Source organism: Tsukamurella sp. 8F, from assembly GCF_029167375.1.
GTDB lineage: Bacteria > Actinomycetota > Actinomycetes > Mycobacteriales > Mycobacteriaceae > Tsukamurella.
This window is the reverse complement of sequence record NZ_JARFTP010000003.1, coordinates 172669-230339: the sequence shown is the minus strand read 5'-3', so window position 1 is coordinate 230339 and position 57671 is coordinate 172669. Positions and strand designations below refer to the sequence as shown.

Annotated in this window: 31 protein-coding genes (2 of these 31 only partly in view); 7 read left to right on the top strand and 24 right to left on the bottom strand. The window is 67.4% G+C overall.

The genetic code is table 11. From position 1 onward, the window contains the following. Positions 1-346: the start of an ABC transporter ATP-binding protein gene (locus tag P0W64_RS03770; protein ID WP_275478725.1), read on the bottom strand. It extends 1358 nt beyond the left edge of the window; the window shows 346 of its 1704 coding nt (coding positions 1-346); its start codon is at positions 344-346; the stop codon falls past the left edge of the window. A 235-nt stretch (positions 347-581) separates the two neighbouring features. Between P0W64_RS03770 and P0W64_RS03765 the strand changes: the two genes are divergently transcribed. Together P0W64_RS03765 and P0W64_RS03760 are read left to right on the top strand one after the other, a co-directional pair. Next, positions 582-11756, top strand: a complete 11175-nt coding sequence (locus tag P0W64_RS03765) for a non-ribosomal peptide synthetase (RefSeq protein WP_275478724.1) — start codon at positions 582-584, stop codon at positions 11754-11756. Next, a complete protein-coding gene (locus tag P0W64_RS03760; protein ID WP_275478723.1) occupies positions 11753-12748 on the top strand; it encodes an ABC transporter substrate-binding protein in 996 nt (331 codons plus the stop codon). The genes P0W64_RS03765 and P0W64_RS03760 overlap by 4 nt, the downstream gene beginning before the upstream one ends. A gap of 102 nt (positions 12749-12850) precedes the next feature. Here the strand turns inward: P0W64_RS03760 and P0W64_RS03755 are convergent, their stop codons facing one another. Together P0W64_RS03755 and P0W64_RS03750 are read right to left on the bottom strand one after the other, a co-directional pair. Next, positions 12851-13846 carry an ABC transporter substrate-binding protein gene (locus P0W64_RS03755; RefSeq protein ID WP_275478722.1) on the bottom strand — a complete coding sequence of 332 codons (996 nt, stop codon included), beginning with the start codon at positions 13844-13846 and terminating at the stop codon, positions 12851-12853. Positions 13847-13863: 17 nt separating this feature from the next. After that, the gene (locus P0W64_RS03750) at positions 13864-26172 is read right to left on the bottom strand and encodes a non-ribosomal peptide synthetase (RefSeq protein WP_275478721.1); all 12309 of its coding nucleotides are present in this window, start codon (positions 26170-26172) and stop codon (positions 13864-13866) included. Between the two features lie 233 nt (positions 26173-26405). Between P0W64_RS03750 and P0W64_RS03745 the strand changes: the two genes are divergently transcribed. The 3 genes from P0W64_RS03745 to P0W64_RS03735 all read left to right on the top strand — a co-directional run bounded on the left by P0W64_RS03745 (position 26406) and on the right by P0W64_RS03735 (position 29841). Beyond that, a complete protein-coding gene (locus tag P0W64_RS03745; RefSeq protein ID WP_275478720.1) occupies positions 26406-27662 on the top strand; it encodes a pyridoxal phosphate-dependent aminotransferase in 1257 nt (418 codons plus the stop codon). Positions 27663-27690: 28 nt separating this feature from the next. Beyond that, positions 27691-28893: an amidohydrolase family protein gene (locus P0W64_RS03740; protein WP_275478719.1), complete on the top strand. Its 1203-nt coding sequence runs from the start codon at positions 27691-27693 to the stop codon at positions 28891-28893. A 114-nt stretch (positions 28894-29007) separates the two neighbouring features. Further along, on the top strand, positions 29008-29841 hold the full coding sequence (locus tag P0W64_RS03735; protein ID WP_275478718.1) for an alpha/beta hydrolase: 834 nt from the start codon (positions 29008-29010) through the stop codon (positions 29839-29841). A 52-nt stretch (positions 29842-29893) separates the two neighbouring features. Here the strand turns inward: P0W64_RS03735 and P0W64_RS03730 are convergent, their stop codons facing one another. The 4 genes from P0W64_RS03730 to P0W64_RS03715 all read right to left on the bottom strand — a co-directional run bounded on the left by P0W64_RS03730 (position 29894) and on the right by P0W64_RS03715 (position 34821). Continuing rightward, positions 29894-30730, bottom strand: a complete 837-nt coding sequence (locus P0W64_RS03730) for an ABC transporter ATP-binding protein (protein WP_275478749.1) — start codon at positions 30728-30730, stop codon at positions 29894-29896. A 73-nt stretch (positions 30731-30803) separates the two neighbouring features. Then, entirely contained in the window at positions 30804-31814 is a 1011-nt protein-coding gene (locus P0W64_RS03725) for an iron chelate uptake ABC transporter family permease subunit (protein WP_275478717.1), read from the bottom strand. Positions 31815-31876: 62 nt separating this feature from the next. Then, entirely contained in the window at positions 31877-32947 is a 1071-nt protein-coding gene (locus P0W64_RS03720) for an iron chelate uptake ABC transporter family permease subunit (RefSeq protein ID WP_275478716.1), read from the bottom strand. Further along, positions 32944-34821 (bottom strand): siderophore-interacting protein, encoded by a 1878-nt coding sequence (locus tag P0W64_RS03715; protein WP_275478715.1) that lies wholly within the window; start codon positions 34819-34821, stop codon positions 32944-32946. Before P0W64_RS03715 ends, P0W64_RS03720 begins: the two co-directional genes overlap by 4 nt. Positions 34822-35032: 211 nt before the next feature. Between P0W64_RS03715 and P0W64_RS03710 the strand changes: the two genes are divergently transcribed. Further along, on the top strand, positions 35033-35755 hold the full coding sequence (locus P0W64_RS03710) for a PIG-L deacetylase family protein (RefSeq protein ID WP_275478714.1): 723 nt from the start codon (positions 35033-35035) through the stop codon (positions 35753-35755). Here the strand turns inward: P0W64_RS03710 and P0W64_RS03705 are convergent. From P0W64_RS03705 to P0W64_RS03640, 14 genes are all read right to left on the bottom strand, one after another. Beyond that, a complete protein-coding gene (locus P0W64_RS03705; protein ID WP_275478713.1) occupies positions 35734-37587 on the bottom strand; it encodes an FAD/NAD(P)-binding protein in 1854 nt (617 codons plus the stop codon). The two genes, P0W64_RS03710 and P0W64_RS03705, sit on opposite strands and share 22 nt — an antisense overlap. Before the next feature lie 38 nt (positions 37588-37625). After that, positions 37626-39155 carry a tryptophan 7-halogenase gene (locus P0W64_RS03700; RefSeq protein WP_275478712.1) on the bottom strand — a complete coding sequence of 510 codons (1530 nt, stop codon included), beginning with the start codon at positions 39153-39155 and terminating at the stop codon, positions 37626-37628. Then, complete coding sequence (locus tag P0W64_RS03695; protein WP_275478711.1) at positions 39152-39448, bottom strand: phosphopantetheine-binding protein; 297 nt, start codon at positions 39446-39448, stop codon at positions 39152-39154. The genes P0W64_RS03700 and P0W64_RS03695 overlap by 4 nt, the downstream gene beginning before the upstream one ends. Before the next feature lie 490 nt (positions 39449-39938). After that, a complete protein-coding gene (locus P0W64_RS03690) occupies positions 39939-41642 on the bottom strand; it encodes an ABC transporter ATP-binding protein (RefSeq protein WP_275478710.1) in 1704 nt (567 codons plus the stop codon). Then, positions 41642-43363, bottom strand: a complete 1722-nt coding sequence (locus tag P0W64_RS03685; RefSeq protein WP_275478709.1) for an ABC transporter ATP-binding protein — start codon at positions 43361-43363, stop codon at positions 41642-41644. The genes P0W64_RS03690 and P0W64_RS03685 overlap by 1 nt, the downstream gene beginning before the upstream one ends. Before the next feature lie 33 nt (positions 43364-43396). After that, positions 43397-45172, bottom strand: coding sequence for an ABC transporter ATP-binding protein (locus P0W64_RS03680; RefSeq protein ID WP_275478708.1), 1776 nt, complete (start codon positions 45170-45172; stop codon positions 43397-43399). Further along, positions 45169-46905 carry an ABC transporter ATP-binding protein gene (locus P0W64_RS03675; RefSeq protein WP_275478707.1) on the bottom strand — a complete coding sequence of 579 codons (1737 nt, stop codon included), beginning with the start codon at positions 46903-46905 and terminating at the stop codon, positions 45169-45171. Before P0W64_RS03675 ends, P0W64_RS03680 begins: the two co-directional genes overlap by 4 nt. A 172-nt stretch (positions 46906-47077) precedes the next feature. Next, entirely contained in the window at positions 47078-47485 is a 408-nt protein-coding gene (panD, locus tag P0W64_RS03670; RefSeq protein ID WP_275478706.1) for an aspartate 1-decarboxylase, read from the bottom strand. Further along, positions 47482-47730 carry an MbtH family protein gene (locus P0W64_RS03665; protein ID WP_275478705.1) on the bottom strand — a complete coding sequence of 83 codons (249 nt, stop codon included), beginning with the start codon at positions 47728-47730 and terminating at the stop codon, positions 47482-47484. Before P0W64_RS03665 ends, panD begins: the two co-directional genes overlap by 4 nt. 21 nt (positions 47731-47751) lie before the next feature. Further along, positions 47752-49038 (bottom strand): SidA/IucD/PvdA family monooxygenase, encoded by a 1287-nt coding sequence (locus P0W64_RS03660; protein ID WP_275478704.1) that lies wholly within the window; start codon positions 49036-49038, stop codon positions 47752-47754. Beyond that, positions 49035-50099, bottom strand: coding sequence for a chorismate-binding protein (locus P0W64_RS03655; RefSeq protein WP_275478703.1), 1065 nt, complete (start codon positions 50097-50099; stop codon positions 49035-49037). Before P0W64_RS03655 ends, P0W64_RS03660 begins: the two co-directional genes overlap by 4 nt. After that, positions 50096-50737, bottom strand: coding sequence for an isochorismatase family protein (locus P0W64_RS03650; protein ID WP_275478702.1), 642 nt, complete (start codon positions 50735-50737; stop codon positions 50096-50098). Before P0W64_RS03650 ends, P0W64_RS03655 begins: the two co-directional genes overlap by 4 nt. Before the next feature lie 8 nt (positions 50738-50745). Next, positions 50746-52356 carry an AMP-binding protein gene (locus P0W64_RS03645; protein WP_275478701.1) on the bottom strand — a complete coding sequence of 537 codons (1611 nt, stop codon included), beginning with the start codon at positions 52354-52356 and terminating at the stop codon, positions 50746-50748. Continuing rightward, complete coding sequence (locus tag P0W64_RS03640) at positions 52356-53108, bottom strand: SDR family NAD(P)-dependent oxidoreductase (RefSeq protein ID WP_275478700.1); 753 nt, start codon at positions 53106-53108, stop codon at positions 52356-52358. Before P0W64_RS03640 ends, P0W64_RS03645 begins: the two co-directional genes overlap by 1 nt. A gap of 184 nt (positions 53109-53292) precedes the next feature. On the opposite strand from P0W64_RS03640, the gene P0W64_RS03635 reads away from it, so the two are divergent. Then, complete coding sequence (locus P0W64_RS03635; protein ID WP_275478699.1) at positions 53293-54588, top strand: cation:proton antiporter; 1296 nt, start codon at positions 53293-53295, stop codon at positions 54586-54588. Between the two features lie 10 nt (positions 54589-54598). Here P0W64_RS03635 and P0W64_RS03630 read toward each other — a convergent pair whose 3' ends face one another. From P0W64_RS03630 to P0W64_RS03620, 3 genes are all read right to left on the bottom strand, one after another. Next, positions 54599-55489 (bottom strand): siderophore-interacting protein, encoded by an 891-nt coding sequence (locus P0W64_RS03630; RefSeq protein ID WP_275478698.1) that lies wholly within the window; start codon positions 55487-55489, stop codon positions 54599-54601. A gap of 70 nt (positions 55490-55559) precedes the next feature. Continuing rightward, complete coding sequence (gene htpG, locus P0W64_RS03625) at positions 55560-57605, bottom strand: molecular chaperone HtpG (protein WP_275478697.1); 2046 nt, start codon at positions 57603-57605, stop codon at positions 55560-55562. Between the two features lie 47 nt (positions 57606-57652). Continuing rightward, positions 57653-57671: the 3' end of a mycothiol transferase gene (locus tag P0W64_RS03620; protein WP_275478696.1), read on the bottom strand. 497 nt of this gene lie beyond the right edge of the window; the window shows 19 of its 516 coding nt (coding positions 498-516); its start codon lies beyond the right edge, outside the window; it ends in the stop codon at positions 57653-57655.

The following is a 57671-nucleotide window of genomic DNA, read 5'->3' as shown; positions in this document are numbered from 1 at the left end:
ACTGCCACGCGATGCGGGCTCCATAGACGCGGCCGATGCCGACGAGCGCCAGTACTCCCAACCACAGCAGCAGTTGGTTCCGGTTGCTCGTGGTGATCGCCCGGTCGATCGTCACCCCCACCACCACCGGCATCGTCGCCATCGAGACCTGCGCCACGGTCGCGAATACGGCTCCGGGGAGCGTGTACCGCTGCGCCGCGAACAAGACCTTCACGAGAAACCGCCGCGGAGTCATCGACTCCGTGATCTCGAACGGTTCCACCTCGGGCGGGGACTCCGGCGCCTGCCACAGCACAGGCATCCAACGATTCAGCCGCCCTCGCCCCAAACCCGCGGGGTCCGTCACCAGACACTCTCCAGTTCGCTCGGCGCAGCGCTCTACCGCAGACGCTTCCTACGTTTCAGTTGCGCTCGGGATCGACAGGAAGATCCGGTTCGAGACCACGTTCTTCGGACGAACCGAGCCAGGCTAGCTACCCCTAACCCGCTGGTCAACCCCCTGCTTCAGATGTGCATGGACCCTTCGCGACCATCAATACGTAGTATAGCCTGACCTTACTTTCGACCGAGAATGGGGCCCGATGGACACTGGTATGCGCGTGGATTTGTCAGCCGGGCAGCGGGCGGTGTGGTCTGCGCAGCGTGTGGTGCCCGGTGCGTCGGGACACCGGGCCGGCCAAATCGTGTGGTTCGACGGCGAGATCGACGCCGACCTGTTCGCGTCGGCGGTGAGGGACGCGTGTTCGGAGTGCGATGCACTGCGTGTGCGCTTCGGCGAGAAGGACGGGGAGCCGTTCCAGGCGCTCGACGGACCTTGGCGGGTGGGCACGGACCTGACGGACGTCGCCGTCGAGGACGGCACGATCCGGGATCACGCCCGCACCACACTGGCAGAACCGGCCGATGTGATGTCCACATCGCGCGTGGTGTCGGCGCTCTTCCGGCGTAAGACCGGCGGCTGGGCGTGGTTCTTCTCGGTCCACAACATATTGCTGGACGGCTACGGTGTGGCTCTGGTGAAGCGCCGCGTGGCGGAACTGTATTCGGCGCGGATTGCGGGAAAGCCGGTACCGGATCGCTGGTTCGGCGACTGGACCGCGGTCCTTCGAGAAGTAGGCGTTGTGGCGTCCGCGAGGGGCGCGGACGAGGATTACTGGCGCGAGTTACTCGACGTGCAGGCACACACGTCACACATTCCGGCAGGGGCTTCTCTCGATGACATGTTCCAGTTCTCGCATCGGCCCGTCGAAGTGCCGTCGACCGAGGTAGGATCAGAGGCGTTCCGCGCCTTCTGCCGGGCGGCGGATGCCGGGTGGGCAGAGACGCTGGTGGCTCTGTGGGGCCTGTATCACGCCATCGTGGAAAAGCAGGATCACGCCGCAGTTCGCGTCCCGTTGATGGCGCGTTCCGGTTCAGCGCAACTGCGCACGCCGGGAATGTTCGCTCGAGTGCTTCCCGTGGTATTCGCCGTCCATCCGGCGCGCTCCTTGACCGAGGTCTTGGGTGAGGTTCGCGAGCAACTGCGACGCGCAGACGAGCACACCGACGTCGACGACGAACAGATGGCGCGATTCTGGCCTGCGGGGCCGGGTGACTATCTCATGTTGCCGTATATCAACATCAAGCTCTTCGTCCAGCAGACGCGGTGTGGTGACGTGGTCGGGACGCCCGAAACGATCAATCCGGGCCCGGTGGGGCGCCTCGATCTCGCCGTTTCCAGTGACGGTTCGGGCGGAATGACCATGGAGCTGGCGGGACACGCGGCGTGCATCACGCTCGACGAGGTCGATCGGTGGGCCGCCGGGTTCGCGCGGTTCGTCGATGCGGCCGTATCGCTGCCCGCGGATGCGTCGCTGTTCACCGTGGCCGAGTGTGCGACGCCCGGCAGCAGAGCAGTCGACGCCGCCGTCGCCGAGTGGTCGTGCGGTGCCGTCCGGGACATCCCGGACGGCACCGTCGACGACCTGGTACGACAACGCGCCGCAGCATCGCCAGACGCGGTGGCCGTCACCGACGACGCCGCCGGAACCGTCCTGACCTTCCGCCGCCTCGACGCCCAGATCAACGCACTCGCAGGCCTACTATCCGACACCGGCGTACAGGTCGGCGACCGAGTCGCCGTCCTCCTACCCCGATCCGCAGACCTGGTGATCAGCCTCGCCGCCGTACTGCGATGCGGCGCAGCATACGTCCCGATCGACCCCGACTACCCACCCGAAAGGGTCACACAGGTACTCCACGGCGCCGACGCCACAGTCGCCATCACCGACGCACGATCCGCACAGCGATTCGCCGACGTCTACACCCGCGCCGACGTCACCGTGATCTCCATCGACGCGACACCGACACGCACCACCATCACCACAGGACGAACAACCCCACCGGCGACGTCACGCCCCGTGACCCCCGACGACCCGATCTACGTGATCTTCACCTCCGGCACCACCGGCCGCCCCAAAGGCGTGATGCTCCCCCACCGCGCAGTCGTCAACCGGCTTGTGTGGGCACAGCACGAGCTGGCATTCACTCCGTCGGATCGGGTGCTGTTGAAGACGCCGATCACCTTCGACGTGTCGGTGCCGGAGGTGTTCCTGCCGATGATCGCGGGTGCCTCGATCGTGGTGGCCGCGGACGGCGCCCACGGCGATCCGGCCTACATCGCTGACGTGATCTGCAGGCGGCGCGTGACCAGCGTCCATTTCGTTCCGTCGATGCTGCAGGCATTTCTGGAATCGGATCCGGACCCTGCGCTCCTTTCGACTGTGCGGCTGGTCTCCTTCACGGGTGAGGCGCTGGCGCCGGCCGCGGGGCTGGCGACGCGCGGGCTGTTCCACGGTGCCGCGCTGTTCAACCTCTACGGTCCGACCGAGGCCGCCGTCGAGATAACCGCCTACGACGTGACTCGCCTGCCGGCGGATGCGGACACGACTCCGATCGGCCGTCCGGTGTGGAACTCGTTCGTGCGGGTCCTGGACGGCTGGCTGCGACCGCTGCCCGAAGGCGCCGTCGGCGAGCTCTATCTGGGCGGAACCCAGCTGGCAGACGGCTACCTCGGGCGGACCGGCCTGACCGCGGAACGTTTCATCGCCGACCCGGAAGGCACCGGCGGGCAGCGCCTGTACCGCACCGGCGACCTCGTCCGGTGGAACCACGACGGACAACTCGAGTACCTCGGCCGCACCGACGACCAGGTCAAGATCCGCGGATTCCGTATCGAGCTCGACGAGGTCCGGGCGGTGACGGAACGCCACGAGTGGGTCTCGGCCGCCGCGGTGATCGCCGCCGACCACCCGGCTGACGGAAAGTTACTGGCCGCCTACGTGATCCCCAGCGCGACGGCACGGGCATCGACGCGCGGCGCCGACGATCTGCGCGACCGGATCGTGGGTGTCGTCCAGGAACATGTGGCACGGCATCTGCCCAGCTATATGGTGCCGTCGGCTGTCGTGTCCCTGGAGGAGTTGCCGACCAGCACCAGCGGCAAGCTGGACCGCCGCGCGCTCCCCGCACCCCTGGTCGGAACGATCGGAACGGGACGCGCTCCGACCGGTCGTGTGGAGCAGGTACTGGCCGGCCTGTTCGTGGAGATTCTGGGACTGGACGATGCGGCTGCGGTCTCGGCCTACGACGACTTCTTCCGTATCGGTGGTCATTCGTTGTTGGCGACTCGGCTGGTCGCTCGCGTCAACGCAGACCTGGGCGCGACCCTGACGTTGCGCGATGTATTCGACGCCCCCACAGTCGCCGCACTCGCGGAGGTGCTCGATCGAACGCCCGCCGATTCCGGCGCGCGTCACGATCCGCGGACTCTGGGATCGATCCCCCGATCCGGCAGCATTCCCGCATCTTTCGGGCAACAGTCGCTGTGGCTGATCGACAAGATGGGATGGTCACGGTCGCAGTATCTGGTGCCGGTGGCGGTGCGGTTGACCGGTTCCCTCGAGGTCGCCACGCTGGCGGCCGCCATCCGTGATGTGTTGGTGCGGCACGAGGCGTTACGGACAGTACTGGTCAGCGACGACGACCATCTGGTAGCGCAGCTGATCGTGCCGGCCGACGACGCGCTGGCCCGGTTCGACGTAGCGGTCGAGGAGGCCCGGCCACCGGTCGACGACGAGGCGCTGGAGGATCGGGTGCGAGCGATCGCGTTCCGGGAATTCGATCTGGAAGCGGATATCCCCTTCCGCGCGACCGTTCTGCGCATGGCATCGGATAGTCACGTGCTGATCCTGTCGGCGCACCACCACGTGGTCGACGAATGGTCTCTCCCATCGCTTCTGGCCGATATCGCCACGGCGTACGACGCTCGTCTACAGGAGCGGGCGCCCCGATGGCCCGAACTCCCAGTCCAGTACGCGGACTACGCACTCTGGCAACGGGCCACGCTGGGATCGGCCGATGACCCCGATTCGGCCCTGTCGCACGATCTCGCCTATTGGTCGGAGGCACTCGCCGAGGCTCCGGTCGAGTCGGTCATCGCCATGGACCGGCCCCGCCCCCAGCAGCCGACTCATGCGGGGCAGACGCTGCGCTTCGATCTCGACGCTGATCTGGTGACCGCGCTGCGGCGCAACGCCGAGGCGCGGGGGGTCAGCATGTTCATGGTCTCCCAGGCGGCAGTCGCCGTCACAGCGTCGATCCTGGGCGCAGGGACGGACGTCATCATCGGCTCCCCGGTGGGCGGTCGTGACATAGACGGCCTCGAGAACCTCGTCGGATACTTCGTCAACACGCTCCCGATCCGACACCGGTTCACACCGACGCAGACCCTTGCCGATGTCTGGGCGCAGACCAGAAGGGCGGTACTGGACGGATTCGCCCATCAGGGAGCGCCGTTCGAAGAGGTGACCAGAGAGGTCGGTACCGAACGCACCGCGCAACGGAACCCCCTCTTCCAGATCATGCTCACGCACCGGCATCGCACCGAACCGCTCGCATTCGCGGCCGCTGGCCTCACGGCCGTGGCCACCCCGCTTCGGCCGGTCTCCGCCAAGACCGACATCGACGTCGACATCATCGACGGACCTGACGGAATCTCCGGCATCCTCACTTACGCCACGGATCTGTTCGACCGCTCCACCATCGATCGGTTCACGGCGACCCTCACCACCGTGTTCACGGCCATGGCGACCTCTCCCGACCGACCCGTGATCGCCCTGTCCGCGCCCGCCCAGGAATCGGCTGCGTGGTCGTGCGGTGCCGTCCGGGACATCCCGGATGTCTCCGTCGACGACCTGGTACGACAACGCGCCGCAGCATCGCCCGACGCGGTGGCCGTCACCGACGACGCCGCCGGAACCGTCCTGACCTTCCGCCGCCTCGACGCCCAGATCAACGCACTCGCAGGCCTACTATCCGACACCGGCGTACAGGTCGGCGACCGAGTCGCCGTCCTCCTACCCCGATCCGCAGACCTGGTGATCAGCCTCGCCGCCGTACTGCGATGCGGCGCAGCATACGTCCCGATCGACCCCGACTACCCACCCGAAAGGGTCACACAGGTACTCCACGGCGCCGACGCCACAGTCGCCATCACCGACGCACGATCCGCACAGCGATTCGCCGACGTCTACACCCGCGCCGACGTCACCGTGATCTCCATCGACGCGACACCGACACGCACCACCATCACCACAGGACGAACAACCCCACCGGCGACGTCACGCCCCGTGACCCCCGACGACCCGATCGCCGTGATCTTCACCTCCGGCACCACCGGCCGCCCCAAAGGCGTGATGCTCCCCCACCGCGCAGTCGTCAACCGACTCCTCTGGGCACAACGAGAACTGTGCCTCGACGGCTCGTCGCGGGTACTGGGGAAGAGCAGTATCGGGTTCATCGACGGTTTCACCGAATCGTTGACCCCGCTGGTCGCCGGCGCCCAGCTGGTGGTCGCCGGGGAGAGACGGGCGGGCGACCCGGCCGCCTTCTCCGAGCTGATACACCGCTACGCGATCACGCACCTGCTGACCGCGCCTTCTCTGGCGGGAGCGCTGATCGAGGTCGCCGACGGCCGATTGGAATCGGTGCGGCACTGGGTGTCGTCGGGCGAGGCGCTGGCCGATGCCACGGCGGAGCAGATGCACCGCGCCGCGCCCCGCGCACAGATGCACAACTTCTACGGCTCCACGGAGATCACCGGCGACGCAACAGCTTCGACCGTTGCCCTGCTGGACGGTACCGGCGACGACGCAGGCAACACGACGGCCGGGAACGGCCACCTCACCATCGGCACGCCGGTGCCGAACACCGCGGCGCGCGTGCTGGATGGGTGGCTGCGTCCGGTACCCGTGGGTGTCGTCGGCGAGCTGTACGTCGGCGGAACCCAGTTGGCACAGGGATATGCGGGGCGTTGTGGATCGACCGCAGAACGCTTCGTCGCCGATCCGTTCACCACGACCGGTCGCCGGTTGTATCGGACCGGAGACCTGGTCCGTTGGACACCGCACGGCGAGCTGGAATACCTGGGCCGCGCCGATGATCAGGTGAAGGTGCGCGGATTCAGAATCGAGCTCGAGGAGATCCGGCGGATCCTCGAGCTACACGAGCGGGTCTCGGGTGCGGTAGTGACTGCGCGGGAGCACCCCGCGGGTGGAACGTTCCTGGCTGCCTACGTCACCGCGGGGACGACAGCAGATGCTACCGACGTCATCGACGACACCGCGCTGTCCGACTCGCTGCGCGGGCATGTCGCCGCAGTGCTCCCGGACTATATGGTCCCGGCGACATTCACGCGGGTCGACAGGTTTCCCGTCACCGTCAACGGAAAACTCGACCGGGACGCGCTACCCGATCCCGACCTCGGGCAGACCCGAAGCGGTCGCCCCCCGGAGACCGACACCGAACTCGTCCTGGCCGACATCTTCCGCGACGTCCTGCATCTCGCGCCGGAGGCACCGTTGTCGGTCGACGACGACTTCTTCCATATGGGTGGGCATTCCCTGCTGGCGACGCGGGTGGTCGCCCGCACCAATGCACAGCTCGGATCCAGGTTGTCGCTGCGAGATGTGTTCGATCACCCCACCCTCGCGGGTCTGGCCGACCTGATCTCCGATGCGCCGGACCCGTGTGCGGCCGTGTCGATCGGAGAGTTGCAGCGACCGGACGTGATCCCGGCGTCCTTCGGGCAGCAGGCACTCTGGGTGATCGACGCGCTCGGCGACCCGGGGGGTCGGTATGTCGTACCGACGCTGATACGACTCGAAGGCAGGGTGGACGTCGAGGCCCTCGCGGCCGCGGTGCGCGACGTCGTGAACCGGCACGAGCCGCTTCGAACGCTGCTGGTCGACGACGACGGAAGGGTCTGCCAGGCGATCGTCCCTGTCCAGGACCTCGATCGCCGCGAGGTCCTCGCGGTGGAGGATCTCACCAGCGCCGACGAGCACACGGTCGACTCGACGGTGCAGCGCCTGGTGCAGGCGAGGTTCGATCTGGCGGTCGACGTTCCGTTCCGCGCGAATGCGCTCCAGGTAGCGGACGCGGCGTGGGTCCTGATCGTGGCGATCCACCACCATGCCATCGACGAATGGTCCCTGCCGGTGCTGCTGAGGGACCTGTCGACGGCCTACCGAGCCCGCGTCGCGGGCGAGGCACCGAACTGGGCCCCGTTGCGCGCGCAGTACGCGGATTACACGCTCTGGCAGCGTCAGGTTCTCGGGGATCCTGCAGATCCCGATTCCGAGATCGCCGGGCATCTCGAATACTGGCGGGACAGCCTGGCGGGCGCGCCCGAGCAGTCGACGATCACTCCCGACAGGCCCCGACCGATCGCTCCCACGCACCGAGGTGACGAGGTCACCTTCACGATCGACGAGGCTACGGTCGCGGCCTTGCAGCACGTCGTCGATGCGCAGGGTGTCTCCATGTTCATGATCGTGCACGCTGCGACCGCGTTGGCGGTGTCCGCGCTCGGGGGTGGTGACGACGTCGTCGTCGGATCGCCCGTCGGGGGGCGAACCGAGGACGGGCTCGAGGATCTCATCGGGTACTTCGTCAACACCCTCCCTATACGTCACCGACTTCGGCCCGGCGACACCATCGGCGATGTGCTCGCCCGAGCCCGGCGGACCGTATTGGAGGGATTCGCCCACCAGGAGGCGCCGTTCGAGCAGATCGCGACGGCGGTCGGCGCCGAACGGTCGGCCGCCCACAATCCCGTCTTCCAGGTCATGCTCACGCACCGGGTGATCGCGGGCGAGCAACGCACCGTCACCTTTCCGGGGGCCGACGCCCAGCGGAAGCTGGTGCCGCTCGAGACGGTCAAGACCGACCTCGACCTGTTCGTGTTCGACGGCACCGACCGTCTCTCCGGTGTGCTCCGGTTCTCGACCGAACTGTTCGACCGAGCCACCGCCGAGCGATTCCTCGAAGCGCTCCGGTACTCGTTGGACGCGATCGCGGCCGGCCCCGCCACCCGTGTGGCGGACATCGCGCTCACGCCGGCATCCGCGGCAGGAGACGTCGGCGCCTGGTCGACGGGGCCGGTGATGCCCGTACCGCACGCCACGGTGGACTCCCTGGTGCAGGATCAGGCGGCCTCGTCGCCGGATGCGATCGCCGTCACCGACGATGCGGCACAGGCGGACTGGTCCTACGCGGAGTTCGATTCGCGGGTGAACGCGCTGGCGCACCTGTTGGTCGATCGGGGTGTAGCGGTAGGCGATCGCGTGGCCGTGATGCTGCCGCGATCCGCCGATCTCGTGATGGCTCTGGCGGGGACTCTGCGTGCGGGGGCGGCGTATGTACCGATGGATCTCCGATATCCCGCCGCGCGAGTGCAGGCGATTCTGATGGACGCCGCCCCGTTGCTGGTGCTGACCGACCGGGACACCGCGAACGCCCACGAGCGTACGTTCGTCGATACGGGCGTTGCTGTCGTGGTGGTGGATTCGGAGACGGTGCCGGTCCGCCCAGCATTCGGACGGTCGAAGCCGCCGACACTTGCCCGCGCGCTCACACCGGCCGACCCCGCGTACGTGATCTTCACGTCCGGCACCACGGGCCGTCCGAAGGGGGTGGAGCTGTCCCATCGTGCGGTCGTCAACCGATTGCTCTGGGGGCGGGACAGGTTCGGCTATTCGGCGGCCGATCGAGTGCTGCTGAAGGCGTCGGCCGTCTTCGATGCGTCGGTCCCGGAGATCTTCCTCCCGTTGATCGTCGGGGCGACGATCGTGGCCGCCGCCGACGGAGCCCAGGGCGATCCCGCCTACATCGCGGATGTGATCCGCAGACAGCGCGTCACGAGCACACATTTCGTACCGTCGATGCTCCAGGCGTTGCTGCAGTCGGCACCCGATCCGGCCTCGCTGTCGACGGTACGGCGCGTGTTGTTCGGCGGCGAGGCTCTCTCGCCTGCGGCCGCCCTCGCCGCGCGCGGACTGTTCTCGGGCGCAGAGACATTCAATCTCTACGGTCCCACCGAAGCCGCCATCAACGTCACCGGCTACGACCTCGCGCACCTGCCCGCGGGGGCGGGTACGACGCCTATCGGCCGCCCCGCGTGTAACTGCTCGGTGCGGGTGTTGGACGGGTGGCTGCGTCCGGTGCCGGCGGGCGCGGCGGGCGAGCTGTATCTGGGTGGGATCCAGGTGGCGAACGGCTACGTCGGGCAGGCGGGTGTGACCGCGGAGCGGTTCGTCGCCGATCCGTTCAGCACGACCGGCGACCGCCTGTACCGGACCGGTGACCAGGTCCGCTGGAACCGAGAGGGGGAATTGGAGTTCCTGGGGCGGTCGGATGATCAGGTGAAGGTGCGCGGGTTCCGGATCGAGCTCGACGAGATCCGATCGGTCCTCGAACGCCACGAGTCGGTCTCCGGTGCGGTGGTGCTCGCCTGTGAGCATCCCGCCGGAGGCAGATTCCTGGCCGCGTACATCACCGCCGGCGCCGGCGCCGATGACGCCGCGCTGTTCGACGCTTTGCGCGGTCATGTCGTTGACCGGTTACCGGAGTACATGGTGCCGGCCACCTTCACCCTCCTCGACAACTTCCCGGTCACCGTCAACGGGAAGCTCGACCGGCGGGCACTGCCCCAGCCGGACCTCGGCCGAGCAGCTACCGGTGGCCGGACCCCAGAGACGGAGAGCGAACTCGCGTTGGCGCAGATCTTCCGTGATGTGTTGCATCTCGACGACGCTGCCGAGCTGTCCGTCGATGACGACTTCTTCCGCCTCGGCGGCGACAGCATCATGTCGTTTCAGGTGGTGGCCCGCTCGCAGCGTGCCGGGATGCAACTGACCGGGCAGGACGTCTTCACCGCTCGTTCGATCCGCGAGCTGGCGCGGATATCGGACCTGCAGGCGGCCGAATCGCATCACGGCGACCTCGAAACGACGCCCGCGGCGGACCCGGAGTCGGTGCTGTGGCCGGCGGCGGCACGCAGGGTGGAGGAGCCGGGATTCGAGTCGAATGCACAATCGTTCGTGCTCGTCACACCCGCTGGTCTCACCGAGCAGGATGTCGAACGAATCTGGTATCACGTCGTGGAGCATCATCCCGCGCTCCGCGGCCTGCTCGTACAGGACGAGTCGGGGCAACACGGATTCGCGGTTCGTCCCCCGGATGCCGTCTCGGAGGCCGGCGAGTTCGCGTCGGCGTCTGTGTCGTGGGAGTGGTCGTCCCCGGAATGGCGCGAGCGCGTCCGTTCGACCGCCTCGACCTTGTCACGCCTGTTGGATCCCGAGGACGGCGTGCTGTGGCAGGCGGCCTGGTTCACCAGCAACGCGGAGGACTCGGGCCGGTTGTTGCTGGTGATCCATCGCCTGGTCATCGACGGCATGTCATGGCGGATACTGGGCGACGACCTCCAGCACTCGTGGGAGCGGATGATCGGGCGCACCACCGACGAGCTGCTTCCCGCGGGAACGACGGTGCCGGGTTGGGCCGCCGCGCTCGCCTCCCGCGCATCCGATCCCGACGTCCTCGACAGTGTCGACTATTGGACGGAGGTGACAGCGTCGGCCGATCCCCTGTTGGGGTCCCGGCCGCTGGATCCGGCGCGCGATATACGGCGCACCGCCGGCACGGTGTCCCTGCAGATGCCGCCGCATATCACCGATAGCGTGCTGACCGAACTGCCGCGGTCGCTATCCGCCGACGTGAACGAGGTGCTGCTGGGTTCGCTCGCCATCGCGGTCGGTGCCTGGCGGGCTCGGAGAGGTGTCGAACACCGCCGGGTACTGGTCGGACTCGAGGGTCACGGGCGTGAGGAGTCCTTCGTCCCCGGAAGCGACCTGTCGCGGGCCGTCGGATGGTTCACCACCGAGTATCCCGTCGGGCTCGACACGGCCGACGTGGATCCGGCGACGGCGCTCACCGACCCCGGCGCCGCCGCTGCAGCGGTATTGCGGATCAGAGACGAGTTGCGCCGGGTTCCGGACCACGGCATCGGGTACGGCGTCCTGCGCACGGCGAGCTCGGCTGCTACCGAACTGCTCGAAGGGACCGGGCCGCAGGTCGGTTTCACCTACCTCGGTCAGTTCGGTTCCGGCGGCGGCACGGACGACGCCGAGTGGCACACCGCGCCCGAGACGCCGGGCATCAGAGACCTGGGCGATCCGGCCACGCCGCTCGCGAGTGTGCTGCACATCGACATCGCAGCCGTGGAGGCACGCGATGGAAGCGGGTGGGACCTGCAGGGCGGCATGACGTACGCCACCGAGATCCTCGAGGAGGCCGATGTGGTCGGACTCCGGGATCTCTGGATACAGGCTCTCGACTCCTTGGCGAAGACGAATGAAAAGAGAAGCCGCCCATGACCTCGACCTCACCACGACGCCGCACCACACTGATCGCGGCGCTCCTGAGCGCGGCTGCCGCGCTCGCGGCATGCGGTGACAGCAGCGACACCCCCGCCGGCGAGATGCGCAGCTTCAAGGCCGACAACGGTACCGTCGAGATCCCCACACACCCGCAGAGGATCGTGACGATCGGCTCTCCGGGCGTGTTCCTACAGATCGGCGTCGAACCCGTCGGCATGAGCGGCGCTCCAGGCAAGGAATGGATGTCCTGGCTGACACCGCAACAGCGAGAGGCATACGAAGCAGCGGAGAACCTCGGCAATCTGCCGAACCTCGACTATGAGCAGATCGCCGGCCTGAATCCGGACCTCATCACCGTTGCCATCCCACGGGAGGCGTGGGAGCGGAATGCCGACGTGGCGAAGCGGCTGAAGGCTATCGCACCGACCGCGTACATATCTATCAACCCCAGCAAGACAGATATGTCGCCATGGAAAGCACAGCTCCAGCGAACAGCCGATGCAGTCGACGCGCGCGGCAGGGTCGACGACGATAAAGCCGCCTACGACAAACTCGTCGCCGATATCAAGGGGAGATACGGCAGTCTGCTCCGATCGACGACCTTCGCATTCGTGAATCGCACCGAGGGGGAAGAAGGCAGGTTCGAACGCGAGTACTCCAGCAGCTACTGCACGGTCGCCGCGACGGAAGCGGGGCTGGACATCCCCGGCGAGACGTCCGTGGGGACGAAGACGTTCGAAACCGTCTCGATGGAACGCATCAGTGATCTTTCGCAGTTCGACGCGATCATCTATCGATCCGGCCCGGACAAGAAGCCCGCTCCCGCCGTCGAGCCCGTGCTGGAATCCAACGCCTGGAAGTCACTCCCGCAGGTGAGCGACGGGCGAGCGTTGGGTGTGCAGTGCGATCCGACGCTCACCTACTCGGCGAAGGCTGCGGAGCTGAGGTCGATCGAGGAAGCCCTGGACAGGCTCGCATCGAAGAAATGACCCGCCTCGCGCGCACGGACCGCGGAGTTTCAAAAGGTGAGCGAGGCATCGGCGAGACCTGGTTCGAAAGCCCCATCGCCGATGCCTCGCTCACCTCTGCAGCTACTTCTTGGCGAGAGTGCCGAGAGCCTTGCGAAGCGAGTTCAGGCTCGTGATTCCGTTCGGGTAGTTGAACCCGGTTCCGGGGCACGTCACGCCCACCGCTCGGCCACTGCCGACCTGGGGCAGAGCCTTCCAGATGTTGGAGTCCAGGACCGGAACGAACTCGTCCTTCGGTTCTCCATTCGGTCCGAGCGGATAGATCAGCGCATCGTAACCCGCGTAGTCGCTCAACCGCTCCATCGACATCTCGTCCCACGAACGCCCGGCGGCCGACTTCGGGAAGTCGAGCCCGACCTCCGTGGCGTAGACGGCACAGAATCCGCCCGAGTAATCGATGGCGACCGTCCCAGCGGCGGTCTGCGGGAAGCGATCGAACTGCACAAACCTCTTCGACTTGATGAAGGGCGTGAACTCGCTCTTCATCGATGCGACCAACTTGTCGTACTCAGCCTTTTTCGAATCGAATAGCTCACTTCTTCCCAGAGCATCGGCCGTGCGCTCGCCCTCCTTCTTCCACACTGCGTTGTTGTTCGTTATGAAAATCGTGGGAGCGATCGAACGGAGCCGGTCCTCGATGGGTGCGAAGGTCTTGTCCAAAGTCGGCTTGGGGCTCGCAATGTAGATGAGGTCAGGCTTCAGTCGCGCGACCTCCTCGACGTCCACCTCGGTGACCGTGCCGACTTTTGCCGCCTGCTGGTACGCCGCGAGCTGATCCGGTGAAAACCATCGGGACGCCGCCGAGAAGTTCGACAGATCACTGACCCCGACGGGCTTCGTTCCCAACACGATGGCAGGCACGACGCCGTTACTTATCGCGACGATCCGCTGCGGATGCACCGGGATCTCGACGGTGCCGTTATCGGCTTGGAACTGGCGCGTCTGGCCGGTAGAGCCACTCGAATCGTCGCTGCCGCCGCACGCGGTCAGGACGAGTACAGCGCTGAGTAACACCGCAGCCAGCGCGGCGGCACGGCTCCTCACGGGTATAGCAGTCATAGATGGTTCCTCTTTCTTCATTCGGTGTGCCGTAAACCCTGCTGTTCGGTGATGTACTCGACGGTCCCCGCGAGCTCGATCACCGAACGGTGCGTGAACACATCCCGAGGCGCGATCCGCAATCCGTGCGCGCGGGCTTCGCCGACCAGTTTCATGGCCACGATGCTGTCCCCGCCGAGTTCGAAGAAATCCGCATCGGCAGCGACCGTCGCGACGCCGACGACGTCCGCGACGATCTCGCACAACGTTCGCTCGAGAGCCGTCGACGGTCCTACACCCCGAGGGAGTGGAATCGGAGCGGGAAGCGCGGCCCGGTCGATCTTGCCGCTGGCCAGCAGCGGCAGTGTGTCGAGAGTGACCACGGCGCTGGGAACCATGTAGTCGGGGAGCGTCCGCGCCGCCTCCGCACGAACATCGATGTCGCGGTCGGCGGCGACATAGCCGACCAGCTGGGGAGCGCCACCCGCGATCTCGCGTACTACCACCGCCGCATCGGACACCCCGGCCATCGCCTTCAGGGTGGATTCGATCTCGCCGAGCTCGATCCGGAAGCCCCTGAGCTTGACCTGGTCGTCGCTGCGTCCGCGGTACTCGATCAGGCCGTCGAACGTCCATCGGGCGCGGTCCCCCGTCCGGTACATGCGAGAGCCGCCGATCGGATCGGCGACGAAGCGTTCCGCCGTGAGTCCCGCGCGGCCGATGTAGCCACGGGCAAGACCCGCTCCTGCGAGGTACATCTCGCCTTCGACCCCGATCGGGACGGGACGCAGTAGATCATCGAGTATGTACGCCGTCGTGCCGCCGACGGGGCGGCCGATCACCGGCCGATCCGAATCGGTCGCAGCCGCCACAGCGGCGTCGACCGTGGATTCTGTGGGGCCGTACAGATTTACGGCGACGGTGTCCGGCAGGTTCCGCAGGCGCGACCACAGGTTCGCCGACACGGCCTCCCCACCGAACCCGAGCATCGCGATCGGTATGTCGCTACCCAGGCCACGATCGAGCAATTGCTCGATGTACGTCGGCGTGAGTTCGAGGAAGTCCCATCGCCGGCCGTTCAGCCGGGCGAGCAGAGCATCCGGATCGCGCTGCGTGTCCTCGTCGACGATGTCCACGGTGTGGCCCCCGAATATCCACAGCAGAGGTTGCCATGAGGCGTCGAACGCGAACGACCAGGCGTGCCCCACCCGCAGATGACGTCGACCTGTGCTGGCGACGACTGTGTCGTGGAGCGCTTTCCGATGCGACGCATAGAGATTGACCAGTCCTCGGTTCGTGACGGCGACCCCCTTGGGTCGTCCCGTGGTCCCCGATGTGAACAGGATGTACACCGGATGGTCGGGGTGGCGGCGCACGCCGATCCACCCCGGATCGCCGTCTTCGTAGGCCTCGTGCAGACGCAGGAACGGTAGATCGCCGGGAACGATGGCCCTCGTCGAATCGTCGATGATCGACATCGCTGCGTGTGCGTCCGCTGCCATCGACCGCACCCGCGAGCTCGGTGTCGCGGGGTCGATGGGGAGGTACGCCGCGCCCGCGATCAATACGCCGAAGATCGCTGCCACATAGCCGGCGCCTCGGGGCAGGCACACGACCACGACGTCCTCCGGGCCGACACCGCGCGACTGCAATCGTGCGGCCACGCGCCGTGACCGGGCGGCCAGGTCGGCGAAAGTCCACTCCGTCGACCCGGAGACGACCGCCGTGGCGTGAGGATGCCTGTGCACCGCTTCGAGGAAGAGCTCCGCAATCGTGTCCGGAACGGCCTCCTCCAAGCTCGGCATCGCCGGCGGCAGCGCGACGATCGCACGCTCCTCCCCCAGCACTTCGATACTGCCGATCCGCTGGTCGACCCGGCTCGTCATAGCCTCGAGCACACGATGGAAACGATCGGCGAGGGCCTCGACGGTGCGCTCGTCGAAGAGGTCCGTCGAATACTCGACGACCCCACTGAATCCCCCGGCCTCGTTCTCCGTGAAGTCGAAGGACAGGTCGAACTTCGCGGTGCCCGAGGAGTTGGCGAGGCCCCGTAGGGTTCCATCGGACCTGCGCCCGGCCACGGGGGGCGGCGCGTCGACCGCTCCGATATAGACCACCATCACCTGGAACAGGGGGTGCATCGACATCGTGCGGCTGGGACCGACCGCATCGACGACGTGCTCGAACGGGATGTCCTGGTGATCGAATGCAGCCAGGTCGTCCTCTCGTACCCGGGCGAGGACGTCGCTGATGGACGGATCACCGGACAAGTCGGTCCGCAGGACCACGGTGTTGAGGAAGAACCCCACGAGATCTTCGAGTTGCTGATCGGTTCGCCCCGAAATCGGTGTGCCCAGCACGATGTCGTCGCCTGAGCCGCTGCGGCACAACGTGATGGCAACCGCCGCGTGGACGAGCATGAACATGCTGATCCGATGCTGTTCGGCGACCGCCCGCAGCGCCAGCGCGTGCTCACGTTCGCATACCACGGGCACGGTGCTGCCGCGATGACTGATCTGTGCGGGGCGCGGACGGTCCAACGGCAGCGGAAGCTCTTGCGGGGCACCTTCCAATCTCGTACGCCAGTAGCCGAGCTGTCGAGCGGCCACGCTGTTCGGGTCGTCCCGATCGCCGATCCGGTCACGTTCCCACACCGTGTAATCGGTGTACTCGACCGGCAACGGAACATAGGACGGCGATCGTCCGGCCAGCCGCGCCACGTACGCGGTGTCGAGGTCCGTCCTCAATCGCCGGGCCGACCACTCGTCCGTCGCGATGTGGTGGATGACGAGTACCACGAGATGGTCGCCGTCGAACTCGAAAGCATCGACCCGCAACGGAATCTCCGACTCGAGGTCGAAGGCGTGCCGGAGAGCCTCGGTCACGCCGGCGGCGAGATCGCCTCTCCCGATCCGCTTCAGCTCAACGGGGACGGATACATCCGGCGCTTGGACGTCTTGAATACCGCTGCCGTTCACCGAGGGGAATATGGTGCGCAGTGTGCAGTGCCGGCGCGCGACATCGGATATCGCGGCGCGCAGCACGGCGATATCCACGCGTCCGGACGGAGCCTTCCAGAACATCGGAACGTTGTACGTCGGTGTGGGACCTTGTATCTGGTGGAGCACCCACATCCGCTGCTGAGCGAAGGACAACGGCAACCGAGCAGGCGGCTCCGCCAGACGAACCAGCGGCGGCTGCCCGGCTGCCGTGCTACCCGAGTCGATGAGTTCTGCGATCTGTGCGACCGTCGGCGTGTCGAAGATCCCCCGCAGTGGCACCGCGACCCCCGAACTGCTGCGGATCCGGTTCGACAGACTGATGGCCAGGAGCGAGTGGCCGCCCAACAGGAAGAAATCGTCTTCTGTCCCAACGGATTCAAGCCCTAGGATGTCGGCGAATATCTCACACAGAATCTTCTCGGTGGGAGTCGTCGGAAGCGTCTGCGCGGTGACCGGCGAACCGAACTCGGGGCGGGGCAGGGCCGCACGGTCCACCTTGCCGTTCGCGGTGCGCGGCAGGGCGTCCACCACGATGACGGCCGCCGGCACCATCGGCGCCGGCAGGAAGCGCGCCGCCTGCTCGCGGATACGTGCTCCTTCCAGGTCGTCGACCGGCACTCCACCCGCCGGAGCCACGTAGCCGACCACCCGGGTCAGTCCGTCGTTCTCATCGAGTACCGCCGTTGCGGCGCCGACACCGGACGCCGCGGCCAGTGTCGAACTGATCTCGCCGAGTTCGATGCGGTGGCCGCGGATCTTCACCTGGTCATCGCTGCGGCCGACATAGTCCAGCAGCCCGTCCCGACCCCACCGCACGATGTCGCCGGTCCGGTACAGCCGCTCCCCCGCCGAGGCGGCGCCGGAGATCGCCGGCGTCGCCACGAACCTCTCGGCCGTGAGCGCGGGTCGATTGCGGTACCCGGACGCCACCTGTACACCACGGAGATAGAGTTCCCCGGTCACGCCGGGGGCGACCGGGCGCAGGTTCCGGTCCAGGACCAGAGCGTCCGTATTGGGCACGGGAGCACCGATGGGCACGCGAACCCCGTCGGGATCGGCCGCCCGCTCCGGCGCTGCGGTGAAGGCGGTGGCGTCACCCGTGACCTCCGTGGAACCGTAGAGGTTCACGATCTCCGCCTCCGGGACGAGCCGACGGAGCGCATCGGCGGTGCGGGCGGTCAGCCGCTCTCCCGAGCAGATCCATCGCCGCAGACCCGACAACTGGGCGTGCGCGTCACCGGTCTCGATCAGGGCATCGGCTAAGCCGGGCACCGTCACGAGATCGGTGACCCTGTGACGACGGACAAGCGCCGCGATCCTCTCCGCGTCCTGCACGGCTTCGGTGTCGGCCACGACGAGGGTCCCGCCGCGCGCAAGCATCGCGAAGATCTCGGTGGACGCATCGACGAACCCGATCGCCGACTTCGCGAGCCCCACCCCGCCGGACCCGAAGCGCTGCACGGCCCAACGGATCCGATTGACCAGACCCGCGTGGCTGAGCTCGACCCCCTTGGGTTCTCCCGTGGTACCGGACGTGTAGATCAACGCCACGGTGTCGCCGGGTGATAACAAACGGCTACGGAGCGCATCCGTCACGGGTTCCACCGGTCCCCCGGCCAGCGCCTCCTCGGCGGCAGGGGCGTCGACGATGATGCGAATCGGGATGGCAGCCAACAGACTCGAGAGCCCCCCGCAGCTGGTCGGTTGATCGGTCACGACGCCGGCGGGGGCGGAGTCCCCGAGGAGGAAACCGACACGATCAGGCGGGTACGACGGATCGACGGGAACGTATGCCGCGCCCGCGCGCACGACCGCCGCCAACGCGACCGGTAACCACTCGCTGCGCTGCAGCACGACCCCGACCACGTCCCCCACGCGTATCCCCTGCCGGATCAGCTCGAGTGCCAATCGATCGACGCGGGCATCGAATGCGGCATAGGAGAGCGTCGCGTCCCCGAAGACGACTGCGTTCGCACTCGGGGTGGCCGCAGCCTGAGCGCGCAGCAGGCCGTCGACTGTCGCCTCCGCGGCCCGCGGTGTTCGTGGTCCCCGGGACCACTCGGCGATCAGTTCACGGTCCTGAGCGGCAACGAGATCGAGTTCGGCGACCGGAACCGAGCTGTCCGCGGCGAACGCGTCCAACACCCGGCTCAGGGTCTGAACGAAGCACTCGACCGTATCGGTGTCATAGAGTTCGGCGGCGTAGCCTCCGAACGCGGTGATCCTGTCGGTCCCCACCGTGACATACAGTTCCACATCGCATTTCACCGTCTCCGGCGCAACCCGATCGACTGCGCCCACGCCGACGCCGGGCGCGAAGTCTCCCGGCGGTCCTCCGTCCTCACGGTAGATCAGCATCATCTGGAACAGCGGGGTATGCGATGTACTCCGCTCGACTCCGGCCGCGCGCACGATCGCCTCGAACGGCGCCTCCTGATTCTCGAACCCGGCAAGAATGACCGCACGAACCCGCGCCAGGACCTCGGCGAGGGTGGGCCTTCCCGACAGGTCGTAGCGCAGCGGGAGCGTGTTGACGAAGTAGCCGACGAGGTCATCGAGATCGCTGTCGGTACGCCCCCCGACCGGAGATCCGATCACCACGTCGTCGCCACTCCCCAGCGACCACACCGCCAAGGCGACCGCAGCCTGGGTGAGCATGAACATCGAGACGTCGTGCCTGCGAGCGACCTCACGCAACCGTGACACCGTCGCGTCGGCGACGATGTCCTCGCGCCACGCGCCCGACCAGGTCGGTACCACCGGACGCGGCCGGACCGCCGGCACTCCCGACACTTCCGGGGCGCCATCCAGCGCGCCCCTCCAGTAGCTCAATTGTTGTTCCAGCAAAGACTTTTCGTCCGACTGGTCCCCGAGATACCGCTGTTGCCAGATCGCGTACTCGGCGTACTGGACGGGCAGCGGGGACCACGCCGGTGTCCGCCCCTCCGAACGCGCGGCGTACGCGGATGCCAGGTCCTGATACATCGCGGGAGTCGACCACTCGTCGAAGGCCGAGTGGTGAACAGCCACGCCCAGGACACATCCGTCCGCACGGCGCACCAGCACGACGCGAATCGGGAGGTCGGCCCCCAGCGTGAACGGCCGGCGGATCGAACTCCGTAGGTGTCGCCCTACCTGCTGAGCGTCCCACTCGCGTCCATCGACGATCTGCACGCTCAGCTTCTCCGCCGCGTCGGACGCCGGCAGGATCTCCTGGCGCAGCCCCACCACATCGTCGGCGATGAGCAGCGTGCGAAGCGCCTCGTGGCGTCCGACCACGTCGCCGACCGCATGACCCAGCGCCGCAACGTCCACGTCGCCGACCAACGGCAGGACGTAGGGCACGATGTACTGGTCCGACGGTCCGCTCAGCTGATCGATCAACCACAGTGACTGCTGCCCGTGCGATGCCGGGATCGGCCCCGTCGGCCGCACCACGTCGGCTACGCGCATCCGTGCTGTCTCCCCGTGCCCGCGAACCTCGTCGACCACGTGTGCGATGCCGGCGATCGTAGGGTTCTCGATGAGGCTTCGCAGGGTCAGTGTGACGTCGAGCTGCGCGTTGAGCCGCGACGTCAATCGCGCCAGCCGCAGCGAGTCGACACCGATGTCGATGAACGCGCTGTCGACCGAGATCGTGGCCTCTTCCACGCCGACCACCGACGCGACGACGGACCTGACGTCCCGCTCCACGCCGGAGGCGGGCGCTACGACCGCACCGGTCGAGGTGAGGTCCGGAGCAGGCAGGGCGGCGTGATCGATCTTCCCATTCGTGGTCAGCGGCAGGGTCGCCAGTTCGGCGAAGCCAGCGGGCACCATGTAACCCGGAAGCCTGGCCGCGACGAAGTCACGAAGGTCGGCGACCGGGATGGAGCGCACGGCGGTGTAGTACGCGGCGAGCCTCGTCACCGCCGCGTCGTCGTCGCGGATGACGGTCACCGTGGCGGCCGTGACATCGGGATGCGCGCGGACGGTCTCCGCGATCTCGTTGAGCTCTACCCGGAATCCGCGGATCTTGATCTGGTCGTCGGTGCGCCCCAGGAAGTCGATCTGACCGTCCGATCGCCAACGCACCTGATCGCCTGTGCGGTACAGACGCTCGCCGCGATCGAAGGGATCGGCCACGAATCGCTCAGCCGTCAACGCGGGTCTGCCGAGATAACCGCGCGCGACCCCGACACCCGCCAGATACAGCTCCCCGGCCGTACCCGTGGGAACCGGCTGCAGGTTCACGTCCAGGACGTAGGCCCGCGTGTTGTCGATCGGCCTTCCTGCGTTCGACGTCTCGCCGTCCGCCAGATCGGCACCGAGCGCATTGATCGTGTACTCGGTCGGTCCGTACAGGTTGTAACTCTCGACGCCGGGCGCCTCGCGCAGCGCGGTCCACAACGCGTCGGGGACGGCCTCACCGCCGAGTGACACGAACACGACGCCGGGATCCGATTCCGATGTCGACCGCCCGGTGGGCCGCGGGCGCTCCAGAAGCCCCTCCTCGACGAGCACCTGCCCGTACGACGGCGTGACGTCGAATCCGTCGATGAGCTCGCGGTCGTAGTGTTCGAGCAGCCGCTGGGGATCCTTGCGGAGATCATCGTCGATGACATGCACCTCGTGCCCGTCGAGTAGCCAGAACAACTGCTCCCATGAGGCATCGAACGAGAACGAGGTGGTGTGCGCGATCCGCATCCGACGTCCCCCCTGATGGGCGACCACCGGATCGAAGATCTTCCGCACATGATTGAAGTACATGTTCGTCAGGCCCCGGTGCCCCACCGCGACACCTTTGGGTCTCCCCGTCGACCCCGATGTGAAGATCACGTAGGCGAGGTTGTCCACATGGACGGATGCCGGGGCGGGTGCCACGTCGAGAGCGGCGATGCGCGTCTCGACATCGTCGGCGTCGAGCACAACCGCACCGATACGTCGCCTGCCGGGCAGCCGGTCGAGCAATGCGGAGGTGGTCACGATCGCGGCGGGATCGGCGGCGTCGAGTATGTACTCGATGCGTTCGGCCGGGTGATCGGCATCGATCGGCACGTAGGCTCCACCCGCGAAGAACACCCCGAACAGGGAGACGACGGTCCGCTCGTCCCGAGGAAGCAGCAGCCCGACGCGATCCTCCGCCGTGACGCCGCGCTCCCTCAGCAACGCGGCACACCGCCGAGCGCTGTCTAGAAGTTCCGCGAACGTCAGGCGAGTGTCGCCGGCGACGATCGCCGTCTCACCCGGTGTCCGCTCGGCCTGTCTCTGCAGCAGATCACCGATGGTGAGAGCAGGCAGCTCCCGCGTCGTGTCGTTCCATCCGGCATACCGTGACCGCTCCGCCGGCACCGTTACCCCGATCCGGCCGACGGGTGCTTCGACATCCGCCGACATCGCGGCCAGAGTGCCGATGAGTCGGTCGATGATCGTCCCGATATCGCTCTCGGAATACAGATCGCCGCGATACGAGCATCGCACCCGGATCCGATCATCCGGCAGAACGGCGAAAGACAACGGATAATGCGTGGAGTCGTCTACCTCGAAATCCGCGAGCTCGATGCGACTTCCACCCGGCTCACCCCGGTCTTCGACCTCGCCGACGACCACGGGTTGGTTCTGGATGATGAACAGCGTGTCGAACAGCTGCTCACATCCGGCGATTCGATGGATCTCACTCAGCGGCACGTGAGCGGCATCGATGACGCCCGCGCTGCGGGAGTGCTGCCCGACCAGTACGTCGCGGACCGATGCGGTGGGCGGAGCAGACACCGCCACCGGCACGGTGTTGTACAGGAGGCCGATGATGGATTCGGCACCCGCGAGTTCCGGAGGGCGCCCCGATACGCTGGTGCCGAACACCGCGTCGAGCCGGTTGGTCATGCGCGCGAGCGTGATTCCCCATGCGACCTGGAAGAATGTCCCGACGGTGACGCCGGCGTCTCGACAGGCGTCCACCACCTTCCTTTGTAACGTGGCATCGAGGTAGCGATATACGTCCGCCGCGGCAGCGGCATCGGCGGCCACATCCGCGGCCGCCGGAGCCACGATGGTGGGTTCGGGTCCGCCTGCCCCTGCGTCTCCGGGAGACTGCGCGAGATATCGCCGCCACGCGTCTCCCGATGCCGTCCCCTCGCGCTCCGCCAGCCATTCCAAGTAGTCCCGGTAGGCCGTCCGCGCGGGCACCGACGCCCCCGAAGGGTCGCTGTACAGCGCGAGAAGGTCATTCCATACGTGACCCAATGACCATCCGTCGAAAAGTAGGTGCTCGCGCGTCATAGCCACGATCCACTCCCCATCGGATATCTCCAGCAGGAGGAATCGGATGAGTGGCGGACGGTCGGCGACGAATGGCGCCGACCGCTCCTCCGCCAATATCTTGTCGGGATCGTCGCCCGACCACTCCGACCGGCGGACGGTCCTTACCGGCGGCGCGGGGTCGGGAGGGATCACCTGCAATGCTTGACCGCCGATTCGCACGAATCCCGCAGACAGATTCGGGGTCCGGGCCAGCAGCATCGCCACCGCCGTCTTCATCCGCCCCGAATCGAGCGCACCGGTTATACGGATTCGCGACTGGACGGCATAGAGGTCGGTGGTTCCGGTCTCATTGGCGAGCTGCAGGTGATAGAAGAGGCCTTCCTGCAACGGCGATAACGGCAGGACGTCAGCCGTTTCACCGAACCGTTCCGTGAGCTCCTGTCGGTCTGTGGCAGAAAGGTGGACGAGCGGCTTCTGTTCGGCATGGACATGCACCACGTCGTCGACCACCGCGTCGAGATCCCAGCCGTCGGGGCGAGGTGTCGCACTCCTGGCGGCCAGCGCACCGGCGAGCGCGATCGCGTCCAATTCGCGGCCGCACCGCGATTGCACGAGGACCCGTGCCCTACGCCGCCGGGCTCCGCCTGCGGCGGGTCGGCACAGGACGGTGATCAGGATTCCGTAGGGGCCCCACCCGTCGGGCATGTCCACGCCCGCTACCAGCTCGCTCGAGGTATCCGCGACCCTGATCAGGACCCGCGCCGGCGAGCGCGGCTGAACCACGCCGTCCGGGCGCTCGCCCCGCCACAGGAGCAGCCCGAGGCCTGCCACGGATGAGCGATCGGGCAGCACCACGCCCGCATCGCGCATGCCCTGCACGGCATCCACACCCGGCGGGATTCCGGCGATTCGATCGGGGTCGAGCAACACCGGGTATCGGACACTGAGCCGGCCCGGGACCGCGGCAGTCACTTCATCTCGCACGTCGCGTTCGACATCCACGATCACCCCACCCGGGACGAGGTCGCCGATCTCGGAGGCGAGCCACGTCATCGCCTGTGCAACAACACCGTCCGTGTCGAGACCGGTACGCCCGTCGGCACGCGCCACCAGCACCGAGCCGCTACACAACTCGGCGGCCGGTCCGGTACCTCCACCGGCGAGGTGCGGAAAGAGTCCGGTGGTACCCGTCCTATCGGGCCACGCACGCGTCGTACGGTCGGCAAGAAGATCGGCGGTGTCCGGCACCGTCAGGACGACACGGTCACCGGCGGCGATGGCGACGGCGGCCTTGGCCACGGCAGCGACGAAGACGTCGAGTGCCGATGGATCCACATCGCCTGTCGCAAGTACGTGGAACTCGGGGGTCCGGTCGTGTGTCCCGTCGTCGACGACGACGAGGTGCGCCGTCCCCGCAGCGACCGAGTCCACCTCGCCGGCCTGCGTCAGATCGCGCACGACATGGATGAGGGCGCGGACGTCGGCGTCTCCCACCGGCGCATCACGGGCATAGCCGAACGCCGTCGCACAGCGGACGAACGCCTCGACGACCGTCCGCACCGGGACCTGGCCCACGTCGAGCTCGTGGATCCACCGCCACAGGTCGGCCGGGTTCAGACCGGACTCGGCATCCGTGACCGCCAGCAGATCGACGGGCGCCGCGCCCGACGCGGCTCGATCGGCCGGCCGGGCGGCCGTGATCCCCGCGCCGATCTCGGCGTCCATCCCCCGGGCCGGATCACCGCTGCCGATCGCTTGCGCAAGCCGCTGCAGGGAAGCCTCTATCCCGTCCAGGAGCCGCTGGGCGGTGCGCGCCGAGTACCGGGTGCGATCACGCGTACAGCCGACCGTGACCACGGCATCGCCGGTCTCGATCCCGACTTCGATGCCGGGCGCAGGATGCTTCGTTCCCGCAGGGCCGTCGGCCATCGATACCATCACGAATTCGCCGGGCTCGACGGTCGTGTCGAGATCCCCGGCCAGAGCGGAGTAGACGTCGGTGAGCCGAACAGCGGCGTGCGCGGTGGCATCGTCGATGCGCTCGTGAACCTCCTGCAGATATCCCGCATCGGCCGCGGCCGCCTCGGGGACGGCGATACGTAGCGGCACGATCCCCGCGGGCCCGTCTGCGGGAATGACGAGCGGCACTGCAGCGTCGCCGGTCAGTTCGCGAACCGCCATTCCGGTGGCCGCCGCGAAGACCGCCAACCTGGCACTACCGCCCGTGCCGAGCACATCGAGCGCCGTCACGGCCTGGGGACCGAGGGGCCGGACGGCCGCCCCGTCTTCGGACGTGTCCGCTCCCGGGTCGGCGGGGATCGGTACCGGCGGCCGCGTCGACCGGCCGAGCTGCCCCCAGTAGCGCAGATCTGCGATCTCCTCGGTCAGATCGGCACGACCACGTGCGGCCAGCCCGAATAGAAGGCTGTAGAACCAGTACCGCTCGGCGAGCACCCCCAGGTCGGTTGCGCGAGCGAAGCTTTCGCGATCGCGGTAGGCGCCGATCCTCGCTAGTTCCTTCCTGCCGTAGTACGAGCCCGCCGGCCGCGCCGCACCGGGAGCGGGATCCGCAAGGGCAGGCGTGAGTGTGCCTGCTCGCAGTCCATCGAAGCTGGCCACGAAGATGTCGTGGCAGCGCTGGGTGACGTCGAGGGTGAGTTCTCCGAGAGTGATGTCCGGCGTCAGATCGAACATCCTCTGCGCGACGATCTCGCCCGTGTCGATCCCGGCATCGACGCGATGGACTGTGACTCCGAATCGCTTCTCACCATTGAGGATCGCGTACGCAGCACTCGCCATCGGCAGGCCGCGGTACTCGGGCAGCGGCCCGCCGTGGACGTTGAGGATCGTGAGGCCCAGGTCCAATATCGGCGACCGGAAGATGAACGGGTTCCCCGTCGACCACACCACATCCCCGGCGGTCGCGACCTCTGCGAACAATCCGTCGAGGTCGTTGATATCGGTGGCTATGGCGGTGTGTAGGTCGCGGAACTCCTCGGGGACTCGCTCGTCCGTAGGGTGAACCACCAGGCCGACGTCCGTACCGGTGGACAGGGCATGGTCGACAGCCCGCCACAGCAGAGCGCCCGCTCCTACGAAGATCATGCGGTTCCTTTCCAGCCATCCCGTGCACGGTCGATCCAGGCTAAGTTAGCTTAGCCTGACCAATATCGCGACAATCCGGGCCGGCGCCGCGTTCCATCACCCCACACCGGCGCGAGACCTATCGACCGCTCGTATACCCCGATCCTGCGGTCCCGGCGCCCGACTCACGCCGAATCATGTTGTGTTACCCTACCCTTACTTCACCGCGCTTGATCTACCCATGAGGAGGATGCGTGCAGGCACCCGCCGACATCCTGGACAGCGGGAGCCTGTCCAACCGGATGGAGGACGCCCGGATGATCGCCGACTATCAGGCCGCGGGCAGCAACATCGATGAGCTCATCTACCTCAGCCTGGGCGAGACCTGGGCCGACACCCCACCCGGTCTGGTGGCCGCCCTGGCGGATATCCCGAACCATGCCAACGGGTACCAGCTCACACCCTATGGTCTGCCCGCGCTACGAAACGTTCTCCGCGAGTACATCATCCGCACCCACGACCTCGACGACGTCACCCCCGGGTGGTTCGATGTGTCCGTCAGCCAGTGCGGAACCCGCTCCGCCATGGCCGATTTCGGGCAGTTCATCCGGAGCTGCACCCCCAAACGCCGCGTCGCACTGGTTCCGGAACCGGGCTGGGACTACCCGGGTGTGCTTGCTCCGCTGGGATTCTCAGTGCGTACCTACCCTCTGACCCAGCGGCAGGACTGGCAGCCCGACACCGAGGCCGTCGAGGAGATGATCCGCACCAGCCCCGACACCGGTCTTCTGGTTCTGAACCCTCAGCACAATCCGACCGGCTCGGACTGGACCCCGTCGGTGGTCGCACGCCTTCTCGACCTCGCCGAGGAGCGGGGGGTGGCCGTACTCCTCGACGACGCCTACTACGCGGTCCACACACCCGGCACGGCACCGACCAACGCTCTGCGAATCCTGTTGTCCGAACGTCGTACTCAGCCGTGGCTGGCCGTGCGGACGCTGGGCAAACAGTTCCGCTGCAACGGCTGGGGCCTGGGCGCACTCACCGGACGGCCGGAGACCCTGGGAATTCTCGCCGCCATCGCACATCGGCGCTATTACGGTTCCGCCGTGCCACTCCAGGCGGCCATGGCGTCGTGGCTGGCCGACCCGGAGTCCGATCGGTACATCGAGCAACTCGGCGACCACTACGTACGGACCAGGGACCAGGTCCACAGTCGGCTCGTCGGCGACCTCGGCTTTCCGGATCACGCCGTGTCTCCCGGCACCTGCACGTCGTACCTGCGGTTTCAGGTGCCGCCGTCGTTCGCCGCCGATCACGACGAAGACGCATACCGACGGCTGTGTCTGGCGGCCGGCGTCCTGCCGGGTCGCGGCAGTATGACCGCTCCGTCTCGACACGGCGGCAACGACGACCGATCCAGTTGGGTCCGGATACATCTCGGTCACCCGCCGCAGGTGCTCGACGACGCCTTCGATCGGCTGCTGGCCACGGGGCTGGGCTGGAAGTGATGCCGGGCCGACCTACCCGGGACACCGTATGACCTCCGCGAGCGACGAGCGGCGCCGTACCGCAGTCCACGCCGCCGTTATGTTCGACGGCACCGATCCGGTGACCATCGACGACCCGGTGGTGTTGATCGAGGACGGGCGTATCGTCGCGGTCACCCAGGGGCTGGCGTCCGTACCGCCCGACGCGATGTTGCTGGATCTGCCGGGCACCACGCTCATCCCCGGCCTGGTCGATCCGCACGTGCACCTGGCCCTCGACGCCAGTGCCGACCCCGTGTCCGCGCTCGCGAGTCGGGACGATGACGAGGTGGTCGAGGCGATCACATCGGCTGGCAGAGCACAGCTTTCGGCGGGTGTCACCACCGTGCGCGACCTCGGTGACCGCGGCTACCTTTCTCTCGGGCTCCCTCCGCGGCCCGCACTGCCGACGGTGGTGTCCGCCGGGCCACCGATCACGATCGCAGGCGGACACTGCCATTTCCTCGGCGGTGTCGCGCACGGGGTCGACGGCGTGCGGGCAGCCGTCCGCGAGCACGCCGACCGTGGAGTCGCGGTGATCAAGGTGATCGCAAGCGGGGGGACCCTTACCGCAGGTTCGGACCCGCGCACGGACCAGTTCACCCCCGACGAGCTCGCTGCCCTGGTCGACGAGGCGCATCGGCATGGTTTGCCGGTCACCGCCCACGCTCACGCCACCACGGCGATCGAGGCGGCCGTGGCTGCGGGAGTGGACGGGCTGGAGCACTGCACATTCCTCACGGACGATGGCGTGGCGGCGCCCGATGAGCTACTCGCCGAGATAGTCGCGCGGCGGATAGCGGTGAGTGCCACCCTGGGGCTGGTCCCGGGCCCGGAACGGGCACGCAAGACGCCTGAGATCTTGAAACGGAATCTGGCTGCCACGTTCGCGATTCATCGGCGACTCATCGCCGACGGCGCCGTCTACGCGGTCGGCACCGATGCGGGTATCTCGCCCGAGAAACCACACGGCGTGCTCGTTCAGGGCCTGATCGCCCTCGGAATGTTGGGCGTCACGCCGGCCGAAGCGCTGCGCCGCGGGACGAGCGTCGCGGCACATATCTGTGGACTCGGCGATCGGAAGGGGCGCATCGCCCCGGGATTCGACGCCGATCTGGTCGCGATCGACGGTGATCCGCTCGTCGATCGCGCCTCCCTACGCCGCCCACTCGCCGTGCTGGTGGCAGGACGTGCAATTGATCGGACCGTCTGAACGCCGGCACGTTCCCGGCGGTCGAGCTACCGTCCCGGGACCGCACGCCGATCGCCCCGCGGCGCAACGGAGATCGTGCGTCATCGCCGACGCACCTCAGGAAGGGAGTACCGCATGCCCGCCTTGCCCGTGAACGGGATCGCGTTGCGCTATGAGGAGCACGGTGATCCACACGCGCCACTCGTGGTGCTGGTGCAGGGAACGGGCGCGCGAGGCGATGTCTGGACGTTGCACCAAGTGCCGGATCTGGTCGAGGCCGGATACCGGGTCGTCACGTACGACAACCGCGGGATCAGCCCGGTGCCCGGGCAGACCGAGACCTCGTGTCCCGAGATCGAGGTGCGTGCGCTCGTCGACGACCTCGCTGCGTTGATCACCCACGCCGGTGCCCCTGCGCATGTGGTCGGGACGTCACTGGGCGCCCGCGTAGTACAGGAGCTGGCACTGACATACCCCGAGCTCGTGCGGCGGGCGGTGGCGATGGGTGCACACGCACGGGTCGATGAAGCGGGCAGGCTCCTGACGCGCGGGGAACAAGAGCTGTTCGACCGGCGAATAGTGCTGCCCACGGCCTACAAGGCCGCCGTCGAGGCGCTGTTGAACCTCTCCCCGACCACCCTGCGCGACGGCTCGAGAGCAGCGGAATGGCTTGCGCTCATGGAGTACTCGGCAGGTCCGGCGACATCCGGGGAGCGCGGCCAGCTCGGCGCGACGGAACGCCTGGGAGATCGCAGGGGCGCTTACCGCGCGATCTCTCGACCGCTGCTCGTGATCGGTTTCGCGGACGACCTGATCGTCCCGGCGTATCTCGGCCGCGAGGTGGCCGATGCGGTCCCCGGGGCCCGTTACGTCGAGGTGCAGGACACCGGTCATTTCGGCTACCTGGAACGGCCCGAGGTCGTGAACCGGCTGATCGTCGATTTCCTCGGCGCCGGTGGGTCCGGGTAGCCGGCATGCTGCGCTGCACGTGACGGGCCAGCCGGACGCCGCGAACTCGACCTCATCGACGCTCCTTCCGGAGCGGAAATACCGCCGGCGTCCCGGTAACGGGGTCTGGCGCGACCAGGCATCGCAGCCCGAAGACCTCCTCCACGAGTTGCTCGGTGAGGATGTCGGCGGGCGCTCCCGTAGTGACGATGCGGCCGTCCTTCATGACCACCAGGTATGAGGCGTATCGTGCCGCCTGATTGAGGTCGTGCAGCACCGCGACGACGGTCTTGCCACCACGGTTGAACCCGTCGAGGAGCTCGAGCAATTCGTGCTGATGCGCGATATCGAGGAAGGTGGTCGGCTCGTCGAGCAACATGAGCGGGGTCTCCTGTGCCAGCAGCATCGAGAGCCAGACCCGCTGCCGCTGCCCTCCGGACAGTTCATCGACGAGGCGACCCGACAGATCCGTCACTCGGGTTGCTGCCAGAGCCCTGGTCACCGCCTTCTCGTCGTCATCCCGCCACTGTTGCAGGAAGCCCTGGTGGGGATAGCGGCCCCGCGCCACGAGCGCGGCGACCCGGATCCCATCCGGGGCCAGCGCAGTCTGGGGAAGCAGGCCGAGGCGCTGGGCGACATCTTTCGCCTTGTAATGCGCGATCTCCCGGCCGTCCAGGATAACTTGCCCCCGTTGGGGTTTCAGAACCCGTGCGCAGGCACGCAGCAGCGTCGACTTCCCACACGCGTTCGGGCCCACGATCACAGTGAAGGAGTTGTCCGGTATCTCGAGCGTCAGGTGCTCCGAGATGATCCGAGCGTCGTAGCCGATCGTCACGTCGTCTATCGCGAGCCGGGATCCGCGCCCTCGCCGCAACGCCGCGCCGCTCGAACGATTCTCGTCCGGCCCCATCTCGTCTACGGTCATCCAGGCTCCTCCGATCGATCACAGCAACGGCTCCACGCCGACCACAGCGACACGTGGCTCACACTCTCTGTCGGGCTTCGCGGAACAGCAGCCAGCCGAGGTACGTACCACCGATCACGACGGTGATCACCCCCACCGGCAGTGGCGTCGATGCAACATGCTGGGCCGCATAGTCGGCGACCGCCAGCAGCAGGGCCCCGGTACACGCCGCCGGCATGAGCGTGATCCGCGCTGTACGGGCACATCTCCTGGCGATCTGCGGGGCCGCCAGCGCAACGAAGGCGATCGGACCGGACGCAGCGGTCACGGTGGCGGTGAGAGCGACGCCCACCACCACAACAACGAGCCTCGATGTGCCGACGCGCACGCCGTGGGCCGCGGCGACATCGTCGCCGAGCTCGAGCTCGCCCAGCGGTCTGCTCACCGATGCCCCTACCGCGAAGAGCGCCCCGATGACCACCCCACCCCCGAGCACCTGGTCCCAACGGACACCGTTGAGGGAGCCGATTCCCCACGCCGCGGCGCCCATCGCGGTGTCCAGATCAGCGCGCAGGATCATCCACGTGTTCAGGGAGGCGAGCATGGCCGACACAGCGATGCCCACGATGATCAGCCGGAATCCCTGGACACCGCGTCGATACGCCAAAACGTATACGAGGACCGCGGTCACGATTCCGCCCCCCAAGGCGCCACCGGCGACGCCGAGGTAGCCGCCGCCGGTCACCAACATCACGACGAGGGCTCCGGTGTAGGAGCCGGTGGAGAAGCCGATCACGTCGGGACTCGCCAACGGGTTACGAGTGAGCGACTGGAACATCGCACCGCTCACTCCGAGCGCCGCCCCGAAGATCAGGCCGGCCGCCACCCTCGGTAGGCGCCATTCCACCACGATCTCGCGCACCTGACGGCTTTCGCCTCCGAACAACGCGGAGACCACCTGCTCGATGCTGAGGTGATAGGAACCGGACGCAAGGGCGAGGAGCGAGACGGCGATGGCCGACACGATCAACGCCGTGCAGACCACGACGCTGCGCATCTCGACGCTGCGCGAGAGGTGCGCGGTCCTCACGATCCGTGTTCGAACACCGAAATGCACTCGTTCCGGTGACTTCCCGGACTCGGCCTCCATCGTCATAGGCCGCTGACCTTCACCCGTCGAACGAGCACGATCAAGATGGGCGCTCCGATGAAGGCGGTCACGACTCCCACCGGTATCTCGCTGGGAATCATGATGACCCGGCCCGCGATATCCGATGCGAGAAGGAGACTCGGTGCAAGCAATACGCTGTAGGCGATGATCCATCGTTGATCCGGGCCGACGATCCACCGTGCGACATGCGGCACCATGAGCCCCACGAATCCGATCGGGCCGGCGAGGGCCGTGGCACCGCCCGCCAAGAAGGTGATCGCCGCAACCACCATGATCCTCGTCCGGTTCACGCGGGCGCCCTGCGCCACCGCGAGATCGTCACCGAGCGCCATCGCGTTGAGCGATGGCGCCGCCGCCAGTGCCAGGAGCAATCCCCCCGCGAAGAAGGGAAGGATCGGCCAGACCACGTCGAGTGGCCGACCGACGATCGATCCTGCATGCCATTGACGCATCTGGTCGAACGCCTCGGGATCGATCAGCGTCAAGCCCGACGTCGCCCCACCCAGCACGGCTCCCAGCGCGACGCCCGCGAGCACCATCAGGCCGGACGATTCACGACCGTGCCGCGTGCCACCGAGCAACAGCACCATCACCGTGACCACGAGTGCGCCGGCGAAGGCGAACCACATGTAGCTCGCCGGGTCCTGGATTCCGATGACGCCGACGGCCAGCGCCACGGCGAATGCCGCGCCGGCGTTGACGCCCAGGATTCCGGGCTCGGCCAACGGGTTTCGCGTCAGGGCCTGGATCAGGGCACCAGCCACACCCAGTGAGATCCCGACGATCAACCCGACCACGGTGCGGGGCAGCCGATAGTCGCGAACGGAGAACTGGTCCGCACCGGTGGGCGAATGGAACAGCGCGTCCCAGACCACCGAGACGGGGATCGCCTTCGATCCGACCGCGAGGCTCAGCACCACGAGGACCAGGAGGGAGCAGACGGCGACGATCAGCCCGAGAGCCCTTGGCCCCCTGCGGGACGGCGGTGCCGCGCGTTCGGACGCTGGAGCTTCGTCGGGAGCCGTCACCGACGTGGTCGCGTCGCGGCTCATCGCGTCGCGGTAGTGGCCTCGGCAGGCACCAGTTCCCGAAGGGTCGCTGCCCTGCCGAGCGGGCTCGTCCGGTCGACACGCAGTCCGGCCAGTTCGATGACGGAGTCGAGCTCGGCGACGGTACGGACACCGGTGCCGTCACGAGTCAAGGCGAGAAGGTCTGCCTCACAGTCGTGCTCGTCCAGCTCATCCGGGTCGAAGGTGTTCTCGACGAGCAGGATCCGTCCGTTCGGCCGCACGCCATCCATCGCACGGCGCAGGGCGTCGACGGCGTCCGAATCGGGCAGCGGCGCGCGAGGACTGGCGAAGAGCACCGCGTCGGCCTCCGGCGACGGCTCGAAGACCGATTGCTCGACGACATCGACCCGCCCGCGCTGCGCTTCGTCCGGGATCGTCTCCGCCAGGTCCCGGCGCAACCAGTCGGCCTGGGCGGGCAACGCGCAGATCGTGACTCGCAGGTCCGGGTGGACGGCAGTGGCTTCGCGGGCCACGACACCGGCGCCACCGGAGTGGACTACGAGGTGCTCGACTCCGTTCAGCGCTGGCGCCTTGGCCAGCGGCTCCGCAATGAAGGCGAAGAAGCCGGCGACTCGCTCGAGGTACTTGTCCTCGTACCACTTCTCCGTGCGCAGCGTAGCGAAGTCGTGGCCCGTGACCGTCCTGTAGGAGGGACCACCGGTACGGATCGACTCGGCGAGGCCGTATATGCCTGCATGCTGCCGACCGCTCATCCCATCGGGATGCAACGTGTCGATCCAGAACTCGTTGGTCATGAACTCGCCGACCTCGGTCAGCTTGTATCGGCCGGGCCCCGATTCCGCGAGCACGTCGAGCGCGTGCAGGTAGCGCAACAGCTTTCCGAGCGCGCGCTGGTCGCTGCCGGTACGACTCGCCAGATCCGGAACGGTCGTGACCCCGCGCGAGATCAGGTCCCCTATACCGAGCCCCACCGCTACCCGGATAGCGATCGGCGGATACAGCTCGACGAGATCATGGAAGCGCTCGTGGGCGGGCGTGTTGCGTTCGGGATCGGGAATCGCTCCATCGTCGGCGAGTGCGACCACCTCGGCGCGACGCCAATAGCCTGTGAACTCGATGTCGACCTTCGGGACGTCGCGGTCCTCGACCAGGTGACGGCGGATGTCCCGTACGGCCGCCTGCTCCCCGGCCACCCAGGCGAACGGTCGCCCCTCCCACCACTCGGCGTTCTTCACCGCGTCCAGGAGCAGGTTCGTCGTCCCCGGCTCAGCTCCCCCTCGGGGCAGCCACGTGATCTCCACACCGTCGGGTCGGCTGAGCTCCTGCCGGTGGGCGTCCTCGGCGATCTCGATGAAGACCTGGGCGCGCTGACCGCCGGGTAGCTCCTCGAGCATGCGTGCGATGGCCGGCAGCGCAGTGTCGTCGCCGGCCACGAGAAGCCAGTCCGCACCGGTCGGCATCGACCGGGACACACCGGGACCGAACAGATGGATCCGGTCTCCCGGCTCAGCCCTGTAGGCCCACGTGGTCGCGACCCCCACGCCGTGACGAACGAAATCGACGTCCAACTCGCCGGACTCCGCATCCCATCTGCGGACGGTGTACACCTTGGCCAGGGGCCGCGGCTCCCTCGGGAACGTCAATCCCGCGCCGTTCTGAACCGGCAGGACCGCCTCCGAGGCCCCGGGGTAGGGGAACAGCAGTCGGATATCGTCATCGAACGCCGGCGAGGTGAACGGCGGCTGCGGATGTCCGTTCGCCGACGTGAACGCCCCCAGCTCCACTCCGCCGAGAGTGACCCGCCGCATGCCAGGGCTGACGTCGGTAGTACGGACGACCTCGACCTCGCGGAGGGTCAGCGGATGAACGGTGAGCTGACGCGATGTCTTCGGCATCCTGGGTGGACCCCTTCCTAACGATTCTGCTGCGCTCGGCCTACCGGAACCGGCGATCAACTGACTGAGGACGGCCACGCCCCCACGCAGGACCGGTTGTACGAGGCAGCCGTAGGACCACCTCGCAGCACGCTCGCGTTCACCTTACCCATAAGGTAAGCCTAAGAACAGCCGACGAGCGATGGCACGTCGCACGAGACGAGGAGGCTACGTGAGCCGCACCGCCCCGAAGGCCCCGCATGGCACGGTGTTGGTGGTCACGGCGCATCCGGACGACGCCGAGTTCGGCGCAGGGGGCACGCTTGCGATGTGGCGAGCCACCGGCGCAGAGGTAGTGCTGTGCATATGCACGTCCGGTGAGGCCGGCGAGGGAGCACTCGACGGGCCCGAGCTCGCGGCCATCCGTCGCCGCGAGCAACTCGACGCCGCGGCGCTCCTCGGAATCGACGACGTCCGGTTCCTCGACCACCCGGACGGCATGGTCGTCGCCGACCTCATTCTGCGCCGAGATATCTCGCGGGTGATCCGCCAGGTGAGACCACATCGGGTACTCACGCACTGCCCGACGCCCGACTGGTCACACATCGCGGCTTGCCACCCCGACCATCTCGCCGTCGGCACGGCGGCCGCGGCCGCCGTGTATCCGGACTCTCGGAGTTCCCGGGCCCACCCCGAACTCCGGGCCCAGGGGCTCGAACCCTGGACGGTGCCCGAGCTGTGGATGATGACACCACCGGCGACCGCCGAGAACACGGCGATGGATGTCACGGACTTCGTCGATATCAAGCTTCGAGCCCTGGCGGCACACTCCTCGCAATTCGACGACTCGCGCGAGGTCGACGCCGTCGCGCGGTTCCAGATGCGTCAGGCGGCCGCGCGGCACGAGATGCCCGGACGGTTCGCGGAAGTGTTTCAGGCGGTTCGCTCGGCCTGAGCGATATCGCGCGCACCGCAGAGTGCCGCTCGCGCCACCATATCGCTGCGGCGGAATCCCGCAGATCCCGTCCCCGGCCGATGGAAAGCGGCGGTCACACGCAGCGTAGTGAAACCGCCCATCGCGAATCGCGCGCGATGCGGGCGCCCCTCGCCGTCCACAACCCGGCACTCGGTCGGTGTCACCCGCAACAGGCCCGTACTGACGGGAGCACCGGTACCCACATCCAGCGTTTCCACACTGATCTCGCCCCGCTGCAGGAGGTCGCGGAGCATCGGGTCCCGCACCCTGTCGAGATCGGGCTCGGGGAGCCTCGCTTCGATCAACGTACGCGCCGTGACCTGGTCGGGAACCGATGAACCGCCCGCCCGGAACACTCCCTCCTCCCGATCTACTTCCACCCACATATCGGCCCCGATGAACGTGACGAAGCCGGCTTCTGAAAGAGCGACGAGCTGTTCCATTCGATGCGCCGGCGCGCCGACCGAGAAGTAGTTGTGTATACCGCGCCACCAGTCCAGTCCATCGGTATAGGACTCCGCGTCGAGTCGACCGGAGTGCCACAGAAAACCCATATTGTTGAATATCGAGTAGTCGGCCATCTCCATGGCCGACTCCGCACTGTACTCGGGCTCGGTACGCCGTCGCGCATCACGAAGCACGAGGCCTCTCACGAATGTCTGCAAATCGTCGGCCGTCGAGAACTCTTCACCATCCAGCGGGCGATCACCGAGATCCATATCGAAGACATCGTCGTCGGCGACCATCTCGGCGACCAGCGCGTCGATCTCGCCCCGATCCGCTTGGGTGTACCGTTCGGCGAACTCCGACCAACTGCATCGCACGCGATCCGGATAGGCGTTGAACAGCTCGTGGTAGTAGGCCCAGCCGAACTCCTTCGCGATCAAGGGCCTGACGTGCTCATGAATGTTCACGCGGTCATGCTCGCGCATGAGACGCGCCAGCGTCTTCTGAGTAAAGAACTTAGGCAGTGGCGGCGGATCCGCACGAAGCCGTTGGATAGGTTTCGCGTGGTGTGGAACGCCCCTGCGAGAACCCACGAAGACGTGCGGCTCGGCGCCGTGTGGCTCGTACACCAGGCGGCCCTCCGCACTGCGGAAGCGGCCGCCCCTGCCCTCGAAGAGAAGCGCGATCAAATCGACGAAAGACAGCCCCATCCCCCTGACCAAGACTTCGTCACCGGCGCCGATCGACGACAGATCGAGCGCTGCCGAGTTCTGGGGAGGCGTGTAGCGCAGTCCCGACTGTTCGGCGGCGCGCAACAGACCCATTTCTCTACCGTTCGGTACGGCATCGAGGCACCCCAGGGTGAGCACAACCGTATGCACGTCGACCCGTGAACCGTCCGCGAGCGTGATCCTCTGCAGCCCATCTGTAGATTCCTGAAGAGCAATGGCCGCGTGCGGGTGGGTGCGAACGAAGACGCTGTCCGGCAACGAATCGAGCAGCCGATCGCGGACAACGCTCAGGTATCCGCCGTTCGCCTGCCTCGTCACGAAGCGGCCCTGCTGGATGGTGTCTGCACCCCGTACCCGTGGGTCGATCGGTGACCCGTCGTTGACCCAGTCCAGGAGCGACGGCCCCTCCACGATCGGACCGTTGCACCGAACTGTTTCATCCAGATACATGGTGACCTGCTCGGGAAGCGAGTTCATCAACAGTTCGCTCGGCTGATCCAGTTGCCACAGCCGCCCGCCGCCCACTGGGTAAGGGTCTATCAGATGAATGCAGAGTTCTTGGGATTCGAGGACGTCCTTCGCGTTTGCGACGAGCCTTTCCAGTACGCTCAGCCCATGTGGGCCGACGCCCACGATCGCAATCTCCGCCCTAGGACCATCGAGGTCCCCGATCATCGAACTCCCGCCGCCGGTGCGTCCGGTACCGGCACGACCCAACGCAATGAGTCGGCCGACGGTACGAGCCCGTCTTCGAATAGCGGGACCTCCGGCACCCGGCCCCCGAGAGAGTCCTTCGTCAGCATCTGATTCGACCCGTCCATGAGGCCACGCACCACGGGAGGATCGAACAGCCGGCCCATGCCCTCGTTCCCGCTCGACTGCATCTCCCAGGTGTCGTTCACGGCTCCGTTGAGAAGCTCTGTCGAGGACTCGAACTCGGCGACGATGCCCTCCGCATCGGTGAGAGCGGCCTCCCCCGAATGGCCGCCAGCCACCAGAGTCGTGAACGCCTCGACGTCGGTGGCCTTCATATTCGTCACCTTGCGCGCCTGCCAGAAGTACGAGTTCTCATCCACCTGCATGTCGTAGAAACTTGCGAGGAACTCGTAGAACGTCCGGTACTCCCGACGGTAGCGCCGGTCGAACTCGGTGAAGGCCACCTGCTCGGACAGGTCTCCCGACAAGACGCTGTTCACCGAGCGTGCGGCGAGCAGGGCACTGTAGGTCGCCAGATGCACTCCCGTGGAGAAGACCGGGTCGATGAAGCATGCCGCGTCGCCGACCAGGAACATCCCCGGGCGCCAGAACTCGCTCTGGCTGTACGAGTAGTCTTTCCGCGTCCGAATCTCACCGTAGACACCGTCGGTGACCCTCGTCGCATCGCTCAGGAAGTCCTTGACGATATCGCATCGGTCGAGCAGACCCATCAGCGCCGTCTCGGAGTCGCCACGCAATTGCGCCGCATGCTCCCTGCCGATCACAGCACCCACGCTGGTCAGTGTGTCGCTCAGCGGAATGTACCAGCACCATCCCTCATCGAACGCCGCGCAGAGGATGTTTCCGCTGTACGGCTCGGGAAGGCGCTTTCCGTTCTCGAAATAGCCGAATGTCGCGATATTCTTGAAGAAGTCCGAGTAATGGCGTTCACCGCCGATCTTCCCGTGGATACGACTTGTATTGCCCGACGCATCGGCTACGAACTTCGACTCGATCACCCGCTCGACACCGGACTCATCGACATAACGAACTCCGTGGACCCGGTCACCATCCTCGACGATGTCGATCACGGTTGCGCCTTCACGGGCGTCGACTCCCAGCCTGCGAGCGTTACGCAGAAGGATATCGTCGAACTTCATCCGCTCCACCTGGTACGCGGTCGACGTGGGTGCCGGAAAGTTCGGCGAAAGCGCGAAGTTGAATTTCCAGGGGGTCGGATTGACCCCCCACTTGAACACTCCTCCGCGTTTGACGGGGAACGACTGCTGAGCAAGTTCCTCGGTCACTCCGAGCAGTTTGCAGATGCCGTGAATCGTACCCGGCAGCAGCGACTCGCCGATCTGATAACGCGGGAAGTTCTCCTTCTCCAGGAGTATCACCCGATGCCCCTGCATCGCCACCAGAGACGCTATGGTCGATCCCGCGGGGCCGCCGCCCACTACAACCAGATCCACCTCTTCACGCACTGCTGAATCGCCGTTCATGACTCGCCGCCTCCATCTTTCATCTTCGCTTCAAGTGCCCGCCACCAGCCATCGACGGTCGAGTCGTCAACGAGATCGAAGAACTGGATATCCACCCCCAGTGCCTGCCATTTCTCGACCAAGTACATAGTTCGGATCGAATCCAACCCATGATCGATCAAGTCCGTTCCGCCGGTCACCGCCTGGCGCTCCACCCCCAGCACTTCCGCGATGTCGGCGACAACAGACTCCCTGGTCAGCGGAAACTCCGCCGCGTCCAATGCGTCGATTGCCGAACCGGTATCGTCACTCATACGAACTTTCCACCTTCGATATCTGGACATCGCTACCTGGACATCGCGCTGCGTGGAGCGCAGCCGGTATCTTTTCGACCTGAGCGTCCGCCCCGACAACCCCCGATCGACCGTTCAAACCAGCGAGATGCACAAGCGAGCCTAACCTAAATTAGGTCACCCTCGCAACCCTTTGGAGACGAATCGGCCGATAATTAGGAGCCGTCCAACGGAATGGCGTACACGCTCATCTCGTCATCAGTCTCCGCAGACACGTTGGAGGGACTCGGGGCACGGAATTCCGTTCGGGTAGCCCGCACCGCCCGATGGGCATAGGGCGGTGCAGGCCACCCGGATCGAATCTGCGGGAGGCTCGTCGACACATCGGCGTCGAGAACCGGGACGAACTCCATTTCCACTTCGACATCCGTACCCTCTCCCAGACCTTCCGACGCCTACGGAATCGGTTGCTCAGGCCTGGTCCAGCTCCACCGTTGGCGGTCGGCCCCCTTCACACGCCCGCCTCGCCGTGATCGCGCCAGAACCGCGCGTAGCGGCCGCCATGCGCCACCAACTCGTCGTGTGTGCCCGTTTCGCTCGCGCTGCCGTTCTCGAGGAAGACGATCTGGTCCGCATCCCGTACCGTCTGCAATCTATGGGCGACCACGAGTCGCGTGCGCCCGGCACCGAGTTCCGCTAGACCGGCACGCACCGCGCGCTCGTTCTCGGCGTCGAGCGCGGACGTGGCCTCGTCGAGGAGGACGATCGGGGCATCCTTGAGCAATGCCCGGGCGATCGAGACCCGTTGCCGTTCACCGCCGGACAACGCGGCGCCCCGATCCCCGACGCGGGTCTCCCAACCGTCCGGAAGGCGAGCGATCACCTCGTCGAGACGTGACGACCGTGCCGCACGGTCGAGGTCGGCGTCCGTGGCATCCGGGCGGGCCATCGCGACGTTCGCGCGGATCGTGTCGTCGAACAGGTACACGTCCTGGAAGACGACGGCGAACTGCGCGGCGAGATCGTCGGCCCGCAGGTCCCGGACGTCCGCGCCGCCGATTCGCACGGCCCCTGCATCGACGTCCCAGAACCGCGCGGCCAGCCGGACGAGGGTGGTCTTGCCGGCGCCGGACGGACCCACGATCGCGCACACGCCGCCGCTGGGCACACGCATCGAGACGCCGTCCACGATCGGACGGCCTCCGTAGCCGAACACCACATCCCGGAACTCCACAGACGAATCCATCACCGGTGCAGAGGCATCCGGCTCCGGAAGCGGCTCGGACGACAGGATCTCTCCGATATCCCGTAGGGTCCGCTCCGCAGCCCAGATCACGCTGCCCGTCCGCCCCAGCGCGGCGACGGCGTCGACGACGAGCGCGGCATACACCACGAGGGCGACAGCGCCGGCCGTGCCGATCCCGCCCGCGCGCCACAGTGCGGTCGCAAGGGTCGCGCCGAAGAGCAGGGCGCTGCCGAACGAGAACGCGGTGACGCCCGTGATGGCACCGCGGAAGTACTGCGCGGCAGTCGCGCGTGCCCGGGCGAGCGCGGCATGCAGGTCGGTACCGGCATCGTCGAGCCTGCCGTGCGCACGCAGTACGGCCTGCTTCTGCGCGTACTCCATCACCTCGGACGAGATCGCCTGCGCTGCGGCCGTAGTCGACCGAGTGCTGGATCGTAGGATGCGCGCGGCGAGCCGGTACAGCACCGCGAGCACAAGCAGGGCCGCCCCGGTCACTGCGCCGGTCAGCGGGTCGACCGCCGTGATCACGATCCACATCGCGCCGCCCAGGGCGACTGCGCGCGTGTTGATCGCGATGATCCCGTTGAGGATGACGGCGAGGGAGGACGTGGCCTCGGTCAGCAGGCGGTGCAGACCGTCCTGTTGCGACTGGGTGAACCAGCCGAGCGGCAGGGTGAGAACGTGATCGCCGACCCGGTGGTGCAGCGTCGCCACGATCGCGGTGGTCTGCCGACGCTGTCTGTACATCGAGTAGTGCTCCGCCGCCAGGGCGAGCGCACCTCCCACAGCGAACAGGCCCGCCCAGACGAAGGCCCGAGGGAAGCGGTGCGCGAAAAGGTCGTTCAGCAGCGGCAGCAATAGGACGAAACAAGCGGCCTCGAGGAGCGCCGCGAGCGCGACGACCGCGAGCGTACGCCGCAGCCGCCGCACTCCGTCGAGCCCGATCACGAGGAGGAGGGCGCCGAACATCAGACCACCCCCGCCCGGTCCGCGGCCCACATACTCGCGTACCTCCCACCGGCTGCGCGGAGCTCGTCGTGCGTCCCGGTCTCGGCGACACGGCCGCGGTCGAGTACGACGATGGAGTCCGCAGCGGCGACGGTGGCGAGCTTGTGCGCGATGGTGAGGACTGTGCGTCCCTGCGAGAGCCGCGCGAGTGCCTCCTGAACGAGGATCTCGGACTCCGGGTCCGCCGCCGATGTGGCCTCGTCGAGCACGAGCACGGGCGCATCCGCGAGGATCGCGCGTGCTATCGAGACCCGCTGCGCCTCACCGCCGGACAGGTGCGCGTCTTCGCCGTAGACGGAGTCGTATCCGCGCGGAAGGTCGACGATGCGGTCATGTATCCGCGCCGCACGGGCCGCGGCCTCGACCTCTGCGAGAGACGCTTCGGGGCGGGCCAGTCGGATGTTGTCCGCGAGGGACTTCCGGAGCAACTGCACGTCCTGGAAGACGAAGGCGACGGCGCGGTACAGATCGCTGGGAGCGAGGTCGCGGATATCGGTACCGTTCAGTGAGATCGCGCCTCCGTCCGGGTCCCAGAACCTCGGGATCAGCCGGGCAAGTGTGGACTTGCCCGATCCGGACGCGCCGAGGACGGCCGTCGTCGTCCCGGGACGCAGGCGCAAAGTCACCCCGTGCAGCACGGGATCGCTGCCGTAGCCGAAGGTGACATCGTCGAAACAGACTGTTACGGGGGCGACTACCGCGCCCTCCGGCCGATCAGGCACCGCGAGCACCGGCTCGGCGAACAGCGTGTCGATGCCCGTCAGCACCAGAGATACCCGGCGCATGGTCATGAAGAAGGTCGGCACCGTCCACACGCTGCGAGAGACGATCCACGACAGCAACAGGAAGGCGACGACGTCGACGGGGTCCGCGAGATCCGCAGCCACCGACAGCGTCCCGGCGACGACGACGATTCCGAGCACCGACGTCCACGACGCGAGGACGGCGCTCATGAGGCTCCTGCGCTGCTGGTCCGCCTCCCGGTCGATGTAGGCCTGCGCGTAATCGTCTGCCGCGTTGAGGAATCTGCTCTCCGTGCGACGTCCGGATCCGAATATCTTCGCGACCGAGATGCCCTGACTGAGCTCAGCGGTGCGCGCGGTGAGCACCCGGGCGGCGGCGTCGAACCGTGCGTCTGCGTCGGTGCGGCCGCCGAGCCGATGCACCTCCAGATAGGACGCCATCACCACCGGCACGGCCACCACCGCTGCCAGGACGGGTGAGACCGTGAACAGGTAGACGAGCGCCGCCACGGTGACTGCAACCGACCTGGCGAGCAGCGGGATCGCCTCGCCGACAGCGTCACTCATCCCGCCGATGTCCGGCCCGATTCCCTTACGCAGCCTGGCGATCGACACGGAGTCGGTGAACCAACCCAGACGGATCCTGGACAGGTGCGCGGCCAGCCTCGTCCGCAGCGCGTATTCCACGCGCCGCGAAGCCGCGAAGCTCGCCGTGAAGGATCCGCCATGCAGCACGGGGACGAGCAGGAACGCCCCGGCAGCGATTCCTACCATGCGCCAGTCGGGGCTGCCGGTCTCCACGAGGTGCCGAACCGCTGCGATGACGGCGATGTACCCGCCGACCTGGGCGAGCCCGGACAGCACCTGTAGGGCGACCGACGTCGCTACAAGAATCCTTGCCGGCGAGACGATCTCACGCAGGCGTCCGAGATGATTCACATCGAGTCCCCGTCCATTCTCCGACCGTCGAGCCTATTCGCGGTGCTTTGCCCACGCCTCCCATAGCTGGGCGTAGCGGCCGCCCGCTGCGACGAGCTCGGCATGTGTCCCCTCCTCCACGATGTCGCCGTGTTCCAGCACGATCACCCTGTCGGCCCGCGCCGCTTGGCTGAGGCGGTGCGCCACGACCAGGGCCGAACGCCCGTGCAGGGCGGCCTCCGCGGCCCGCTCCAACACGTCCGCGTCGGCACTGTCGGCATCGGCCGTAGCCTCGTCGAGCACCACAAGGGGCGGATCCTTCAACACCAGCCGTGCTAGCGCCAGCTGCTGGGAACGCACCGCGGACAGCTGCTGGCCGCCTGCACCCACCTCGGTCTCGACCCCCGAAGGAAGGCGGGACACCCAGTCCCACGCGCCCACCGTCTCCAACGCGGAGCGCACAGCGGCATCGTCGGCGCCGGGGGCTGCCATCCGAAGGTCCTCGTCGAGTGGTCCTGCGAATACATGTACGTCCTGGGTGACCAGCACCGGCAGGTCTGCACCAGCAAGGGATTCCAGGTCGACGCCGCCGACCTCCACCCGGCCCGCACACGGCGAGCCCACGCCGGCGACCACCCCTGCGAGCGTGGACTTCCCGGCCCCCGAACTACCGACAACGGCGACCGTCTCCCCCGGCTCGACCGTGAGAGAGACTCCGCGCAGCACGTCACCGGCGTCCGGGTCGTAGCGATAGCGCAGATCGCGAACTGCGAGTGCCGCAGCGGACGCATCGGTGGCCACCGGGGTACCGCGGGCCGGTGCGGTCCGGTCGAGGTCGATCACGCCGACGATGCGTGCGAGCGATGCCGCGGCCGACTGGAGGTCGTCGATCACCAGCAGGACCTGGCTGATCGGGTCGAACAGACGCAGGAAGAAGAGCATTGCCGCGGTGGTCGCGCCGATCGTCACCAGATCGGCTCGCACCAGGAGGAGCCCGGCCACCAGGATCGTCGACATACCCAGGAACTCGGCGAGATTGAGCCGCCCGAAGAAGCGGTTCTGCACGATGCGAGCGCGCATCGACCAGCGCACCACCTCCCAGGACCCGATCGAGATCCGGTCGCGGATCCGCGCTTCCAGGCCGAAGGCGTGAACGCTCGCCAGGCCGCGAATTCCGCCCAGCACGTGGTGCGCACGGTCCGCCATCGCCGCTCGTTCGGCACGGTAGACGGGCGGGGCGGTGCGCAGATACATCCGCAGCGCGAGGGCGTGGACGGGCACGACGACGACCACGACCACCAGGAAGCGCCAGTCGAGGGCGGCCAGACCGATCACGGTGAGGAGGATCGTGAACGTCGAACGCGATACCGCGGGCACGCCGCGAGCGATGGCTTCGCTCACCTCGCCGACGTCGTCAGTGGCCCGGGACACGAGATCGCCCGTGCCGGCGTGTTCCACGCGCGCCTGCGAGGAGTGCAGGGCGGCACCGATCATCTGCTCCCGCAACTTGGCGAGCAGGTCCTCGAACAGCTGCGCCGACAGCGCGACACCGACACCCGTCAGCAGTGCGCCGACCACCGCTGAGACCGCCATGACGGCCCCGAGCCGTACGACGTCGCCGGCCGTACCGCCCGTACGGCCCGCCGTGTCGACGATGCGTCCGAATCCCCACGGCGCCACCAGGCCGAGCGCAGCCCCCACGGCAAGAAAGGCCACCACGACCAGCAGACGTCTCCATCGGCCCGCCATCAGGCCGCGTACGTGCGCGAGTACCTCGCCTGCACCGGCGACGGGCAGCGTGGCCGGACTCCCGGCGGTTGCGGTCGTCACGAGGCGACCGCCTGTCCGGCGAGCGTCGCGCTCATGTCCTCGTCGATCGTCAGGACCGCGTCGGCATGCGCGATCAGAGTGGGCGAATGGGTGAATACGACCGTGGCGGCGTCACCGCGGGCGGCGCGCAGCCGCTCGGCGATCGTGGTCTCCGTGACCGAGTCGACGGCGTTCGTCGGGTCGACCAGTACCAGGACGGCCGAGTCTGCGGCGAGCGCGCGCGCCAGCCCGATCCGCTGCCGCTGGCCGCCCGACAGTAGGCGCCCGGCTTCGCCCACCTCGGTGTCCAGACCGTGCGGGAGGACCTCTGCGACGTCGTCGCAGGCGGCGGCGAACGCTGCACGCGTGACACGTGACTCGGCGTCAGCCGCCTCTCCGATCCCGGCGGCGATGTTCTCCGCGACGCTGCCCTCGAACAGATCCGCCGAGTGCGGCGCGACGCGCAGCACTCGGATCGCCGTCGCATCGTCGAACTCGAACACGTCCTGTCCGCCGACGCGTACGGATCCCGATTCGACCGACTTCGACCTGGCGAGGACCGCCGCCAGCGCGGCGGTGGTCTCGGCATCCGCCACCACTGCGGTGACGCCCCGGCGCGGGAGCGTGACGGTCAGCTCGCCGCCAGGCAGCGGGACTGCGTCGAGTTCGAGCACATCCGTGGTGGGACCGACGTCGACGGTGCCCGCCTCACGGGCGTACGGCGCCTGCAGGATCATCAGCACACGCTTCGCCGACGCGAGGCCCGCGACCCAGATCCGCCCGAAGTTCGTCCCCAGCGCGCTGAGCGGCCCCATCACGAACTGGGTCAGACCCACCACCGTGATGAGCTGGCCGACGGTGAGCGTGCCGGTCACCGTCATCACCCCGGCGGCGATTCCCACGGTCACAACGAAAAGCGCTGCGACCGAGTCCATCACCCCCAGGTACGCGCCCTGTGCGCGGCGCGCTGTGATCACGGCACGCAGCGCCCGTTCACTCGCCACCGCGTAGCGGCGATCGGCCTCGGGCTCGGCGTGGATCCCCTTGATCACCCGGAAGCCCGCGACGAGATCCGCCGCCGCGCCCGCTGCCTCCCCCGCCGCCTTCTGCTCGTGCTCGCTCCGGCGGCGCAGGGGCCCGCCGGCGCGGTCCAGGCACCACAGGATCGCGGGTGCCCCGAGCAGGACCACCACGCCGAGGGGCCACGAGATCCACAGCAGGACGACGCCGCAGAAGAGCACCGCACCCAACTCACCGATGGGGTAGACGACTGCCGCGACCGTGATGGCGAGGCGCGTGACATCGGAGGTCGCAATACTCAGGGCGACGCCGGGTGAGCGCCCGGCACCCGCCATGCCCCGGGGATCGAGAATACGGTCGGTGACCTGATTGCGGAGACCGTGCTGGATGGTCTGCATTCCGAGGAAGCCGATGCGCGAACCGAAACGGAAGCTCAGCGACAGCATGGCGAAGACGCAGCCGAGCACCACGATCCAGCGCAACGTCGCCGCAAGATCCCCGGTGCCGACGCCACGGTCGATCGCGAGTCCCATCACGACCGGCACCAGCGCCTCGCCCACCTGGTGCCCGACGACCAGGATGGCGGCAGGGACGGTGCGGCGCGGATTCCCGAACATGGTGCGCAGCACGAGCTGTCGCGGCGTGGTCTCCGCGTCGACGGCGATCGGTCGCCGCAGCGGCGGATGCTCGGACGGCTCGAAGAGCACCGGCAACCGGATCCGGCCTGACCCCACACGAACTCCCTCCATCGAATCCTCCGGCATATGCGCCTCACGTGTCGTGACACTCCTACACGACAGGCACGGCCCCAACGGGGCATGTCGGCGACACCTGCCGGCTCAGGCTACGCTGATCGAACTTCCAACGCTCCCAGGTCGAACGTCCACGAACGGCAACGGCGCTCACTCACCGCGAGGACAGCTGGTCCTCCGCCCCCGGCACCGGTTCCGCGGCATCGCTCCCGAGAGACACGATCCTGTTGCCGGAGTCCACGTGGACGACCTTGGGCGCGTGCCCCTTCAGCTCGTGGTCCTCGAGCGCCACGAACGACATGATGATCACCAGGTCGTTCGGATCGACCAGATGCGCTGCCGCACCGTTGATACAGATGAGGCCGCTGTCGGGCTCGCCCGTGATGACGTACGTCTCGAGGCGGGCGCCGTTGGTGATGTCGACGATCTGCACCCGTTCACCCTCGACGATGTCGGCGGCCCGCATGAGGGTCTGGTCGATGGTCACAGAGCCGACGTAGTGGAGATCGGCCCTGGTCACCGTGGCCCTGTGGATCTTTCCGTTGACCAGTGTCCTTCTCATCGGGATTCCTCAGCGGCGCCCACGGACTGCGCCATCGCCTCGCGGAGGCTGCGTGGCCTCAGGTCTGTCCAGGTCCGCTCGATGTAGTCGAGGCACTCCTGCCGCCCCGCTCCGTCGGAGCCGCCGAACACCACGGTCCAGCCCTCGGGCACGGGAGCGAATGTGGGCCACAACGAGTACTGTTCCTCGTCGTTGACGAGGGCATAGAAGCGGCCGTTTTCGTCATCGAACGGGTTGGTAGACATGACTTCTCCTTGTTCGGTGGGTTATTCGTTCTCGCTGCCGGCTGGTGCGACGGTGCTCGGTGCGTCCATCAGCAGGCTGTCGAGGATCTCGCCGGAGCGGACGGCGATGTTCGAGAGCAGCGTAGACGCGAGACCGTGTGTCTCCTCCGTAGCACCCTGAACGTACAGTCCCGGTACGGGATCGCCGTCCACGGCCAGCTGGTAGTCGCGTCGCACGGTGACGCTGTTATCGGCGATCCGCCAGTGCGCCAGCACCTCCGATGCACCGACTGATCGGAACCCGGTGGCACACACCACCGCTGCATAGCGTCGAGTCCACACCTCGCCGGTGAGCCGTTCCCGTACGGAGACGTCGACGCCGTTGCCGTCCTCCCGTGCGGCGATCACCTCCGTGACGGGGTGCATCCATAGGCGTCGGCGGCCACGCACCTTCTCCGTGTACTCGATCGCATACAGCTCCTGGATCAGCTCGAGGTCCACGCATCCGTAGTTCGTGGTCCGATGCCGGTCCATGAGTTCGGAGCGCACTGCCGGCGCGGCTCCGAAGAAGTCGTCGACCGCGTCGGGATCGAATACCCGGTTGGCGTACGGGCTGTCGTCGGCAGGCTGGAACCCGTAGCTGTTGAACACCGACTCCACGACCGCCGCCGGGTATTCCGAGTGCAGGTGCCGCAGCACCTCCGCGGCACTCTGACCACCGCCGACCACCAGGAAACGAGGCGACTCGTCGCGCACGTCGAGCGCCGCGAGATGCTCGAGTATGCGGTGGTTGTGGAACATGCGCGGTCCGTACGCCCACTCCGGCAGCCGCTCGCGCAGACCAGATCCGACGACGACCGAACGCGCACGCACCACCTCGGCGCCGTTGGGCCCGGTCACGGCCACCTCGAAGCGTGCGCCGTCGCCGCCATCGCAACGGTCGATACGTGTGACGTCGCTCCCGTAGTCGATCCCGGCATCGACACTGTCCGCCACCCAGCCCAGGTAGTCGGTGAACTCGATGCGCGTCGGGAAGAACGTCTGATGGTTGACGAAGTCGACCAGGCGACCGCGCTCCTCGAGGTAGCTCAGGAATCCGAACGGGCTGCGCGGATTACGCAGCGTGACGAGGTCCTTGAGGAACGCTATCTGCATCGTCGCACCGTCGAGCAGCATCCCCGGATGCCAGCCGAACGACGGTTTGCGCTCGAAGATCCGCACGGTCAACGGTTCACCGCCCGCACGGTTACGTTCATCGATCGCCGCGGCCAGCCCGAGGTTCGAAGGGCCGGCGCCGATTCCGACGACATCCACTACGTCCACGCTCACGACACCAACTCCTCGATATCGAACGGCCCGAGCACCGTTCGCAGCTTGTCCGACGTCTCCTCCAGTTCACGCTCGGGAACGGAGGCAGCGACGATGCCACCTCCCGCCCACGCCCGCAACGACATCCGGTCCTCCGCCACCTCGGCACAGCGGATCGAGACCCGCCAGTGGCCGTCGCCCTCGGCATCGGTCCAGCCGACGGCCCCGGCGTAGAAGCCGCGTGGGCCCTCCACCTCCTGGATGAGCTGGGCAGCCGACACACGAGGGAACCCGCACACCGCCGGTGTGGGGTGCAGCGCCAACGCCAGATCGAGAGCGGACGTTCCGGAGTCGCGGAGTGTGCCGCGGACCACGGTCCCAAGGTGCCAGAGTTCGCCTGCGGCCGTGAGCGACGGAGCCTGCGGCACATCCAGATCGACGCACAGCGGGCCCAGGGCGTCGGCGATCGCGTCGACCACGTAGGCGTGCTCGTCGCGATCCTTCGCCGACTCGAGCAGCCCGTCCGGCTCCGTCGCGGTGCCGGCCAGCGGGTGGCACACGACAGTACGTCCGCGCCGTTGGACCAGAAGCTCTGGGCTCGAACCGACGAGGACCCGCCCTGCGTGGGCGTCGCCGGCCGCGGACAGATCTGCGTGGAATACGTTGCCCGCCTGATCGCTCGCCGCCAGCATGGATGCCATCGCGAGGGTGTCCAGCGCACTCGTCGCTGCGAAGTCGACGGCGCGTGCAAGGACGACCTTGTCGGCCTCGCCACGCCGGATGCGTTCGATCAACTCCCCGACCCGTGCGACATGCTGTTCCGGGGAGGGGGTCTCACCCACGACCATCAGCGCAGGCAGTGAACCCGACGAGGCGACGGGCGCACCGGGACCGAACCCGAAGGTGTCGGGCGCACTGAGGGCGGCCGGCTCCTCGAGGTCGAACGGCAGTGCGCCCACCACGATCCGGTGGCGGCCGCGGCGTAACGCCGCTGCGGCCGCGGCAGGCTCGGTGAACGTCGCGGCCACACCGCGCGCGTGTAGGGATTCGCCGTCAGATGCGAGGATGAAATGCGGTGTCATGCCGTGACCTCCGCCTCGGACAGCGCGCTCGCGACCGCGGCCGTCGTCTGCACCCGACCGCAACGGGCGGCAACGTGTCGGATGGCATGGGCGTGGTCCTCCGCGGTGAAGTCTGCGACCGCGTCGCCCACCACGTACGGCTGCACGTCCCGCATGAACGCGTCGAGCGCCGTTGTCATCACCCCTATGTGTGCATAGATCCCGACGATCACGAGCTGGTCACGTTCCCAGGCACGCATCCGCTCCGCCAGATCCGTTTTCGCGAACGCGCTGTAGCGCCACTTGGTCAACAAGACGTCGCCGGCCTCGGGCCTCAGTTCGTCGATCACGGCCTCGTCGGCTGCGACGAGGCCAGGGCCCCAGAAGTCGGCCAGCAGAGCACGCTCCTCGGGATCCTGGTCGCCGGGCTGCGCCGTATAGACCACGGGCACACCCGCTTTCCTCGCGGCGGCACGCAATGCGACCATATTGGGAACAGCGGTACGCCACGGATCACGTCCGCGATCGTACGTCCGCACGAAGTGGTCCTGCATATCGTGGATGAGCAGCACGGCGCGGCTGGGATCGACGACCCAGTCGACGCGTTGAGGACAGTCCGGCTCGGGTATCGGATAGGACACGGCTCGGGGGAGGCTCACGGTTCTCCTTACGACTCGTCGGCGATCGCGAGGGCGTCGCCGAGGCGCCGCCGGAGCTCGCGTCGGCTGATCTTGCCGACGCCGGTGGTGGGGTACTCGGCGACGAACTCGAAACGGTCCGGCACCTTGTATGCAGCCACCCCACGCGCGGTGAGGAATTCGCGCAGGCCGGCCGCAGTGGGAGGGTCGGTGGCGAGCACCACGGCGCAGCTGCGCTCGCCCAGAAGGCTGTCGGGCACAGCGATCAGTGCGGCGTCCACCACGTCGGGGTGAGCCACCAGATGGTTCTCCACCTCCTCGGCCGCGATCTTCTCGCCGCCGCGGTTGATCTGGTCCTTGGCGCGGCCCTCGACCACGAGGTGTCCCGTGGGCAGGCGACGCACGATATCGCCGGTCCTGTAGAAGCCCTCGGTATCGAAGGACTCGGCGTCCACGCCGCCGAGGTAGCCACGGATCGTGTACGGCCCGCGCGTGAGCAGGTGCCCCGGTTCGCCTTCCGGTACCGGCGCACCTCCGTCGTCGACCACGCGGACCTCATCGTCCGGTGAGATCGGACGCCCCTGGGACGTCAGTACCAGCTCTTCGGGATCGTCCGCGCGCGTGTAGTTGACGAGCCCCTCGGCCATACCGAAGACCTGCTGCAGGCTGCAGCCGAGCTCGTCGCGAACGCGCCGGGCCGCCTCCTCGGGAAACTTCGCTCCGCCCACCTGCAAGACCTGGAGCGACGACAGGTCTGCGTCGATCAGGGGGCGGGACCGCAGCCACAGCATCGCGAGCGGGGGGACCAGCGCCGTTGCGGTGATCTGCTCACTCTCGATGAGCGCGAACGCCGCCGACGGCGATGGATCCGGCCCGAGCACGACGGTGCCGCCCGCGTGGAGCACGCCCAGGATGCCGGGCGAGCTCATCGGGAAGTTGTGCGCAGCGGGCAGCACGACGAGCATCCGGGTATCCGGACCGAGCCCGCAGATGGCGGCGGACTCGCGCACCGAGTACAGGTAGTCGGCGTGCGTACGCGGGATCAGCTTCGACATGCCGGTGGTGCCGCCCGAGAGTTGCAGGAACGCAAGGTCTTCGGGATCCGGATCGGCTGGACCGGTCGGCTCGCGCCCCGGCGCCAGCGCCGTGAACTCCTGCGGATCCGGGTCGGCCACGAGAACCGTCAGCGGGTGCTGCCGTACCACCTCCCGCGCCAGCTGCCGGTGGTCGAACCGGGCGTGCACGCCGACCGTGAGATACGCCTTCGCACCGGACACCTCGGCGAAGTGGGAGATCTCGCTGCGCCGGTGTGCTGGGAGCGCGAACACCGGAACGGCTCCGAGGCGGAAGACACCGAACAGCGCGGTGACGTAGTCGGTGATGTTGGGGAACTGGACGATGACGCGGTCACCGGCGACGATGCCCGCCTCGCGCAGCGTGGTCGCCGTACGGGCCGCTGCGGCGTCGAGGTCGCGATAGCTCAGTCGGACCCGTTCACCTGCATGGTCCGTGCCGACGAGGGCCTCGGCGTCGCCGAAGCGCGCCGCTGCGTCCGGCAGGAAGCGTGCGAAAGTCTCGTCCGTCCAGTACCCCGCCGCGCGATACCGCGCGGCGAAGTCCGCGGGGTAGTAGTCACCCATCAGCGCGTCGCACCCCCGTCGACGGTGAGGACCTGCGTGGTCACGTGTCTCGCCCCAGGGCCCAGCAGGTAGTCGATTGCGGCTGCGATGTCGTCGGGATCGGCTATGCGCCCCAGGGGGATTCCGATACGGTGACGGCTCAGGTCGCCCGCCACTGCCACGGCGGCCGCCTGAGCGCCGCCGAACGCCTCCTGCATGGGTGTATCGGTGGACCCCGGAGCGACGACGTTCACGCGGACGCCGTGTTCGGCGAGCTCCAGACCGAGGGTCAGGGCCACGGAGTGCGCGGCGGCCTTCGATGCGCCGTATGCGCCCAGCCCGACGCGCGGCGAGACGCCCGCGTTGGAACCCACGACCACGATCGAGCCGCGACCGCGCCCGGTCATTCGGCGTCCGACCGCGGTGATGATGTGGACGGTACCCAGCAGGTTCACGTCGAGGAGGCGGCGCCAGTCGTCCGGCGTCGCATCGATCAGCGGCCCGGTCGCGAGCACCCCCGCGCAGTGGGCGAGCGCGTCCACAGGCCCCGTCTCACGCTCGATCTCGGCGACGGCACTCTCGACCGAGCCGGCGTCGGCGAGGTCGACCTCGACGATCCGGCAGACCCCGTCGGCATCGCGCAGGGCGCGCGCAGTCGCCTCCAGCCCGGCGGCGTCGCGGTCCAGGAGAGCGACGGGCCCCGTCGCGGCGGCGCGCAGGGCGGCGGCGCGGCCGATGCCGCCGGCCGCACCCGTCACGATCGACACAGTCACGAAACGACCAGACCCCGAGACAGATTCATGCACATTATGTTGTTTCGCCCAATCCAGCCCACTCCCGTACGGTATCAGCTAATGGGAGGCTCACCTAAGTTGCATACGGATCTTCCGGCGGCACGCGGCAGCGCCGTACGGTCGTACAGGTCAGGCTTCCCCGCTGGAGGTGCTTAGTCAGTTGGTGCATTCCGCGACCCCGGTCCCGTTCATCGCTTCGGGCACGTTGACGACCGTCCTGATGCAGATCGCACTGCTCCTGGCCACTGCGTCGGCCATGGGCTGGATCGCACGCAGAATCGGCCTCCCGGCGGTCGTCGGCGAGATCATCGCCGGCGTGGTGATCGGTCCGTCCGTACTGGGTCAGCTGTGGCCCGCAGCCCAGGAGTGGTTGTTCCCCTCGAACGCATCCCAACAGAACCTGGTGGATGCCGTAGGACAGCTGGGCGTGGTCCTGCTGGTGGGCCTCGCCGGGGCCGAGCTCGACTCCGCCTTCGTACGTCGTCGAGCCCGGGTGGTCACGGTGGTCGGCGTCTGCGCGTTCGTCGTGCCATTGGCGGCGGGCGTCGCCGCGGGCTTCCTGATACCGGCGAGCATGCACGCCGAGGGCGTCTCCACGACGGTACTGGCGCTCCTGCTCGGCACCGCGGTATCGGTGAGCGCGATCCCTGTGATCGCGAAGATCTTGACCGAGATGAACCTGCTGCACCGCAACATCGGTCAGCTCATCCTCGCGGTGGGAACGACCAACGACGCCGTCGCCTGGGTGCTGCTGTCGATCACATCGTCGATGGCTACGGTCGGCCTGCGCAGCGGCGACGTCGCCGCTGCACTGCTCGCCAGCGCGGGGGCGATCGGCATCGCGCTGTTCTTAGTGAAGCCGCTCGTCCGGCCACTGCTGGCGAAGGTCGAGAACTCGGAGTCGTCGACCATGTACCTGGCGCCCCTGTGCGCCGTGATCATCGTCGCATGTGCGGCTGCAACCCAGGCACTGCACCTGGAGGCCATCCTCGGCGCCTTCCTCGCAGGTATGGTGATCGGTCCCCGGAACCCCCGGCTCATCGCGCCGCTGCGGACGGTGACCATCACAATCCTCGCCCCGATCTTCTTGACCACAGCAGGATTACGCGTCGACCTGACACTCCTCGCCGATCCGACCGTCGCGTTGACCGCGCTCTCCCTACTGGCCCTCGCAGTGGTATCGAAGTTCTGCGGGGCCTACGTCGGCGCGCGCCTCGTGCGTCAGACTCGATGGGAGGCCCTCGCACTGGGTGCCGGACTCAACACGCGAGGTGCGGTCGAGATCGTGATCGCGATGACGGGCATGCGTATCGGCGTATTCTCCCCGAGCATCTACACGGTGATCGTGCTGATCGCCATCGCCACGTCGATCATGGCGCCGCCGACTCTCCAATACGCGATGGGACGTGTCGCCAAGACAGAGGAGGAGCAGGTACGGCAGGCTCTCCGAGAGCCGTGATCGCCTGAGCCTAAAGCCCTTCCGACTCCAGAACCGACTCGTAGTAGTCCAGCGCCTCCTCCGGCGAGCGACCCGAGGTCAGCGCGTCCTGATAGACCTTGCGATAGCGGTCGGCGCCGGCCTCGAACCGGCGGGTCCACTCCTCGGCGTTGGCTCGCCAGTATCCGACGATATCGTAACGTTCGCGGCCCCAGCCGATTCCACGAAGGTGCTTCTTAGCTGCGCGTGTATCCGCAGCCTCCCCGGCGAGCCAGCAGTACGCGTCGTCACCGAGATCGAGGTCGGGAAGGGCCGTCGCGAGCCGCGACTCGCTCCTCCCGTTGCCACCGATCAGCTCGATCGTCGTGGTGTCAGCACGTTCCGGCAGGTAGGCCAGTTCCGAGCGGTCCAGGATCTCGGCTACGACGGTGACCCGGACCCCGTCGGGGGTGGACTCGAGGATCCGGGCCAGGGCCGGCAGAGCAGCCAGGTCGCCGGCGAGAACGTGGTGCGTGAGGTGCGTGGGCGGTGCGTACCACGAGCGCGGCCCGGCCGCGAGCACGCGCCAACCGGGCTCGGCCTGGCGGAGCCAATCGATCGCAGGGCCGTGCGGATGGTCCGCGAAGTCGACGACCATCTCCTGCCTGTCCGCATCGTACGATCGGATGGTGTAGTTGCGATGCCCTGCGCTGCGATCGTCGTCTACGATCTCCCAGCCGCCCAATGCCTTCGGGTTGGTACTGGTACGAGCGTGCAGCTCCTCGGCGTCGCCCGAGAAGTAGAAGGCAATCGATTCGTCGCCGGGCGCGATCGGCAGGTATCCGGGACCGGTTCCCCCGCCGACCGCGAACCGCGCTCGCAGCAGGTTCGCGGCGATCCGTTCGCTCGACTCCAGGGTGACGACGAAATTCTCCCACTTCATAAGCCCAGGCTAACCTAGCCGGGAGATCCCTGTGTAGCCGAACCTTCGTCACGAGACGGACCGGAATCGGTCAGAGGCCTCGCGCGAGCTGACGGGCGAGGCGGGCGGCGAATGCCGCGGGCTCGTCGAGCTCTCCCCCCTCGGCCAGTACCGCCGACCCGTAGAGCAACTCCGCCGCGTCGACCAGAGCCTCCGGCGCCTCCGCCGTCTCCGGCACCTCCGGCGTGCGAGGAGCCTCCGCGGCCTGCGGGGCCTCCTCGCCCTGTAGATCAGAGGCGGCCACTCCATCCTCACCCGAAGCGTTCTCGCCCGACGTGTCCTCGCTGGAGGTGTCTTCGCCGGAGACCGCCTCGGTAGCCGAACCCAGGCCCTCCGCCTGGACCTTCGCGAGAAGCCCGGCGACGAGCTCGTGCTCCGGGTTGAGCTCGAGGATCCGCTTGGACCTCGGGAGCTCCTGGCCGCTTGCACGGTACATCCGCTCCAGGGCCGGCGGCATGTCGAACGAGTCGCCTACCAGACACGCCGGCGACGTCGTGAGACGCGACGTGAGACGCACCTGCTTCACGCGGTCCTCCAGCACGGTACCCAGCCACGATGTCAAGGACGCGAACCCGTCCTCCTTCTCCGGGATCCCATCGTCGCCGAGGTCGGCCTCGCCCATCGAGATCGAGGCGAACTCCCTGCCATCGAACTCCGGAACCCCGGTGACCCACAACTCATCGACCTGATCCGTGAGCATCAGGACCTCGAACCCCTTGGCGCGGAATGCCTCCAGGTGCGGCGACGCTTCGATCTGACGGCGGGACTCGCCGGTGGCGTAGTAGATCTTCTCCTGCCCCTCAGGCATCCGGGACACGTACTCGGCGAGTGAGGTCCGCGTGGGGGCGTCGCCGTCGGCGGGCAACGCGGTGGTCTCGAAGACGCTCGCCTCGAGTAGCGCATCGCGGTTGTCGTGATCGTCGAGCAGCCCCTCCTTGAAGACGGATCCGAAACCGGCCCAGAAGGCCTCGTACTTCGCACGGTCCTTCTCGCGCAGCGCCTTGACGGTGGAGATGACTTTCTTCACCAGGCGCTTGCGGATCATCGTCAGCTGCCGATCCTGCTGCAGGATCTCCCGGGAGACGTTGAGCGACAGGTCTTGTGCGTCGACGACACCCTTCACGAAGCGCAGGTACGGCGGTATCAGCGCTTCGCAGTCGTCCATGATGAAGACGCGCTTGACGTACAGCTGCAGGCCCGTCTTGTAGCCACGGTAGAACATGTCGAACGGCGGCTGCGATGGGATGAACAACAACGCCTGGTACTCGAAGGTCCCCTCGGCCTTGACGTCGATGGTCTCGAGCGGCTCGTCGAAGGCGTGGCTGACGTGGCGGTAGAACTCGGTGTACTCCTCGTCGGTGACCTCACTACGCGGCCGCGTCCACAGCGCTTTCATGGAGTTGAGGACGTCGTCGCCGATGCGTATCGGGAACGCGATGAAATCGCTGTAACGCCGGACGATTCGGCGCAGCACGTCGGCGGAGGTGTAGTCGTGGAGGCTGTCGTCCGCGTCTTCGGCCTTGAGATGCAGAGTGATGACCGTGCCCTGCGCCGGGCCCTCGCCTGCCGCGAGGTCGGTGACGGTGTAGGTGGACTCGCCCGACGACTCCCAGCGCGTGGCGACCTCTTCACCCGCCCGCCGAGTCTCCAGCGTGACCTTGTCGGCCACCATGAAGCTGGAGTAGAAGCCGATGCCGAACTGGCCGATGAGCTCTGCCGACGCACCCGAGTCGCGGGCCTCGGCCGCCTCGGCGAGCTTGCGGCGCAGCTCCCCGGTGCCGGACTTGGCGAGCGTGCCGATCAGCTCGACGACGTCCTCACGGCTCATACCGATGCCGTTGTCCGCGATGGTGAGCGTGCGCGCCTCGGCATCGGGTTTCAGCTCGATGTGCAGGTCGGCCGTATCGGCACTCAGATCCTTGTCCTGGTACGCGGCGAGACGCAGCTTGTCGAGCGCGTCGGACGCGTTGGAGATCAATTCCCGCAGGAAGATGTCCTTCTCGGAGTAGACCGAGTGGATCATCAGGTCCAGCAGCTGGTGCGTCTCGGCCTGGAACTGCAGGGTCTCGGCGGCCACGTCGTAGTCCTCTCTCTACACACTGACTTCTGTCGCCGACGATTCTCTCAAGCCATGTGGAGCTCG

Excerpts from the sequence above, each read along its gene's own strand:
- P0W64_RS03765 (WP_275478724.1), top strand. The coding sequence starts at position 582 with ATGGACACTGGTATGCGCGTGGATTTGTCAGCCGGGCAGCGGGCGGTG.
- P0W64_RS03760 (WP_275478723.1), top strand. The coding sequence starts at position 11,753 with ATGACCTCGACCTCACCACGACGCCGCACCACACTGATCGCGGCGCTC.
- P0W64_RS03755 (WP_275478722.1), bottom strand. The coding sequence starts at position 13,846 with ATGACTGCTATACCCGTGAGGAGCCGTGCCGCCGCGCTGGCTGCGGTG.
- P0W64_RS03750 (WP_275478721.1), bottom strand. The coding sequence starts at position 26,172 with ATGATCTTCGTAGGAGCGGGCGCTCTGCTGTGGCGGGCTGTCGACCAT.
- P0W64_RS03740 (WP_275478719.1), top strand. The coding sequence starts at position 27,691 with ATGACCTCCGCGAGCGACGAGCGGCGCCGTACCGCAGTCCACGCCGCC.
- P0W64_RS03735 (WP_275478718.1), top strand. The coding sequence starts at position 29,008 with ATGCCCGCCTTGCCCGTGAACGGGATCGCGTTGCGCTATGAGGAGCAC.
- P0W64_RS03730 (WP_275478749.1), bottom strand. The coding sequence starts at position 30,730 with ATGGGGCCGGACGAGAATCGTTCGAGCGGCGCGGCGTTGCGGCGAGGG.
- P0W64_RS03720 (WP_275478716.1), bottom strand. The coding sequence starts at position 32,947 with ATGAGCCGCGACGCGACCACGTCGGTGACGGCTCCCGACGAAGCTCCA.
- P0W64_RS03715 (WP_275478715.1), bottom strand. The coding sequence starts at position 34,821 with ATGCCGAAGACATCGCGTCAGCTCACCGTTCATCCGCTGACCCTCCGC.
- P0W64_RS03700 (WP_275478712.1), bottom strand. The coding sequence starts at position 39,155 with ATGAACGGCGATTCAGCAGTGCGTGAAGAGGTGGATCTGGTTGTAGTG.
- P0W64_RS03695 (WP_275478711.1), bottom strand. The coding sequence starts at position 39,448 with ATGAGTGACGATACCGGTTCGGCAATCGACGCATTGGACGCGGCGGAG.
- P0W64_RS03690 (WP_275478710.1), bottom strand. The coding sequence starts at position 41,642 with ATGTTCGGCGCCCTCCTCCTCGTGATCGGGCTCGACGGAGTGCGGCGG.
- panD (WP_275478706.1), bottom strand. The coding sequence starts at position 47,485 with ATGAGAAGGACACTGGTCAACGGAAAGATCCACAGGGCCACGGTGACC.
- P0W64_RS03665 (WP_275478705.1), bottom strand. The coding sequence starts at position 47,730 with ATGTCTACCAACCCGTTCGATGACGAAAACGGCCGCTTCTATGCCCTC.
- P0W64_RS03655 (WP_275478703.1), bottom strand. The coding sequence starts at position 50,099 with ATGACACCGCATTTCATCCTCGCATCTGACGGCGAATCCCTACACGCG.
- P0W64_RS03645 (WP_275478701.1), bottom strand. The coding sequence starts at position 52,356 with ATGGGTGACTACTACCCCGCGGACTTCGCCGCGCGGTATCGCGCGGCG.
- P0W64_RS03630 (WP_275478698.1), bottom strand. The coding sequence starts at position 55,489 with ATGAAGTGGGAGAATTTCGTCGTCACCCTGGAGTCGAGCGAACGGATC.